The organism is Parageobacillus thermantarcticus, assembly GCF_900111865.1.
In the GTDB taxonomy this organism is placed as follows: Bacteria; Bacillota; Bacilli; order Bacillales; family Anoxybacillaceae; genus Parageobacillus; species Parageobacillus thermantarcticus.
Genome location: NZ_FOJS01000004.1, coordinates 72350 through 126168, shown reverse-complemented (window position 1 = coordinate 126168; position 53819 = coordinate 72350). Strand labels below are relative to the sequence as shown.

The following is a 53819-nucleotide window of genomic DNA, read 5'->3' as shown; positions in this document are numbered from 1 at the left end:
CCGTCCCACCCGGGTTGTCAGCTGGCGTGGATACGAACCGTTGCGATATCCTTTTCGTTCTTCCGTTCGTTCATAACGGCGAGCCCCCAGCTGTTCTTCTACTTGTGCCTCGAGGATTTGATTGAGGACTTGTTCCAGTAGCTTAGCTAATCCTTCATCTCTGGTGAATAACCCGTGCAGAAGTTCATCATTTAGGGTAATATGATATTGAGCCATGGTTGCATTCCTCCTTATGTTTGGTGTTTGTTTGTCCACTGTTTATTCTACCAAAGGGGAAGCAACATGGCTCTTTTTCTATTTCCCTTTTTACACAATTATATGGACTTAACTATGTGAATATGTAAAAACGATGTTCGAAACTTATCCACATATTCGTAAACGTAGCAAAAATCTTGGGGCGGTTGACATTTTGTTAGATTGTTCAATATAATTAGAAAGACTGCCCGTAACAGTTATTCCTCAGGGAGGTGTCATAGATGAAACGGACGTACCAACCAAATAGACGGAAACGTAGCAAAGTTCATGGGTTCCGTGCGCGCATGAGCACGAGAAATGGTAGAAAAGTGCTTGCGCGTCGTCGCCGTAAAGGAAGAAAAGTATTATCCGCATAGGCCACTGAAGTTTCAGTGGTCTTTTTTCTCAGCGATGTCTGGATATGAAAAAAAGATGGAGTGTTTCCGTGATATGAAGAAAAAGTATCGCATAAAGAAAAACGAAGAATTTCAAGAGGTGTTTCAGCGCGGTACGTCGATGGCGAATCGGCAATTTGTTATTTATATGCTTGACCGGCCTGGGCAACCGTATTTTCGAATCGGATTATCAGTGAGTAAAAAGCTTGGGAAAGCGGTTGTAAGAAACCGAATTAAGCGTTACATCCGACAAGTTTTTTTGGAAATGAAAGACGATATTTTGCCGGGAAAAGACTATGTCATTATTGCTAGGATTCCGGCCGCGGACATGACATATTTTGAGGTGAAGAGCAGTTTGCTTCATGTATTGCGCAAGGCGGGCGCGCTAAAAAGAGAGATAAAATGAAAAAGAGCGCCCATTTTGTTTGCAATGATGTTAAAATACATATTTAGGATATGCGAATTTGTCGGTTAGGAGGAAAAAGATGGTGAAGAGGCGAATTTGGTTAACGATTTGGTTAGCGGCGTTGCTTACATTCATATCAGGCTGTACGCAAATTAATGAACCGATTACGCCAGAGAGCAAAGGTTTTTGGAATGAGTATATCGTATACCCGCTCTCTTGGTTAATTAAATATGTTGCTAATGTTTTAGGCGGAAGCTATGGATTGTCGATTATTGTCGTCACGATTTTCATTCGTTTGCTTATCTTGCCATTAATGATCCAGCAAACAAAAAATGCAAAAGCGATGCAGGCATTACAGCCGGAAATACAAAAGCTTCGAGAAAAATATAGCTCTAAAGACATGCAAACGCAACAAAAGCTCCAACAAGAAATGATGTTGTTGTTTCAAAAGCACGGCGTAAACCCGATGGCGGGATGTTTTCCTATTCTTATTCAAATGCCGATTTTAATCGGATTTTATCACGCCATTATGCGGACGAGAGAAATTGCCGAACACAACTTCTTATGGTTCGACCTCGGTGAAAAAGACCCATATTATATTTTACCGATTGTCGCAGGGATTACGACATTTATCCAACAAAAAATCGTAATGGCTGGCGCAGGGCAACAAAATCCGCAAATGGCGATGATGCTTTGGATGATGCCAATTATGATTGTGATTTTCGCCATTAATTTTCCAGCTGCTTTATCGCTTTATTGGGTAGTTGGAAATATTTTCTCTATTGCGCAAACGTATTTCATTAAAGGACCGACTATTGACTCTGCCCGTTCAGGAGGAACGAAAAAGTGAAAGAAGTAACCGCGACCGCCGCTACTGTTGATGAAGCTGTGCAGTTAGCGCTGCAGCAGCTCGGTGTTTCGAGGGACCGTGCCGAAATTATTGTGCTAGAAAAAGGGAGAAAAGGATTGTTTGGAATTTTTGGGAGCAAACCAGCGGTTGTAAAAGCAAAACTCATAGCAGACCCGGTTGAAGAAGCGGAGTTATTTTTAAAAAATGTTGTAAAACAGATGGGAGCAACAGCGGTAGAAATCGAGAAACAGCAAAACGGCAACCAAGTCACATTCATGATCACGGGAGAACAAGTCGGTTTGTTGATCGGAAAACATGGACAAACATTAAATTCGCTGCAATTATTAACTCAGCTTGTCGCAAACCGCTACGCAAAAGAATATGTTTCCATTATCGTTGACGCGGAAAACTATCGAGAAAGACGGAAAAAAGCGCTTATTCAGCTGGCGCAAAAGTTAGCGGAAAAAGCGATAAAAACAGGAAAAGAAATAAAACTGGAGCCGCTTCCAGCACATGAACGAAAAATTATTCACACCGCGTTGGCGAACAATGAAAAAGTGACTACTTATTCGGTTGGGGAAGAGCCACGCCGTTATGTGGTAATCTCTCCAATCAAATGACAAGTCATGTCGATGAAAAGGGGCTATCTCTTGAACAAGCGAGGCAGCCTCTTTTTCTTCTTTTTTAGATTGAGTTTAACGCTCGTGTTTTTAGCTTTCCGTATAAGCACTTCATATTGTTATTCACATGTGGATAAGTTAAAATTGAAATGATTAACGAAAAATTGTGGATAGATCGTTATTGGCAACGGCAGTTGTCTAACATATAGATAGATCAGTTTTTTTGTCTGTCAGCAAAGAGAGGTGAGAAAGCGATGGAATTTGATACGATCGCCGCGATCTCCACACCGATGGGAGAAGGAGCAATCGCGATTGTCAGACTGAGCGGCGATGAAGCGATAACCATTGCCGACCGCATTTTCCAAAGCCCAAGCGGGAAACATCTTAAGGATGTTCCATCACATACGATTCATTACGGTCATATTGTTGATCCAAAAAGCGGCCAGACGGTCGAAGAAGTAATGGTATCGGTCATGCGTGCGCCAAAGACGTTTACGAGGGAGGACGTTGTCGAAATTAACTGCCACGGCGGGTTGGTTTCTGTCAATCGCGTGTTGCAGCTTGTATTAACGAACGGGGCGCGGCTTGCCGAGCCAGGAGAATTTACGAAACGCGCGTTTTTAAACGGAAGAATTGACTTATCGCAAGCGGAAGCGGTTATCGATTTGATTCGGGCGAAAACGGACCGGGCGATGAACGTGGCGCTGCAGCAAATGGAAGGGCGCTTATCGAAACGAATTCGCGAATTGCGGCAGACGATTTTAGAGACGCTCGCCCATGTTGAAGTGAACATTGATTATCCCGAATACGATGATGTCGAAGAAATGACGCCACATCTGTTAATGGAAAAAGCGCAATACGTACGCGAACAAATTGAAAAATTGCTGCAGACCGCACAGCAGGGCAAAATTTTGCGAGAAGGTTTGGCGACGGTCATTATCGGCAGGCCGAACGTTGGAAAATCATCGTTATTAAACGCGCTTGTGCATGAAAACAAAGCGATTGTCACGGACATTCCCGGAACGACGCGCGACGTGATCGAAGAGTACGTGAATGTGCGCGGTGTTCCGCTTCGATTAATTGATACGGCAGGGATTCGCGAAACAGAAGATATTGTCGAGCGCATCGGCGTCGAACGCTCGCGGCAAATGTTGAAGGAAGCTGATTTAGTTTTGCTTGTGTTAAATTATCATGAGCCGCTGACAGAAGAAGACGAAAAGCTTTTTGACATGGTCAAAGGAATGGATTTCATCGTTATCGTGAACAAAACCGATTTGCCGCAAAACATCGATATGGATCGGGTCAAGCAATTAGCGGAGGGTCGTCCGATTATTACGACATCTCTGCTGCATGAAAAAGGAATGGAAGATTTAGAAACCGCTATTTCCGACATGTTTTTCAGTGGTGCTGTCGAAACAGGCGACCTTACGTATGTTTCGAATTCACGCCATATCGCTTTGCTTCAGCAAGCAAAAAAAGCGATTGAAGATGCAATTTCCGGCATTGAATCCGGAATGCCTGTTGATCTTGTACAAATCGATTTGACAAGAGCATGGGAGCTTCTTGGCGAAATTATTGGCGATACGGTGCATGAGAGCTTAATTGACCAGCTGTTTTCGCAATTTTGTTTAGGAAAATAATGAAGGAGGAAGTAGCTATGGACTATCATGGAGGTTCGTATGACGTCATCGTTGTCGGCGCCGGCCATGCTGGATGCGAAGCGGCGTTAGCGGCGGCGCGCATTGGCGCGAAAACGTTAGTGATTACATTAAACCTTGATATGATCGCATTTATGCCATGTAACCCGTCGATCGGCGGCCCGGCAAAAGGAATCGTCGTCCGCGAAATCGACGCGTTGGGCGGGGAAATGGCGAAAAATATTGATAAAACATACATCCAAATGCGGATGCTCAACACCGGAAAAGGTCCAGCGGTGCGGGCGTTGCGCGCACAAGCGGACAAAGTGCTGTATCAACGCGAAATGAAAAAAACGCTTGAAAATCAAGAAAATCTTACATTATTGCAAGGAAAAGTGGAACGTTTGATCGTAGAGAACGGCGTATGCAAAGGCGTTATTACCCATACGGGAGCGCATTATTACGCAAAAACGGTCGTGATTACAACAGGAACGTTTTTGCGCGGCGAAATTATTATCGGCGACATTAAATATTCAAGCGGACCGAACAATCAGCAACCGTCGATTAAATTGTCGGAGCATTTAGAAGAGCTCGGGTTTAAGCTTGTCCGCTTTAAAACAGGAACGCCTCCGCGCGTCAACAGCCGCACGATTGACTATAGCAAAACGGAAATTCAGCCAGGGGACGATGTGCCGCGGGCGTTTTCCTATGAAACGACGGAATATATTACCGACCAATTGCCGTGCTGGCTCACGTATACGACGCCGGAGACGCATCGCATCATTGATGAAAATTTGCATTTATCGCCAATGTATTCCGGGATGATCAAAGGGACAGGCCCGCGCTATTGTCCATCGATTGAAGATAAAATCGTCCGTTTCCACGATAAACCGCGCCATCAAATCTTTTTAGAACCGGAAGGGCGCGAAACGGAAGAAGTATATGTGCAAGGATTGTCGACAAGCTTGCCGGAACATATTCAGCGGCAGTTGTTAGCGACGATTCCTGGCCTGGAAAAGGCGCAGTTAATGCGGGCGGGCTATGCGATTGAATACGATGCGATCGTGCCAACGCAACTATGGCCGACGCTGGAAACAAAGCTGGTGAAAAATTTGTACACAGCTGGGCAAATTAACGGAACGTCCGGGTATGAGGAAGCGGCAGGACAAGGAATTATGGCGGGGATCAACGCGGCGCACCGGGCGCTTGGAAAAGAAGAGATTATTTTAAGCCGTTCCGATGCGTATATTGGCGTGTTGATTGACGACCTTGTCACAAAAGGCACGAACGAACCGTATCGATTGTTGACATCCCGTGCCGAATATCGCCTATTGCTTCGTCATGACAATGCCGATTTGCGTCTAACAGAGCTTGGATATAAAATCGGATTAATTTCTGAAGAACGTTATCAAAAGTTTTTGGCGAAAAAGGAAGCGATCGAAAGAGAGAAAAAACGGCTTCAAACTTATATCATTAAACCAACTCCGGAAGTGCAAGAAGTGATTCGCAACGCAGGCGGCAGCGAGTTAAAAGACGGCATTCGCGCTGCTGATTTATTGCGGCGCCCGGAAATGACATATGAACATATTAAACAGCTTGCTCCAGCTGAAGAAGAGATTTCGCCGGAAGTGGCGGAACAAGTGGAAATCCAAATTAAATACGAAGGATATATTCAAAAATCGTTGCAGCAAGTCGAACGCCTCAAAAAAATGGAAAATAAAAAGATTCCGGAAGATATCGATTATGACGCCATTCACGGCTTGGCAACAGAAGCGCGGCAAAAACTAAAACAAGTGCGGCCATTGTCGATTGCACAAGCTTCGCGCATTTCTGGAGTAAATCCTGCTGATATTTCGATATTATTAGTGTATTTGGAACAAGGAAGAATCGCGCGCGTGTCGAATGAATAAAATAAAGGAAAGGATTGACATATGGATACAGCACAGTTTCGGGCTATGCTTGAGGAGAAAGGCGTTTCGCTTTCTTCTCAAGCATTGGCACAATTTGAACGGTATTATGAGTTGCTCATCGAATGGAACGAAAAGATGAATTTAACTGCGATCACGGATAAGCCCAGCGTATATTTAAAGCATTTTTTTGATTCCATTTCTCCGGCTTTTTACTATGATTTTTCCCGATCTTTGTCGCTTTGCGACGTAGGCGCGGGCGCGGGGTTTCCAAGCGTTCCGTTAAAAATTTGCTTTCCGCATTTGCGATTATCGATTGTCGATTCGTTGCAAAAGCGCATCAACTTTCTCCAGCATTTGGCTGCTGAGTTAGGATTGACTGATGTCGCGTTTTATCACGATCGCGCTGAAACGTTTGGGAGGAACAAAGAATTCCGCGAATCCTTTGATGTCGTCATCGCAAGGGCAGTGGCGCGCATGCCCGTATTAAGCGAACTATGTCTTCCACTTGTCAAAGCAAACGGCACCTTTATCGCCATGAAAGCCGCTTCGGCACAAGAAGAATTGGATCAAGGCAAAAAAGCGATTCACGTGCTTGGCGGAGAAATTTCCGCCATCGAGCGGTTTACGTTGCCGATCGAGCAAAGCGAACGAACGATTATTTTCATCCGGAAAGTGCGAAACACGCCAAACAAATATCCTCGCAAACCGGGAATGCCGAATAAGCAACCGATTGAATGAGCTTTTTACATTAGGGGAGAGTTTTTAAAGGTGGTGTAGGGGAATGAAACATCCTTTCTCTCGCTTCTTTAGCTTTGGCGAAAAGGAACAGGAAGGAATGGGAAAACGAGAAAAAGAAGAAATAAGAAAAATTCCGGTTTCTAAAATTATTCCGAACCGTTTCCAACCGCGGACGATTTTTGACGAGGAAAAAATTGAGGAACTAGCGTTAACGATCCATACGCATGGCATTATCCAGCCGATTGTTGTCCGCGAATGCGAGGATGGAAAGTTTGAAATTATTGCGGGAGAACGAAGATGGCGCGCCGTTCAAAAGCTCGGTTGGTCGGAAATTCCAGCGATTGTCAAAAATTTAAACGACAAAGAAACCGCCTCGGTAGCATTAATTGAAAATTTGCAGCGGGAAGAATTGACGCCGATTGAGGAAGCGATGGCATACGCGAAGTTGCTGGAGCTGCATAATTTGACACAAGAGGCATTGGCGCAACGGCTTGGAAAAGGGCAATCGACGATCGCAAATAAATTGCGCCTATTAAAGCTGCCGCAAGAAGTGCAGGAAGCGCTTTTGCAGCGAACCATTACGGAGCGTCATGCACGCGCATTAATCGTCTTAAAAGATAAAGAAAAACAATTAAAATTGCTGCGAGAAATTATTGAAAAACAATTAAACGTCAAACAAACGGAAGATCGCGTATTAAAACTGCTCGAATCGATGAATCGAAAACCGAAGCCAAAACGAAAAGCGCTTAGTAAAGACATGCGCATCGCCGTCAACACGATCCGGCAGTCGCTCACGATGGTGGCAAACAGCGGCGTAGCGGTTGATTCCGAAGAAGAAGAATTTGAAGACTATTATCAAATTACGATTCGCATTCCGAAAAAATAAATGGATCCAAAAATGTTTTACCTCATCAAGTTGCCTTTGATGGGGTTTTTTCTTTCTGCGTTTATGTCGTAACCAATGTTCAAGGTCCGCTTTTTTCGATGAAGACTCCTGTATTAGGAAATAGCAAATGCGATTTAGTTTTCCAGTGATCAGATTGGATCGAGAGTGGATTTTTATGCAATAATTACGACTTGATCCTTTTTTCTTTACGTGCATAGAAAACAAGCCGATTTCATTTGTTTCATGTTAAAATAAACATATGAGTACCAATTAGAGGTAGGTGGCATCGTGGGCAAAGTAATTGCGATTGCAAATCAAAAAGGCGGAGTCGGAAAGACGACAACGGCGGTTAATTTAGCGGCTTGTTTAGCGCATATTGGAAAAAAAGTACTGCTTGTTGACGCCGATCCGCAAGGAAACGCGACAAGTGGGATCGGAATTGAAAAAGGGGACGTCGATGAGTGCATTTATAACGTTCTGATCGGAGATTTAAAAGCGAAAGATGTGATAAGACCAACCAATATTGAAAATCTACATATTATCCCAGCAACCATCCAGTTAGCGGGGGCGGAAATTGAACTCGTATCGGTCATTTCCCGCGAAATCCGCTTAAAAAATGCGCTTGATCCGCTTAGGGAAACATACGACTTTATTATTATCGATTGTCCTCCTTCGTTAGGGCTATTAACGCTAAACGCGTTAACGGCGGCCAGTTCTGTCCTTATTCCCGTGCAATGCGAATATTATGCGCTCGAAGGGCTTAGTCAGCTATTAAATACGATTCGGCTTGTACAAAAACATCTAAATAACGAGTTGCGGCTTGAAGGCGTTTTGCTAACAATGCTGGATGCCCGCACGAATTTAGGGATTCAAGTGATTGAAGAAGTAAAAAAATATTTTCGCGAAAAAGTATATAACACGATTATTCCGCGAAATGTCCGGTTAAGCGAAGCGCCAAGCCATGGAAAGCCGATTATTTTGTACGACGTAAAATCGCGGGGCGCGGAAGTATACTTAGAATTAGCAAAGGAGGTGTTAGAGCGTGGCTAAAGGACTTGGCAAAGGGATCGATGCGCTGTTTTCTCATTTAACGTTAAAGGAAGAAGAGACGATAAAAGAAGTGGATATTCGCCAGCTTCACCCAAACCCTTATCAGCCGCGGAAAACGTTTCATCAAGAAGCGATTGAAGAATTGAAACAGTCGATTTTGCAGCACGGGATTTTGCAGCCGCTCATTGTGCGGAAAAGTATAAAAGGGTTTGAGATTGTCGTCGGGGAACGGCGTTATCGCGCCGCAAAAGAAGCAAATTTAGAAACCGTTCCGGTCGTCGTCCGGGAATTAACGGATCAACAGATGATGGAATTCGCTCTGTTGGAAAATTTGCAGCGTGAAGATTTGAATCCGATCGAAGAAGCAATGGCGTATAAAACGCTAATAGATCAATTGCAGCTTACGCAAGAGGAAATTGCCAGCCGCGTCGGGAAAAGCCGCCCCCATATCGCCAACCACCTTCGTTTATTATCGTTGCCAAAGGATGTACAAAAACTGATTGTAGATGGAACGATTTCGATGGGGCATGGGCGTGCGCTGTTAGGGCTGAAGCACAAACATAAGATGAAATTCGTTGTTGACCGTATTATTCGCGAACAGTTAAACGTTCGCCAGCTAGAGAAACTCATTCAGGAAATGAACAAAAATGTTTCACGTGAAACACCGAAGCGAAAACCGGTGGAAAAAAGCGTTTTTTTGAAGGAAAGCGAATCATTGTTAAGGGAAAAACTCGGAACGAATGTGACGATTAAACAAACTCGAAAAAAAGGGAAAATCGAGATTGAATTTTTCTCTTCCGAAGATTTAGAAAGAATATTAGAATTATTGAATGTGCGATTTGATGAATAAGCGAACCATCATATTTGGTGGTTTATTTTTTTGTGGCATGATAGGGGGAAACACATCATGGTGCTATTAGGGACGATTGTAAATGGGATTTGTATCGTGATCGGATCGTTGTTAGGAAAATTATTTGATCATATTCCCGAGCGGGTAAAGGAAACGGTCATGGGCGGAATCGGACTTGCCGTAGCGCTGCTTGGGATTCAAATGGGGATGAAAAGCGAACAATTTCTCATTGTCATTTTTAGTCTTGTTCTTGGTGGAGTGTTAGGAGAAATATGGGATTGGGATCGCAAGTTAAATCAACTGGGAGAATGGATCGAGAAAAAAATGGGAGGAAACAAGCAAAGGAATATTGCAAAAGGGTTCGTCAGCGCTACATTATTGTTTGTCATTGGCGCCATGGCGATTGTCGGCGCGCTTGACAGCGGATTGCGCGGCGATCATCGCGTTTTGTACACGAAATCGATTTTGGACGGCTTCACGAGCATTATTTTGACGACGACCCTCGGTATTGGCGTTATTTTTTCGGCGGTTCCCGTCATGATGTATGAAGGGGGGATCGCGCTGCTTGCTACGCAAATTGAGCGATGGGTACCAAAAGAAATTGTCGATTCGTTTATTGCCGAATCGACCGCAACGGGGGGAATTTTAATTATTGCAATTGGTTTAAACATGATTGGTGTCACGAATATACGTGTAGCGAATTTGCTGCCTAGCATTATTGTAACTGCTTTGGCCGTTTCCGTTCTTTATTTTTTTTGAAAACAAATCCCCTTCTTTTTGTTCATCGAAACAAGGAGGGGGATTTTTGCTAATTAGAACGGCTGGTGGCGTTTTTTGAAAATGGATGTATTTTCCATATATCTTTTTCGGCTTAACTGTCGATCTGCTTCATCGATGCCGTTTGCGATCGCTTTTGCCATGTTCATGACAAGATGGAGGCGGGTATTTTGCAAAACGAAAAATTCCATAAATCCGCTAACATTTACTACTCCGGTAATATGAAAATCGCCAACGGGAGGAAGCTGTTTATTCACTCCGGCGCCCGGCCGCACCGGTCCTTTCGCAATTGTAATAGCGCCGACGCTTTTGAGCCTTCCTAAGCAGGCATCAATGGCGATCATCAATGCGTTATGATGAATAGTGCGAATCGCGGTGATTTTTTCTTCTAGGTTTACAGCGTGGATTGGCTCTTCTAATGTTCCATATACATGAAAATGAGAAAGATGTTTTTCTTTTAACATAGTGCCAACAAGCGGTCCAAGCGAATCTCCTGTCGAACGGTCTGTTCCGATGCAAACGATGGCGGCAGGCTGCGACAAAGGAAAAGGAAGCAGCGAAACAAGCCGCAGCGCTATTAACGAAGAAGCTCCTTGCTCATCATGAAAAATATGCTCTCTCTCATCTTTTGACGAGAAAAAAATAGATGATATACTCATCATACTCCACTCCTAAATTTTCTCTTCAAGTATTAATAGTATACGGAAAATACGAAAATGATATACATTAGCGGTCTTATTTTGTTTATTACTACAAATTGATTGACGATCTTGCTAAAATAAAAGGGATGAAAGTGCAAAACGATGTAGAGGTGTGAACAACATTGGATACAGTGAAGAAGATTTTGGACCGTTTGTTCGGATTCGCCACTAACGAAGAGTTTTGGGTGAAATTAGGGGCGGGAGCGCTTAAAATCATCATTATTTTAGTGTTATGTTCTATTCTTACAAAAATTTTAAAAATTGCTGTCCATAATGTTTTTAAAATGCGGCAAAAGGCGCCGATCCGCATTTCGGAACGGCGGGAAGCGACATTGGCAAGGCTGCTTGATAATGTGATCACGTACGCATTATATTTTATTGCGCTGATTATGATTTTAGATACGTTTGGCGTGGAAGTAAAAGCGATTTTGGCGGGCGCCGGAATTGTCGGACTTGCTGTTGGTTTTGGCGCGCAAAGTTTAGTGAAAGATGTCATTACTGGATTCTTTATTATTTTTGAAGACCAGTTCGCTGTTGGAGATTACGTGCGAATAGGCAATTTCGAAGGATATGTTGAGGCGATTGGTTTAAGGGTAACGAAAATTAAAAGCTGGACAGGGGAAGTTCATATTTTGCCAAATGGAAGCATTACGCAAGTGACGAATTATTCCTTAAATAATAGTATTGCAGTGGTCGATGTCAGCATCGCTTATGAAGAAGATATCGAGAAGGCGGAGGAAGCGATCCGCGAACTTCTGCCGCAGTTACCGGAAAAATACGAAGATATGGTTGCTCCACCTGAATTGTTAGGCGTGCAAAATTTGGCTAGTTCTGAAGTAGTGATGCGCATTATTTGCGAAACAAAACCGATGCGCCATATTTCGATTGCAAGGGCAATTCGCAAAGAAGTAAAAATGCATTTAGATGAAAAAGGAATCGAAATTCCATTTCCACGCCTTGTTTTGTATAATCGTCAAGGCCAGGAAAATGAACCAGCTTCGCAAGCGAATAACGCCTAAGCAAAAGGTGGGGGTGAGCGAATGGATAAAGAATTTGGATTGTATGATATCGTCGAGATGAAAAAGCCGCATCCGTGCGGCACGAACCGATGGAAAGTGATCCGTTTGGGCGCCGATATCCGCATTAAATGCGAAGGATGCGCCCATAGCGTGCTGCTGCCGCGGAAAGAATTTGTGAGAAAGATGAAAAAAGTGTTAGTCAAGCATGAGGAATAACGACCTCATGCTCTTTCTGTAGCGAAAAAGGAGAGGAGAGTTATGGAAGAAATACATGTCACATCGTGCCCGTTAAATTGTTGGGATGTGTGCGGATTAAAAGTAACCGTTCAAGACGGAAAAGTGGCAAAAGTCGACGGGGACGAAACACATCCGATTACGCAGGGGAAGATTTGCGCCCGCGGCCGCATGCTTAAAGAGCGGACAAATTCGAGCGAACGCCTTTTGTATCCGTTGAAAAAGGTGAATGGTCAGTTTACCCGAATTTCATGGGAGCAGGCGCTCGATGAAGTGGCGGATAAACTGAAGGAAATAAAAGACCGCTATGGAACAACCGCTGTCCTGCATAGCCACGATTACGCAAATAACGGGCTGTTAAAAAATTTAGACAAGCGGTTTTTTAATTGTTATGGCGGTGTGACAGAATTAACGGGGAGCTTATGCTGGGGATCCGGCATCGAGGCGCAAACGTGGGATTTCGGCAATTCTTATAGCCACGCTCCGGAAGATATTCAAAACAGCCGCCACGTTGTCATTTGGGGACGAAATGTGGCGCGGACGAATATGCATTTGTTTCAGCATCTTCTTGCCGCTAAAAAACGGGGGACAAAAATTATCGTCATTGATCCGCTGTTCCAGCAAACGGCGCAAATCGCCGATATGTATGTATCCGTCAAACCGGGGATGGACGCGTTTTTAGCGATGGGAATTATTAAGGAAATGCTGCGCCTAGGCTTAGAAGACCGCGCGTTTATTGCGCATCATACCGTTGGGTTTGCCGATGTCGAAGCGATGCTGGAAAACGTAACGATGGAAAAAATTGAGCGGCTTACCGAAGTAGACCGCGGCGTGATGACAGAGTTAGCCGTCATTTACGGAAACCGCCCGACTGCGACGTATTTGGGGCTTGGCATGCAGCGTTACGCCAATGGCGGCAATACGATCCGCTGGATTGACGCGCTTGTAGCGATAAGCGGCAATGTCGGCATTCCGGGAGGCGGGGCGAATTTCGGCAATTTGCAAGTCGGGCAATGTTTTGATATTGACGCGCTCGCGCTTCCAGAGCGGAAAACAGCGTCCCGCACGTTTACGATGATGAAGCAGGCGGAAAGTATTTTGCAGGCGGTAAATCCTGATATTAAAATGATCATCGTCACATGCGGCAATCCGCTGACACAAGTGCCGAACACGAACTTGGTGAAAAAGGCGTTCCAGTCTGTGGATACGGTCGTTGTATTTGAACAGTTTATGACTGATACCGCTGCGCTTGCTGATTACGTATTGCCAGTAACGACCGTGTTTGAAGAAGAAGATGTTTATTACTCTTCCATGTATCACGCTTATGTTAATTATGGGCCGAAGCTCGTCGAGCCGCCGGGTGAGGCAAAGCCTGACCTTTGGATTTGGACGGAACTGGCGAAGCGGCTTGGCTTTGCCACTGATTTCGCTTATACAAGGGAAGAATTTTTAAAAATGGGGTTAAAGCCGTTGGAACGATACGGGATTACGCTCGAACGGCTGAAAAAAGAAAAGCATCTGCTTCTTCCGGTTCAGCCCGTTCCATGGAGCGATTACCGTTTCCAAACGCCAAGCGGCAAATATGAGTTTACTTCCGCGCTGGCGCAGCAAAAGGGAATGAACGGCAAACTGCAAATGATGTATCCGACCGAGTCGGAAATCGTCAATCCGCTATTAGCGAAAAAATATCCGTATCGTTTGTTGACGATTCATCCGCTTCGTTCCAATCACTCGCAGCATTACCATCTCGTCGAATCGATTCAATCGCTTAAAATTGAAGTATCAAAAGATGTTGCCGAAGAGAAAGGATTGGCGGAGGGAGATAAAGCGAGAGTGTTTAACGATCGCGGCGAATTGATTGGAACGGTAAAAATCCTTGCCAAAGCCCATCCAAAAACGATCAATATCGATGAAGGACAATGGGCGAAATTTGGCGGCGCAGTCAATGTGTTAACATCGGACCGCGAATCAGATAACGGGCGCGGCAGCACTTTATACGATTGTTTAGTCAATATTGAAAAAGTGGAAAATGACTAGCGCATGAAGGCGCTTGTCATTTTCTTTTGTACTCACTATAATGAGGAAAGACGTGAACGGAAGATCAATTCCTAATTATTGTGATAAATTTTGCGTTCAGTCCATTGAACTTTAAAATCGCTTTTTGCCGTTTTCTTTTTTATATATGATTTTCTGGGTTACCATGCGAATGAAAAAGAGGAGTGGAAACGATGGGATTAACAGCAGGAATTGTCGGTTTGCCAAACGTCGGAAAATCGACGCTGTTTAATGCGATTACAAAAGCGGGGGCAGAGTCCGCCAACTATCCTTTCTGTACGATTGAGCCAAATGTCGGCATTGTTGAAGTGCCAGATGAACGGTTGAAAGTGTTGACAGAAATGTTCAAGCCAAAACGTACAGTACCGACCGTGTTCGAATTTACCGATATCGCCGGCATCGTCAAAGGAGCGAGCAAAGGCGAAGGGCTTGGCAATAAATTTTTGTCGCACATTCGCCAAGTGGACGCGATTTGCCAAGTTGTCCGTTGTTTTACGGATGAAAATATCACTCATGTGGCGGGAAAAGTCGATCCGCTCGCCGATATAGAAACGATTAATTTAGAGCTTGTTTTCGCCGACTTAGAAACGGTCGATAAACGTATAGACCGCGTTGGCAAAATCGCGAAACAAAAAGATAAAGACGCCGTTTTTGAATACGACATTCTCACGCGCCTAAAAGAAACATTTGAGGCAGGAAAACCGGCGCGCACGCTTTCCTTTACAGAAGAGGAAATGAAGGTGGTCAAGCAGCTTCACCTATTAACGATTAAGCCGATGTTGTATGTCGCGAACGTTGGCGAAGAAGATGTCGCCGATCCAGATGCTAACCCGTTTGTTAAACAAGTCCGTGAATTCGCGCAAAGCGATAATGCCGAGGTGATCGTTGTTTGCGCCAAAATTGAGGAAGAGATCGCGCAATTGGATGATGAGGAAAAAGAGCTGTTTTTACAAGAACTTGGTATTGAACAATCGGGGTTAGACCAATTAATTCGCGCGTCCTATAACTTGCTCGGATTGGCGACATTCTTCACCGCAGGAGAACAAGAAGTGCGCGCGTGGACGTTCCGTCGAGGGATGAAAGCGCCAGAGTGCGCGGGAATTATTCACTCGGATTTTGAACGGGGATTTATTCGCGCGGAAACGGTTTCCTACGAGGATTTAGTCGCGGCTGGATCGATGGCGGCAGCGCGCGAGGCAGGAAAAATTCGGTTAGAGGGAAAAGATTACGAAGTGCAGGATGGCGATATTATTTATTTCCGCTTTAATGTTTAATATTGCTTATCGTTTTTTGTCGTGATATAATCAAAGAACGTGAGTAATTGTTTTACTCCTTGCCCTTATCGAAAGGGCCGCTTAGACCAAAAGGAGGTGAACGAACGTGAGAAAATACGAAATTATGTACATCATCCGCCCAAATTTAGACGATGAAGCGAGACAAGCATTAGTGGATCGTTTCAATAATATTTTAAAAGAAAATGGCGCGGAAATTACAAATGTGACAGATTGGGGAAAACGTCGCTTAGCGTATGAGATTAAAAAATACCGCGATGGTTACTACATGATTATTAATGTGGTATCCGAACCAAAAGCGGTGCAAGAATTCGACCGTTTAGCGCGAATCAGCGATGATATTATCCGTCATATTGTCGTAAGAGAAGAAAAATAATTTTTTTTAAAATTAAGAGGTGGTTCTGATGATTAATCGCGTAATTCTTGTTGGAAGGTTAACGAGAGACCCGGAATTACGCTATACTCCAAGTGGGGTGGCTGTTGCTACGTTTACGCTCGCTGTCAATCGCCCGTTTACAAACCAGCAAGGTGAACGGGAAGCGGATTTTATTAACTGCGTCGTTTGGCGACGTCAAGCGGAAAATGTCGCGAATTTCTTGAAAAAGGGAAGTTTAGCCGGAGTAGACGGTCGTTTGCAAACCCGCAGCTATGAAGGTCAAGATGGCAGACGTGTGTATGTGACGGAAGTGGTTGCTGATAGCGTCCAGTTTCTTGAGCCGAAAAGTAGCACAGAACAGCGCGGCATGACAGCAGGCGGCTATTATGGGGAGCCATTCCCATTTGGACAAAATCAGAACCATCGCAACACAAACGAAAATGATTTTAGTCGCATAGATGAAGATCCTTTTGCCAACGACGGACAACCGATTGATATTTCAGACGATGATTTGCCGTTTTAATCGAAAAGTAGAAAGCGCCTTGATCGGGTAGACGACGAGGAAAGGAGGATACATGATGGCAGGACGTAAAGGCGGACGCGCAAAACGCCGGAAAGTATGCTATTTTACAGCGAACGGAATTACGCATATCGACTATAAAGATGTCGATTTGCTGAAAAAATTTATTTCCGAGCGCGGCAAAATTTTGCCTCGCCGTGTTACCGGCACAAGCGCGAAATATCAACGCAAATTGACGGTTGCGATTAAACGCGCTCGTCAAATGGCGTTATTGCCATACGTAGCAGACGAATAAAATAGAAAAGCAGTAAGGGGGGAACCCTTACTGCTTTTTCTATATATGTTGCCTTTTCCTTAAGTGTGTGATCGTGTAAAGAAGGAGGCTGGAAAATTGAGTGGGGCGCGCATGATTACGGAGGCGGTGGTTCAACTTGCGCTGTTTGCCGTTTTGTTTTTAGTTTCCTTATATGTACCATTATTAGGTATGATTGCTACATTTTTTTTGCCGCTGCCGTTTATCATTTTTACGATGAGGCACGGTTATACATACGCGCTTCTTTTGCTTGTTGCTTCGCTTATTGTTTCGATGCTGGTCGGTTCGATGTTTTCTTTGCCTGTCGCGTTGATGTTCGGCACGGCAGGGATTACCGTTGGGGCGTTGCTTAGAAAAAATAAAAGCCGTTATGTCATTTTATTAGCCAGCGCGTTCGTGTTTCTGATTAACATGATCATCGATTACATCATTTCCATAAAATTTTTTGAAATGGACATTATTCAAGAATCATTTTCGGCGCTTCGCGATTCTTTTCAAACAGCGATGCAAATCATGAAAGGAATGGGGCAAGAGCCGCCGAAGCAATTGCAGGAACAACTTGAACAAGGATTGGAACTTGTCAAGTATATAACCCCGACGTTGTTTGTCCTTGCCGCTTTTTTGCTCGCATATGTAACGATCGCTGTATCTGTGCCAGTTTTAAAACGATTAAAGCTGCCGATCGGCGCATGGCCGCCGTTTCGTGATTTTACGTTGCCAAAAAGCTTATTATGGTACTATTTGCTTATGCTCATTGTTTCATTCTTTCCATTGGAAAAAGGAACGTTTGCCTATCTCGCCGTTTTCAACATATATTATTTATTACAGCTGCTGTTTATCGTTCAAGGCTTTTCCTTTTTACATTATGTTGCTGATAGAAAAAATGTGTCGAAAGGCGTTGTCATCGGTGGCACGATACTATGCTTGTTCCTTCCTTTTCTACTTTATCTTATCGCGATATTAGGTATAATTGATTTAGGGCTTGAGTTGCGAAAACGCATATGATCATCGCAATAAAGTAGATTATTTTATTGGATTATTTCGATGTAGGAGCTGACTTGGATGTCTCATTTTTATGAAAGGAAAGCGCACCGCTATCCCTTATACGCTTTTATTGTCCTGTCGGCTGTTTTTGCGGCACTTTTGCTTTATTTTCAATGGATATTGGGGATAGTTAGCTTTTTGCTCCTTGGTTTTGTGCTTTATTACGTTATAAAGTCACAGCGGTCGTTATATGCAGAACTTGAACAATACATTTCCAACTTGTCATATCGAATTAAAAAAGTCGGTGAAGAAGCATTGATGGAAATGCCCATTGGCATTATGCTTATTAACGATGAATATGAGGTCGAATGGGCGAATCAGTTTTTAGCTTCTTGCTTTGGCGAACAGACGCTCGTAGGCCGATCGCTATACGATCTTGCCGATTCGTTAATCCCTTTAATAAAGCAGGAGCAAACAACCGAAAAAATCATCAACATTCGCGAAAGGCTTTTTAAAGTCATTATAAGACGCGAAGAAAGGCTTCTTTACTTTTTTGATGTGACGGAACAAATAGAATTGCAAAAGCAATATGAGGCAGAACGGTTAGTGTTGGCGGTTATTTTTCTTGATAATTATGACGAGATTACACAAGGAATGGATGACCAGGCAAAAAGCCAGATGAACAGTCATGTGACGTCGATTTTGAACAAATGGGCGCATGATTACGGAATATTTTTAAAGCGGACGTCGTCTGATCGGTTTATCGCCGTCTTGAATGAGCACATTCTTGAGCAATTGGAAAAAAGCAAATTTTCGATTTTGGACGAAGTTCGCGAACAGACAATGAAATATAATGTTCAGTTAACGCTAAGTATTGGGATCGGCGCCGGCGTTTCTTCTCTTCCAGAATTAGGGGCGCTGGCGCAGTCCAGCTTAGATTTAGCGCTGGGCCGCGGCGGCGACCAAGTCGCCATTAAGCAAGGCAACGGAAAAGTGAAATTTTATGGCGGAAAGACGAATCCGATGGAAAAGCGCACAAGAGTCCGCGCCCGCGTTATTTCTCACGCGCTTAGGGAATTGATCGCGGAAAGCGACAAAGTGCTGATTATGGGACATAAATATCCGGATATGGACGCGCTTGGAGCGGCGATCGGAATTTTAAAAGTGGTACAATTGAATCAAAAAGAAGGGTTTATCGTCATTGATGCGGAACGGACAGATTCTGGAGCGCAACGTTTGATTGAGGAATTGAAAAAGCATTCGGAGCTATGGTCAAGGTTTATTAAGCCGGAGCAAGGGCTGGAGTTGATTACAGATGATACGTTGCTTATTATCGTTGATACGCATCGCCCTTCATTAGTAATAGAAGAAAAGTTACTATACCGCACCGATCATATTGTTGTGATTGATCATCACCGCCGCGGCGAAGAATTTGTGGAGAACCCGATTCTTGTTTATATGGAACCATATGCGTCTTCCACTTCTGAACTTGTGACAGAACTGTTAGAATATCAGCCGAAACGCATGAAGCTGGCGATGCTGGAGGCGACAGCGCTTCTTGCGGGAATCGTTGTCGATACAAAAAGTTTTACGTTTCGAACAGGTTCGCGGACGTTTGATGCGGCTTCTTATTTGCGCGCCCAAGGTGCGGACACCATTTTAGTACAAAAGCTGCTCAAAGAAAGTATCGCCAATTATGTAAAGCGGGCAAAAATGATTGAAAATGCGTCCATCGATGCGAGGGGGATCGCGATTGCCAAAGGAGATCCAAACGAAACGTACGATCAAGTTTTAATTGCGCAAACGGCTGATACGCTATTGACGCTAAGCGGGGTCGTTGCTTCGTTTGTCATTTCAAAGCGCGCTGATCAAACGATAGGCATTAGCGCCCGCTCATTAGGAGATATCAATGTTCAAGTCATTATGGAAAGCTTAGGAGGAGGCGGCCATTTAACCAATGCCGCCGCGCAGCTTTCCGACGTCACGATCGAAGAGGCGGAACAGCGCCTGCAAGCGGCAATTCATGATTATTTAGAAGGGGGAAAAGAATCATGAAAGTAATTTTTCTTAAAGATGTAAAAGGAAAAGGAAAAAAAGGAGAAATTAAAAACGTTGCCGACGGATACGCGAACAATTTCCTTTTTAAACAAGGACTTGCGATTGAAGCAACGCCGGCAAACATAAAAGCATTGGAAGCACAAAAACGAAAAGAACAGCGGCAGGCGGAAGAGGAACTTGCAAAAGCAAAACAGTTAAAAGAAAAGCTGGAACAAATAACGGTGCAACTGGCGGCGAAAGCCGGGGAAGGCGGACGTTTATTCGGATCGATTACAAGCAAACAAATCGCCGAAGCTCTGCAAACGCAACATCAAATTAAAATCGACAAACGGAAAATTGAACTGGAAGATGCGATTCGTTCATTAGGCTTTACAAATGTGCCTGTGAAACTTCATCCGGAAGTGACGGCAACATTAAAAGTGCATGTGACCGAAAAGTAAAAAATCAAGATAAAATGGTCATATCGCTAGCATGAAAATAAAATGTGATTTTATGAGGGCGTTTTTCCTCATAATAATCACATTTTTCTTATGACATGAAAGAAGAGACGGGGGAGAAGGTGGTGAATAACATGAATGATCTATTTTCGGAACGAATTCCTCCGCAAAGCATCGAGGCAGAACAGGCTGTGCTAGGCGCTGTATTTCTTGATCCTTCCGCCTTGACGTTAGCTTCGGAAATTTTAATTCCGGAAGATTTTTATCGCGCTGCCCATCAAAAAATTTTCCACGCGATGCTTCGCGTTGCTGATAAAGGAGAACCGGTCGATTTAGTAACGGTGACGGCCGAGCTTGCTGATACGCAGCAATTGGAAGAAGTCGGCGGTGTCTCGTATTTAAGTGAACTGGCCGATTCGGTGCCGACGGCGGCAAACGTCGAATATTACGCGCGCATCGTCGAAGAAAAATCGATTTTACGCCGTTTGATTCGCACCGCTACTTCCATCGCCCAAGACGGATATACAAGGGAAGATGAAGTAGACGTTTTGCTAGATGAAGCCGAAAGAAAAATTATGGAAATTTCGCAGCGGAAGCATTCCGGCACGTTTCAAAATATTAAGGACGTGCTCGTACAGACGTACGATAATATCGAAATGCTTCATAATCGAAAGGGAGAAGTGACGGGGATTCCGACGGGGTTTACCGAACTTGACCGCATGACAGCGGGATTTCAGCGCAGCGATTTTATTATCGTCGCCGCGCGCCCTTCCGTCGGAAAAACGGCGTTTGCGTTAAACATCGCGCAAAATGTCGCAACGAAAACGGACGAAAACGTCGCAATTTTTAGTTTGGAAATGAGCGCTCAGCAGCTCGTGATGCGGATGTTGTGCGCAGAAGGAAACATTAACGCGCAAAATTTGCGGACGGGGAGACTGACGCCGGAAGATTGGGGAAAGCTGACGATGGCGATGGGAAGCTTATCAAACGCCGGCATTTATATTGACGACACGCCGAGCATCCGCGTTAGTGACATCCGCGCCAAATGCCGCCGCTTAAAGCAGGAAAGAGGTCTTGGCATGGTCGTCATCGACTATTTGCAGCTCATTCAAGGAAGCGGCAGAAACAGAGAAAACCGCCAACAAGAAGTTTCGGAAATCTCCCGTTCTTTAAAAGCGTTAGCTCGTGAATTAGAAGTGCCGGTGATCGCCCTATCCCAGCTTTCTCGAAGCGTCGAGCAGCGTCAAGATAAGCGGCCGATGATGTCTGACATTCGCGAATCGGGAAGCATTGAGCAAGATGCCGATATCGTCGCGTTTTTATACCGCGACGACTATTACAATAAAGACTCGGAGAACAAAAATATTATTGAAATTATTATTGCAAAACAGCGGAACGGCCCGGTCGGAACGGTGCAGCTCGCGTTTATTAAAGAATATAATAAGTTTGTCAATTTGGAGCGCCGCTTTGATGATGCGCAAATTCCACCGGGAGCGTAACGAAACAGGTGCCGACTTTTTGAGCGCGGCACCTTATTTTTTAAAAATACGAATAAACAAATGATTAATATATATAAATGTTCGTGTTTTATTGACTTTCCCCTGAAAAACTGTTACACTTACAATGTTTACATCGAGTATAATGGAGGTGCTCGCCATGTCGTCAGTCGTCGTTGTCGGGACGCAATGGGGCGATGAAGGAAAAGGAAAAATTACCGACTTTCTATCAGAAAACGCGGAAGTGATTGCGAGATATCAAGGGGGAAACAACGCGGGACATACGATCGTTTTTAACGGGGAGAAATACAAATTGCATTTAATTCCATCGGGAATTTTTTATAAAGATAAAATTTGTGTCATCGGAAACGGAATGGTAATCGATCCGAAAGCGTTAGTGGCGGAGTTAAAACATTTGCACGACCGCGGCGTTTCAACCGATAATTTGCGCATCAGCAATCGCGCGCACGTCATTTTACCTTATCATTTAAAATTGGACGAATTAGAGGAAGAACGTAAAGGGGCGAACAAAATCGGCACGACAAAAAAAGGCATTGGGCCTGCGTATATGGATAAAGCGGCGCGCGTCGGCATTCGCATTGTCGATTTGTTAGACCGCGAAGTGTTTGAAGAAAAATTAGCGCGTAATTTGCAAGAAAAAAATATCCTTTTTGAAAAAGTGTACGGTGTTGAAGGATTTAAATTAGAAGATATTTTGGATGAATACTACGAATATGGTCAGCAAATTGCCAAATATGTTTGCGATACGTCCGTTGTGTTAAATAATGCGCTTGATGAAGGGCGCCGTGTTCTTTTTGAAGGCGCGCAAGGCGTAATGCTTGATATTGACCAAGGAACGTATCCGTTTGTTACTTCATCGAATCCAGTCGCCGGTGGTGTGACGATCGGTTCCGGTGTTGGGCCAACGAAAATCAAACATGTCGTCGGAGTGGCGAAAGCGTACACGACTCGTGTTGGCGACGGTCCGTTTCCAACCGAATTGCATGATGAAATCGGCGACCGTATCCGTGAAGTCGGCCGCGAATATGGAACAACGACGGGACGTCCGCGCCGTGTCGGTTGGTTCGACAGCGTCGTTGTTCGCCATGCTCGTCGGGTTAGCGGCATTACGGATTTATCGCTAAATTCGATCGATGTCCTTACCGGCATTGAAACATTAAAAATTTGCGTCGCTTATCGTTATAAAGGAAAAGTGCTCGAAGAATTTCCGGCAAGTTTAAAAGTGTTGGCGGAATGTGAGCCGATTTACGAAGAACTGCCAGGATGGTCAGAAGATATTACCGGCGTTAAAAGCTTGGATGAACTGCCGGCAAACGCCCGCCATTATGTCGAACGCATTTCGCAATTAACAGGCATTCCATTATCGATTTTCTCGGTCGGTCCAGACCGTTCGCAAACAAACGTCGTTCGCAGCGTATATGCGTAAAATATGCATAAATATTATAATAAAAGCGTAGATGCAGCGATGTATCTATGCTTTTCTTTTTGTTTCGCCTCTAAATGGCAAACGGTAATGAGTGAATTCATTCCAATAACATGATAAATTAATAGTGTACTTATTTCGATTCCATCGCAAAGGAAGGATGTGAAGAAAGATGGAAAAACGAATTCTCGTTGTTGATGACGAAAAGCCGATTGCTGATATTTTGCAATTTAATTTGCAAAAAGAAGGATATGAAGTGATTTGCGCTTACGATGGGGAAGAAGCGTTGCAAAAAGTGGAGGAAGTAATGCCTGATCTTATTTTGCTTGATATTATGCTTCCGCAAAAAGATGGAATGGAAGTTTGCCGCGAAGTCCGGAAAAAATACGATATGCCGATTATTATGTTAACGGCGAAAGACTCCGAGATTGACAAAGTGCTTGGGTTGGAATTAGGGGCGGACGACTATGTCACAAAGCCGTTCAGCACGAGAGAACTGCTGGCGCGGGTGAGAGCGAATTTGCGCCGCCATTCGCAAACCGTTGCCCAAGAAGAAGCGAACGATACGAATGAGATTATCATTGGTTCTCTTGTCATTCGTCCCGATGCATATATCGTTTCTAAGCGCGGAGAAACGATTGAATTGACGCATCGCGAGTTTGAATTGCTTCATTATTTGGCGAAGCATATCGGACAAGTGATGACAAGGGAGCATCTATTGCAAACAGTATGGGGATACGATTATTACGGTGATGTTCGCACTGTAGATGTGACGGTGCGCCGGCTTCGCGAAAAAATCGAAGATAACCCATCGCATCCGTCATGGATTGTTACACGACGGGGAGTCGGATATTATTTGCGCAACCCAGAACAGGAGTAACGAAGGTATATGAAAAAAGTAGGTCCGTTTCGTTCGATTCACTTCAAATTTGTTGCGATATACGTTTTGCTTATTCTTGTGGCAATGCAAATCATCGGCGTCTATTTTGTGAGAAAACTGGAAACAGAGTTAGTGCAAAATTTTAAAAACTCGCTGAATGAACGGGTGACACTATTAGCGTATAACGTGGAACAAGCGATGAATAAAGAAAGAGATTCGAAAAGTCCGACGTTGGAAGAAGATATCCGCTCCCTCCTTCATGATTTTGTTTCCCAAGACATTTCCGAGATCTACGTCATCGATAATAAAAGCAAAGTGTTGGCTACCTCCAACCCTTACATGCAAAACATTGTCGGAAAGCGAACGACCGTGATATATGTGAAGCGGTCGCTCGTGACAGGAGAAATTGTCGATCAAATGCTCCTTGATCCGAAAACAGGGCACCGTATGTATATTTCTTCGACGCCGATTAAATCGAGTGGGGAAATAAAGGGAGTTATTTACATCATCGCCTCGATGGAAAACGTGTTCTCACAAATGAAACAAATTAACACGATTTTAGCGACGGGAACAGGGATTGCCCTCGCTATTACGGCGATACTAGGGGTTCTTTTGTCACGTACGATTACTCGTCCGATTTCCGACATGCGAAGACAAGCGTTGGCGATGACAAAGGGAGATTTTTCTCGTAAAGTAAAAATTTACGGATATGATGAAATCGGACAATTGGCGATGACGTTTAACAATTTGACGAAAAAGTTGCAAGAAGCCCAAGCGACGACAGAAGGGGAACGGCGCAAGCTGGAATCCGTGTTGACGCATATGACAGACGGGGTGATTGCCACAGACCGCCGCGGCAGAATCATACTGATTAACGATGCCGCTTTGAACATTTTGAATGTTTCACGTGAAACAGTGCTGTCGAGTTCAATTGTCGATGTGCTTGGAATCGGTGATCAATACACATTTGAAACATTGCTGGAGGAACGGGATTCGCTCATTTTAGATTTTAGTACTGATGAGGAGCTATATATTTTGCGCGCATCGCTTTCTGTGATTCAAAAAGAAACGGGATTTATTAACGGGTTGATTGTCGTATTGCACGATATTACGGAACAAGAAAAAATCGACCGCGAACGGAGAGAATTTGTCGCGAACGTTTCGCACGAACTGCGCACGCCGTTAACAACAATGAAAAGTTATTTAGAAACGCTCGCGGAAGGAGCTTGGCAAGATAAAGCGATCGCTCCGCGATTTATCGAAGTGGTGCAAACAGAAACAGAACGAATGATTCGTTTAGTCAATGACTTATTACAGCTTTCTAAACTGGACAGTAAAGATTACAAGCTGAATAAATCATGGGTCAATTTTTCGGAGTACTTTCATAAAGTAATTGATCGTTTTGAATTGACAAAAAGCGAAAATATTACGTTCGTGCGAAAAATCCCAAAAGAAGCGATTTTTATTGAAATCGATGAAGATAAAATTACGCAAGTGTTAGATAATATTATTTCCAACGCCATCAAATATTCCCCACAGGGCGGAAAAATTACGTTTCGTGTTAGGGAGCTTGCCGACGAAATTATCGTCAGCGTCAGCGATGAAGGTGTCGGCATTCCTAAGGCGGATCTCGCAAAAGTGTTTGAGCGGTTTTATCGTGTCGATAAAGCAAGATCGCGCAAACTTGGCGGCACGGGGCTAGGATTGGCCATTGCAAAAGAAGTGGTGATCGCCCATGGAGGAACGATTTGGGCGGAAAGTAAAGAGCATAAAGGAACGACGATTTTCTTTACTTTGCCGTTGGAACGAGATCAAAAGGATGGCTGGTATGATGTATGAAACGGTAAAAACAGTCGTGTTGACATTGTTGATCTTAGTGAGCATTGTTTTAACGTTTGGGTTATGGACGTACCATCCAAAATACGACGTCCTGCAAAATGACGAGTATATCCAGCACGTTTCCGTCAGCAACACGCAAGTGGATACGGCTATGGTTGTCCAACCTTCGCAGCTGTTGTTCCATAAAAACAGTGCGCATTATGGAATTGTCGATGAGGAGAAAGTAAACCAGATTTTAAAAGAAATCAAAAAATGGAGTATAGATGATTTCGAGAATATTTCCGATACGATCCCGAGAGGAAAATTTTTATCGTTTTTGCGCGAAAAAGAGAAATTAGAGCTTATTTATCCTGACAGCATTCCAATTGACGTTTATCGTTCTATTTTTCAAATTGAAGACAAAGGGGTCAAAGACATTAGTTTTGACCGTATTATTATCCCGTTAGGGAATAAGGACGAACTTCCCGTTTATTTTATTTTTACGGAAAGACGAAAAGTATATAAAGCAATTGCCACTGACGTATCGCTTTCCGAAATTAACAAATTGAGCAGGGAATTGGAAAAATATCCGCGTTATTTTCCTTACGTCATTAATGAAACGAAGCAAATTTTTTTGCCGGAAAAGAAAGTCACGATGAGCCGACTGCAATATTATACAGATGAACTTGATCCGGATAAATTTAAAGAAGCGCTGTTTAGCGATCCTAGTTTTGTGAAAAAAGATTTGATTACATTTGGCGAGGAATATACGGATGGGTCGCGGTTAATGGACGTCGATTTTTTACAGCGGCTATTGTTATATGTAAACCCGGCGGCGCGAACAGCGAACCGTAATGACAATCCGGAAGATGATAATTTAATTCAAAAGAGCATTGATTTTGTCAATGAACATGGCGGCTGGACCGATATGTACCACTTTGCTAGATGGAATGAGGAAGAGCGGAAAGTCGTGTTTCGCCTGATGGTAAACAATCATCCCGTGTTTAACGAATATGGCATGTCTGAAATAGTACAAACATGGGGAAGCAGCGATCTTGTGAAATATCAACGCCCTTTATTTCGCTTGGAAATCGCTGACCGTGTAAATGTGCCAAGAACGTTATTGTCCGGCCATGAAGTAGTTAAAAAATTGGAAAAGATGAAGGAGATAAGAAAAGAACTAGTAAAGGATATTGTTGTAGGGTATGAACTGATAAAAGATCCAGAACGAGAAAAAATGATCATTTTAGAACCGGCGTGGTTTTACTTGTATGATCAAACGTGGAAGAAAGTACCGTTAGACAAGCAAGATGTGGAAAAAAGAGGAGGGAACGTAAATGGATTGGAGTAAAACAAAAACGATTTTTATTATTACGTTCCTGATCCTCGACTGTTTTTTAGGGTATCAGTTTATGGAAAAGCGAAATAGCAGCCAGCTCGACGTTATTTTGGAAACGACGATCGAAGAACAATTGGAGGCAAACGGCATCACTTATGTAGAACTGCCAAAAGAAATAACGAAAGCCACCTATGTCAGCGGGGAAAGCAAAAAGTTTACCGACGAAGAAATAAAAAAATTGTCCGGGCAAAAAGTGACGGTAAACGATAAAACTGTTTTGGAAGGAACGTTCATTCATCCGATATCGTTAAATTTTAAAGATCCGTATCGGCTTCAAGAATTTTTACAGCGGCATATTATCGACGGAAAAAAGTATACATTTTGGTCGTTTGACGAAAAGACAAATACTGTCGTTTGCTACCAAACGTACGGCGGAAAAGTCATTTACAACAATGAAAGCAGCAAGCTGTTGATACACTTAAATGAAAAAAGTGAAGCGGTATCGTATGAACAAACAATGTTGGACGATTTACAGAAATATGAAAGAAAACAAGATATCGTTCCGGCGATTAAGGCGATTGAAACATTATATAAAAAAGGGTATTTACAGCCTGGGGACAGCGTCACATCGGTGAAATTAGGGTATTACGGTCTTGTTCAGTTCACCGCCTCCCAAGTATTGACGCCAACGTGGCACATTGTCATTAATGGAAAAGAAGATTATTTTGTTAATGCATTTGAAGGACAAGTCATCAATGATGAAGGGAAAATTTTGGAGTGAGGAAAATGGGGATGCAGTTTAGTGTTTTAGCAAGCGGCAGTACGGGAAACGCGTTTTATATAGAAACAGAACAACATCGGCTGCTTGTCGATGCTGGATTGAGCGGAAAGCAATTAGAACAATTATTCGGGCAAATCGACCGCGATTTGCGCGACTTGACAGCCATTTTAGTGACGCATGAACATAGTGATCATATTAAAGGATTAGGGGTCATTGCCCGAAAGTACCAATTGCCTATTTACGCGAATGAAAAAACGTGGAAAGCGATGGAAGGGATCATTGGCGATATTCCCACCGAACAAAAGTTTATTTTTCCGTTAGGACAAGTGCGTTCTTTTGGCGATCTCGAGGTCGAATCGTTCGGTGTCTCACACGATGCGGCGGAGCCGATGTTTTTCGTCTTTCATCATGAAGGAAAGAAACTTGCGCTCATAACCGATACAGGCTATGTGAGCGATCGGATGAAAGGAATTATTAAAAATGCGGATGTATTTATTTTCGAAAGCAATCATGATGTGGAAATGTTGCGAATGGGAAGATATCCATGGAACGTCAAGCGCCGCATTTTAAGCGATGTTGGCCATGTTTCTAACGAAGAGGCAGGGCTTGCGTTGGCCGATGTGATTGGAGACCGTACGAAACGAATTTATTTGGCGCATTTAAGTCAAGACAATAATATAAAGGAACTGGCGCGAATGACCGTCGCGCAAACGTTGGCGAACAGGGGATTGACGGTCGGAGATCAGTTTGATTTATATGATACAGACCCGAAAATAGCGACGAAGCTTGCGTATGTATGACCGCTATTTTGGCAAAAATAAATAAATATGTTTGGCGCAAATACGCCGGTGTTTATATGAATAATGGATTTTTCGTTCTTGAAAAGAGTATAATGGGGAATAGATATGCCTTCTGTTTGAACAATGATCGTTGTTGAAAGGGGTGATGCGCATGGGATATTACGATGATCACTACGGGCAATACCGTCAGGAGCAAAAAGGAAACCGCCGCGGTTGGTTTTTGTCCGCATTCGTTGGCGCCATTTTAGGAGCATTGTTAGTTTTCATTTCCATTCCAGCTCTTTCGGACGTACTTCCTTATGATATTTCAAGTGAAAGCGGGCGAACACAAAATGGAGAAACCGCAAAAGAACCTACGATACAACAAAACGTTTCGGTCAACGTGACGAGCCAATTGACAAAAGCAATTGATAAAGTATCCGACGCGGTTGTCGGCGTTGTAAACATACAAGAGGCGAACTTTTGGTCGCAAGGCGGCGAAGAAGGGACAGGCTCGGGCGTCATCTATAAAAAGGAAAATGGCAAGGCGTTTGTTGTGACAAACCACCATGTCGTCGAAAACGCCAGCCAATTGGAAATCAGCTTAAAAGATGGCACGAGGGTGCCAGCGAAGCTGTTAGGAAGCGATATATTAATGGATTTGGCAGTGTTGGAAATGGACGCAAAGCATGTCAAAAAAGTGGCCGAATTTGGCAATTCAGACACCGTCAAGCCGGGAGAGCCTGTCATTGCGATCGGAAATCCGCTTGGACTGCAATTCGCTGGTTCTGTTACGCAAGGAATTATATCGGGAACGAACCGAACAGTGGAAGTGGATTTAGACCAAGATGGCGCCCCGGATTGGAATGCGGAAGTATTGCAAACGGATGCTGCCATTAACCCGGGCAACAGCGGCGGAGCCCTTGTCAATATCGAAGGACAAGTGATCGGCATCAACTCAATGAAAATTGCGCAAGAAGAAGTAGAAGGAATCGGTTTTTCGATCCCGATTAATTCAGCCATTCCGGTTATTTCTGATTTAGAAAAGTATGGGCAAGTGCGCCGCCCGTATATGGGAGTAGAACTTCGGTCGTTAAGCGACATTTCCTCTTATCATTTGCAAGCGACGTTGCATTTACCAAAAGATGTGACGGAAGGCGTAGCTGTCATTCAAGTTGTGCCGATGTCTCCGGCGGCGCGAGCTGGATTAAAGCAGTTTGACGTAATCGTTGCGTTGGATGACCAAAAGATTCGCGATGTTTTAGATTTAAGAAAATATTTATACACGAAAAAATCGATCGGCGATAAAATGAAAGTAACATTTTATCGAGATGGGAAAAAGCACACGGTTACGATGAAATTGGAGAGAGAATCATTTTAACAAGGAGCGCTTATATTCGCTCCTTCTTCTTTTTCCACAAGTGGATAAAAAGGGGGGATGAGAACATGTTTGTCTGTTGTGAAGAACATATCGACATAGCGATAGATATGTATGTGGATAAAATGGAGCAAGCGCCAAACATTTCGTTTATTTCTGTGGATAAACATGAGAAATTGTGCGATTTTTGCGCAAATAAAGCCGTATATATAGTGGGGAACTAATGTTTTTACACAATATGTGGATATATATTGTGTATATGTGGATAAATACTGTGGATAACATGTTTATAAGGTGGGGATGAATTGTGCATATTCATATTATTGCTGTTGGTAAATTAAAAGAAAAATATTTGACACAAGGAATTGCCGAATATGCGAAGCGGCTGTCCAGCTATGTGAAAATGGACATAACTGAAGTCCCTGATGAGAAAGCGCCGGAGCATTTAAGCGAGCAGGAAGCGGAGCAGATTAAACAGAAAGAAGGGGAACGCATTTTAGCGAAAATTCCTGATGACGCGTACGTTATTGCTTTGGCGATCGAAGGAAAAATGAAATCATCCGAACAATTTGCCGCCAGCCTAGATAAGCTTGCCACCTACGGAAAAAGCAAAATTGCGTTCGTTATCGGCGGCTCGCTCGGCTTGAGCAAACAAGTGATGGAGCGCGCCGATGAGGCGTTGTCGTTTTCGAAAATGACTTTTCCCCACCAGCTGATGCGCCTTATTTTGCTAGAGCAAATTTACCGCGCGTTTCGGATTATTAGAGGGGAGCCGTACCATAAATAGAGGCGGAGCAAAAAATAGAAGCAACGATAATGATTGCGCGCTCGCATACTGCAAGATCCACTCATTGCAATTTTATTTTTAAGATGATGGCGGCATAGTTCGCCGCGCCATAAACAAGATTTGCATTAATGATGGAATGAGAATCGGTAGCGCCGAATCCCCTAGTCGCGGATTAACATTAAGATAGAACGGGCGGGCACATTGGCGAAAGCAGTAACCTTTTAAGGAAAGGGATCAATGACCAAATCTTAAAAAAATCCTCCGGCGTTATGTACAAGCCGGAGGATTAACATTTGTTTTTAACGAATTGCCAATGTCGCAATCGCGCTTAATAAGCCATCAACAAATCGTTTTTAAAAAATTTACTTTACACCTTTCATATAGCCTTCAATTTTCGGCGATAGCGCGAAGAGGAGAATGCCCAAGAAGATGGCTGCTCCACCAATGACGCCAAAGTACATCATTTCGGTCTCAGGTGTATAAAATTTGACAATTTGCGCATTAATCGCTTGCGCGGCGGCATTGGATAAAAACCATAAGCTCATCGTTTGCGCCGAGAAAGCGGCAGGCGCCAATTTTGTAGTGGCTGATAGCCCTACAGGCGACAAGCATAATTCGCCAAATACAACAATTAAATAGCTAAGAACGAGCCATAACGGATTCACTAACGAATCGTTGCCGCCGAGGTAAGCTGGCAAAAGAATAACAATGTATGATAAGCCTGCGAACAATAAGCCTAAAGAGAACTTTTTCGGGATCGATGGCTGACGGCTTCCGAGCTTCACCCATAACCACGCAAACACAGGGGCGAACAGGATAATAAATAACGGGTTTAATGATTGAAACCAAGCAGGTGAAAGATGAATTCCCGCAAAGTCTAATTGTGTCCGTTTATCCGCGTAATTGGCAAGGATGGTCGATCCTTGCTCTTGAATAGCCCAGAACATAACAGAAGCGATAAATAACGGAATATACGCAATCACGCGTGAACGTTCTATTGCCGTTGTTTTCGGGCTGCGGTACATCACAATGAAATAAATTACCGGAATGACGATGCCGAGAATTCCCACAAGAGCAATAAAGCTATCAAATGTCAGCAAATCCATTGGAATTGCGATAGCAATCAAGACAGCAATAAGAGCGGCCCCAACGCCAATCAAGGTGAAAACTTTTTTCTTTTCGGCTGGTGACAGCGGATTTGCTACAAATGTACCGGCAAGGCCAAGATTTTTTTTCTTGGTGAAAATAAAAACTAACAATCCTAAAAACATGCCGACAGCGGCGATGCCAAAACCTAAGTGGAAATTGTATTTCATTCCGACCGTTCCTACAATTAATGGAGCGAGGAATCCGCCAAGGTTGATTCCCATGTAGAAAATGCTGAATCCCGCATCGCGGCGATTGTCTTCTTCGCTGTAAATATCCCCTACAATGCTGGAAACGTTAGGCTTCAACAATCCTGTGCCAAGCACGATCAAAACCATGGAAACGAAGAACATCGTTAAGTTTCCAGGTATCGCCAAAGCAATATGGCCAAACATAATTAATATGCCACCGTAAAACACCGCCTTAGAAGTGCCGAATATTCTGTCAGCCAGCCAGCCGCCGATGATACCGGACATATACACTAGCGATCCGTAAATCGACATAATGGCGAGAGCAGTGGTTTCATCAAGCCCCAATCCGCCTTTGGATACTTCATAATACATATAGAAAACAAGGATTGCCCTCATTCCGTAATACGAGAAACGTTCCCAAAATTCGGTAAAGAAAAGGGTGAACAGTCCCTTAGGATGGCCAAAAAAACCTTGTTGGGGAACACTCGCAACAATTTTTTGCTTGTTTGAATCTGACATAAAATAACCTCCTTTATTCTAATATAATAATTTTTCTTTTCTGTATTGTCGAAATATTTTTGAATAATTGGGGTTGAAATGTTTATAATACTCAATTATTTTAAAGTAAATAATAAGAAAAGTAAATAATAAAATTTTTTAGAATAATAAGTGAATTATAGCGAAATTTCTATCATTTTTTAAAAGTTGAAAAAGACCGATGATTCCTTGTTAGCGAAACGCCGGCACCAATGCGATATTTGGCGTTCTTTTTTGCAATCGTGATAATTAAAAAGACAGTTGCTGAGATGATTAGTAAAATGTAATTGTAAGTATTGTATTGATGAAAATTTAGAAAAGAAGGGAGAAGCGTTGTATCCATTTACGAAAGAGTTAGCGCAAGAAATCGTCGAACGGACGATGAACATTTTAGGGAGAAACATTAACGTGATGGACCGGAAAGGCGTTATTATTGGCTCTGGCGACAAAGAGAGAATCGGAGATGTGCATGAGGGAGCATTGTTAGCGCTAAAGGAGAATAAGGCCGTTGAAATTGATGAACGGGCCGTACGGCAGCTAAATGGAGTAAAAATGGGGATTAATTTGCCGATTCATTTTCTGGGGGAAACGGTAGGAGTGATCGGCATTACGGGGCATCCTGACGACATTCGGGAATACGCGCAGTTAGTGAAAATGGCGGCGGAACTCGTATTGCAGCAGTCGTTCTTTTTAGAACAAGGGCAATGGAAGCAGCGCCTCACCGACGAAATCATCAATCAGCTCATTTATGATGACTATATTGAAGAAGAGCATTTTCTCAAACGGGCAAAGGCGCTCGGCATTGACTTATCTCTTCCACGGGTTGTGATGGTGATCGAAGTTCCCGAACAACAAATGCGTTTTTTTCGGACGCTTACGTATGAATTGGTGCAGGAAGATGTGGTGGCTTTTACATACGCTTCCGAAATTGCTGTGCTAAAGTGGGCGCCGTACAAGGAACAAAGTATTAAGGATGCGGTCAACGTAGCAGAAAGGTTGGCTCGAAAGGTGACTGGCGGAAAAATCGGCATCGGTCCTTATGGCGTCGGTATTCGCGAACTAAAATATTCATATACATTAGCAAAGCAAGCGATGAAGGTGGGCCGGAAACTCCATCCTAATGACCGCGTCTATTACTATGAGAACATTGCCTTGGAAATATTATTGTCACATATTGGGGAGCTGCCGTTGGCAAAGCAAGTTTTTTCATTTTACGAAAAACTGCTTTTTCATGATGAAACAGGAGAACTGCAAGAAACGCTGCGCACGTATATTAATGAAAAAGGAGAATTGAACAAGACGGCGAATAAACTGTTCATTCACCGCAATACACTGCGTTATCGTTTAGAAAAAATTCGCCGCATTACAGGAAAAGATCCTTATAACGCAAAAGATTTATTGCAGCTTTACGCGGCCTCGATCATTTATCGCTTATATTGATTTGTGCATTTGCACAATGGCAACGCAGCCTTTCGTCTGAAAATTTTGAATGAATCCACAATGAAACAGCCGCTGGCAGCGCTTACAATAAAGTGTATAAAGGAGGAGCTGTTTATGGATGTTCAAGTAAGCGCGTTAGGAGCGATCGCAGCACTAGTTGTTGCCATTGTGCTGATTTTGCGAAAAGTTTCCCCTGCTTACGGAATGATCGCGGGAGCTTTCGTTGGCGGAATCGTTGGCGGAGCAAATGTGGAGGATACGGTTGCGGTCATGATGGATGGAGCGAAAGGCATGATCCCTGCCGTATTGCGCATTTTGGCAGCGGGCGTGTTAGCAGGTGTTTTAATTGAATCGGGGGCAGCGGCCTCGATTGCCGAGACGATCGTTCAAAAACTTGGAGAAACGCGGGCTTTGCTTGCGCTTGCGGTGGCGACGCTGCTGCTGACGGCAGTCGGCGTATTTATTGATGTCGCGGTTATTACCGTCGCGCCAATTGCGTTGGCGATCGCACACCGCGCCGGTTTATCGAAAACGGCGATTTTGCTTGCGATGATTGGCGGCGGGAAGGCGGGAAACATTATGTCACCGAACCCAAATGCCATCGCTGCCGCGGATGCGTTTCATGTTCCGTTGACGTCATTGATGGCGGCTGGAATCATCCCAGCGGCATTTGGACTGATCGTTACGTATGTTATCGCCAAAAAACTCGTGCGGAGAGGAACGTTCGTTTATGATGTGCAGGAAAGAGAGAAGAGAGGGAAAGTTCCTTCTTTTTTTACGGCCATCATTGGTCCGCTCGTTGCGATATTGTTGCTCGCGTTGCGGCCGTTGTTCAATATTGCGATTGACCCAATGATCGCCCTTCCGATCGGCGGCATTGTTGGCGCGATAGTGATGCAAAAAGGAAAGAAGTTGAATGATTATGCGGTATCTGGACTAGAGAAAATGTCCGGCGTTGCGATTATGTTAGTCGGCACAGGGACGTTAGCGGGCATTGTCGCCAATTCTTCACTCAAAGACGTGATCATTGCCGGTTTGGATCATTTCGGATTGCCGGCATATGTGTTGGCGCCAATTTCGGGAATTTTGATGTCTGGCGCGACTGCTTCGACGACAGCAGGTACGGCTGTTGCTAGCAGTGTGTTTGGCGGAACGATTATGAGTTTAGGGATTTCCGCGTTAGCCGGGGCAGCGATGGTTCACGCCGGCGCGACCGTATTGGATCATTTGCCGCACGGCAGCTTCTTCCATGCAACGGCAGGCAGCGTTCGCATGGAGATCAAAGAACGGCTTAAACTAATTCCGTATGAGTCGCTTATCGGATTGACGCTTGCTGTCATATCGACGCTTATTTTCGGTGTCTTTCGTTTATTTTAACGATCGCATGGGGGATGGTGAATAAGATGAAAGTCATTATTGCGCCTGATTCGTTTAAAGAAAGTTTGTCCGCGCTTGCGGTGGCGAACGCGATTGAAAAAGGGTTTCGCGACATATTTCCCGACGCGGAATATGTGAAAATTCCGATGGCGGACGGCGGGGAAGGAACTGTTCAATCATTAGTCGACGCGACAGATGGGCGAATTGTGGAGGTGGAAGTGACAGGACCGCTTGGGGATCGCGTCCAAGCTTTTTTTGGCATGCTTGGTGACGGAAAAACGGCAGTCATTGAAATGGCAGCTGCTTCTGGATTGCACCTTGTTCCGCGTGAAAAGCGAAATCCGCTTGTGACGACAACGAGAGGGACAGGGGAATTGATTCTCGCTGCGCTGAACGAAGGTGCCGAACATATTATTATCGGCATCGGCGGAAGCGCGACAAATGATGGCGGAGCCGGCATGATTCAGGCGCTCGGCGGCCGCCTTTTAGACCGGTATGGAAAGGAGATCGGTCCCGGAGGAGGAAGTTTGTCCGAGCTTGCCGACATTGACTTGTCTAGGCTCGATGCGCGGCTAAACCGCGTGAAAATTGAGGTTGCGTGCGATGTTGATAATCCGTTGACAGGAGAAAAAGGCGCCTCGGCGGTTTTTGGTCCGCAAAAAGGCGCGACGCCGGAAATGGTCGCGACGCTAGATCAAAATTTACAACACTACGCCGATGTTATTGAACGGGTGTTAGGCAAGCAAGTACAAGATATTCCAGGTGCCGGTGCGGCCGGAGGACTCGGCGCTGGATTGCTTGCTTTTCTCCATGCCGAGCTGAAACGCGGTGTCGAGATCGTGTTGGAGACGGTGAAATTTGAAGAGAGGATTCAAGGTGCGTCGCTAGTGATTACCGGAGAAGGACGCATCGATAGACAGACGATTTTCGGGAAAACACCGATCGGAGTAGCGAAAGCGGCGAAGCGGTACAATATTCCGGTCATTGCGCTTGCCGGCTCCATTTCTGATGACAGCGGCATCGTGCTAAGCCACGGAATTGATGCGCTTTATAGCATCGTGCCGGGAGTGATTCCGCTAGAGAAAGCGCTAGAAAACGCGGAACATTACGTTGCCCAAACGGCTCGAAACATTGCGGCGGCTTGCAAAATCGGCAGAAATATGGGTTAAAAAAGTGGAAGCTCTCTTAATCAAAGAGGGCTTTTATTTTTTATGTTTGTCAGTTTTTTGTTTTAACCGTTCTTCAACGGCGCGATGGCAGATTTCACGAACAGCGTCGCCAAGCTGGCAAAAGGTGTTCATTTTGATAAGGCGGGCTTTTTTGTAGAAATAAAAAAGCTCTTCTCATTTCGAGAAAAGCTCATCTTTTCGCCCAAACTGGGAAGCTGTATGTCTTTCATATTTAGCCTTGCAAATCGAGGAAAATCGGTTCAGATGTTAGTTTTTTAAAAAATGCGCCGTCTTCCGAATCTTAAAAGGAACAGTGCAACAATTAAAAAAAATGGGATAAATCTTCTTCCAAAGCCGGTGCGCAGAACCATTCCCCCTCGTACGGGATCCATTCCTTCTACTACTCCTCTATGCACTCTTCCATAACGATCTATAATCTCAACAGGCTCTCCTACTAAATTTGGCATTTTACCTCCCTCCTTTCTGACGGAATATGTTTTTGGAATGGGAGCCGCGATGAACTAGCTTCATTGAATGTTTGGCGAAGGTACCTTGCAAGAGCCGCAGAATAGCGATTTTGCGCGATGAATCGGAAAAGTTTGGGATAGGCTTGTTTCCCACCATTTGATGTTTGTCCAAATCGCTTTTTTGAAAAAGGACAGATCATTAACGATCTGCCCTCTTTCTTTTCAACTAATCATCGGTTTAAAAGAGGGTCCGGTTGATGGATTAATAACCGCCAGCTCCTCCAAAACCCATGCAAGAACATCCGACAATGATGAGCAGGATGAATAGGACGACAATTAAGGCAAAGCTGCTCATATATCCCACCTCCTATTGAGTATTGGGGATAGCTAATATGCAATCCTCGCTTTTAAAATATGTTCTTCATAAAGAATTAGATTGGACAAACTCATCATCTAATAGAAAAATACGTTTTTGTCCATAATAAACAATCATGTAAAATGGTATGTTATATTAGAAAAAGAGCCCGGATCTAGTTTGGCTTTCATCATACTTCGTCGGCTTTGGCGGGAAACGGAGGGATTCTTTATTCCCATAAATTTTTTGTTACAAGAAAATTTAAAATATTTTATAACGATTACATTATAAAGATATTTATCAGGGGGGATGAATGTGGAAAAGTTGGTAGAATGGCTGAACAGTATGATTTGGAGCCCGGCGCTGGTCTATCTTTGCCTGGCAACAGGTCTTTTCTATTCATTGCTCACTCGCTTTTTGCAAGTGAGACATATGAAAGAAATGATTAAACAAATGTTTCAAGGCAAAAGCTCGGAAGCAGGAATTTCTTCTTTCCAAGCTTTGTCGCTCGCATTGTCCGGGCGGGTTGGCACGGGCAACATCGCCGGTGTTGCGACCGCCATTGCGTATGGGGGACCTGGCGCCGTGTTTTGGATGTGGCTCATCGCTTTCGTGGGGGCGGGTTCAGCGTTTGTGGAAGCGGCCCTTGCACAAGTGTATAAAACGAAACAGGATGGTCAGTTTCGCGGCGGGCCGGCCTACTATATTGAAAAAGGGTTAAAAATGAAATGGTATGCGGTATTGTTTGCTATTGTTACGGTGTTGGCGACCGGTGTGCTTTTGCCGGGTGTGCAAGCCAATAGCATTGCCGCAGGCATCGAAAACGCGTTTGGCATCGACCCGGCTATAACGGGAATCGGGATTGTCGTTCTTTTAGGCGCTATTATTTTCGGTGGCGTAAAGCGGATTGCCCGTGTAGCTGAATTTATCGTTCCGTTTATGGCGCTCGGATATATTTTAGTGGCTTTGTTTATCGTATTGGCAAATATTAACGAGCTGCCTCATGTGCTTAGCTTGATTTTCCGAAGCGCTTTTGGCATGGACGCGGCGTTTGGAGGAATTGTCGGTGCCGCGATTTCGTGGGGAGTCAAGCGGGGAATTTATTCCAACGAAGCGGGACAAGGAACCGCTCCGCACGCAGCCGCCGCTGCGGAAGTATCGCATCCGGCGAAGCAAGGATTAGTCCAAGCGTTTTCCGTCTATATCGATACATGGTTCGTTTGTTCGGCGACTGCATTTATGATTTTAATTACCGGCATGTATAATGTAACGCCGGAAGGAAGGGCGCCGATTGTGCAAAAACTTGGCAATGTAGAGCCAGGGCCTATTTTTACGCAAAAAGCGGTTGAAACCGTATTTCCAGGCTTCGGTGCCCCATTTGTCGCAATTGCTTTATTCTTTTTCGCGTTTACGACCATTATGGCATATTACTACATGGCGGAAACAAATTTGGCGTATATTACGAGACGAATGAAATCGAGTTGGCTGCTATATGCGCTAAAAGCGGCGGTTTTAGTGGTAGTGTTTTACGGAAGTGTCAAAACGGCAAAACTTGCTTGGGCGCTCGGCGATATCGGCGTTGGAAGCATGGCGTGGCTGAACATTATTGCGATTCTTTTATTGACGAAGCCAGCATTAAAAGTGCTTAAAGATTATGAAGAACAGAAAAAAGCAGGGAAAGATCCAGTGTTTGATCCAGTGAAACTGGGCATTGACGATGCAGATTTTTGGGAAAAAGAATATCCAGCTTCCCGCGCGATAGCAGGCGATAAATGAAAACTAATTTGTATCTAACAAAAAAGAGTTGTCTCCTGTTGTCTCCTGCGGCTGAGACAACTCTTTTTTGCATTATGGGCGCGGCCATGAGACGATCGCTTGGAGTGTCCCGTTTACAGAAAAACGCCCAAATTGATACGGAAGAATGAGATGGTCCCCTTTCATTAGATCGTATGAACGCCCTTCTGACATTAGTTTTCCTTTTCCATCAAGAACGCTGACGATAAGGAAGTGTTTTGTTTGGTCCAAGTGGGCGGTCCCATTAATCTCCCATTTTTGTACGCCAAAGTAATCGGATTCGATAAATGTTGTAATCGTGGCGTCGCCCACTTTGATGACGTTTGGCTGAACATCCGCGTCGCGATGCGGGACGGTAATGACGTCGAGCGCTTTTTCTAAATGGAGTTCGCGTTTCTTCCCGTTGTTGTCGACGCGGTCATAGTCGTAGACGCGATAGGTCGTGTCGGAACTTTGCTGCGTTTCTAAGACGAGCGTGCCTTCACAAAGGGCGTGAATCGTGCCGCTAGGGACATAGAAAAAGTCGCCGGGCTTAATCGGAATTCTGCGCAGCAGCTTGTCCCATTGCCCGTTTTCCATCATTTCTTTCAATTCTTCTTTTGTTTTTGCGTGATGCCCGTAAACAAGCTCTGCACCTTGTTTGCAGTCGATAATATACCAACATTCCGTTTTGCCGAATTCGCCATTTTCATGCTCTTGTGCGTACGCGTCATCAGGATGCACTTGCACCGATAAATCGGCGTTCGCATCTAAAATTTTCGTCAATAGCGGAAAGCGGTCTGCTGGGAAGCGACCGAATAAGTCATGCCGTTCTTCCCAAAGTTGCCCAAGCGTCATTCCTTGAAACGGCCCGTTTTTAACCACCGTTTGTCCGTGTGGATGCGCGGAAACCGCCCAGCATTCTCCTGTATGTTCCGACGGGATGGAATAGCCGAATTCATCTGCCAATTTTGTACCGCCCCAAATTCGCTCTTGAAAAATCGGAGTGAGAAAAATTGGCTCGGTTTGCATGGGAATCACTCCTTCTGTCAAAATATACAATGCTTCTGATTTGATTATATAAGAAAGGAGAAGCGCTTGCACTTATCGTAAACGCAATTATTTGCTTGCGTTTTCATCATTGGCGGTTGCAGGAATAACAAAACAAAGAGCCGCTCCATAAGACGGCTCTTTTGTTATGATGGATCGTCACTGATTTTGTTTAAAGGCTGCTGAGCCGGCCCTTCGACGACATCGCCGTGAATGGAAAAGCGCGAGCCGTGACACGGGCAGTCCCACGTGCGGTCGCCGCTGTTCCATTCGAGCTCGCATTTCATGTGGGTGCATGTCGTATCGACGATGGACAATGTCCCATTTTCATCTTTATACGCGCCAGCACGTTTTCCGTTCACGATGACCACGGCGCCTTCGCCGTTTGCCAAGTCTTCCGGTTTGCGGACGACCACCTCTATTTTTCCTTCGACGAGATGTTTTGCGACATCGATATTTTGCGTAAGAAAATGTTTGACGCTTGGGTCGGCGTAAAACCGCGATGGCGTATATAAGTCGCGGTAGCGGTTGTCGCGCCCCATGACTAAGTCGCTAAGCAACAGTCCCGCGACTGTTCCATTCGTCATCCCCCATTTCCGATATCCTGTCGCGACATAGATATTCGGTGCGCCTGTGGTCATGTTTCCGATGTACGGTACTTTATCCAGCGTCGTTAAATCTTGCGCTGACCAGCGGTATGGGATGTCAGTGACGGTAAATAGCTGTGAGGCGAAAGTTTGCAATGCCTCGTAATGCTGCATCGTTGGAACGCCCTGTCCTGTTTTGTGGTTTTCTCCGCCGATTAAAATTAAATTTTCCCCGTTCATCGTTGTATAACGGATCGAGCGCTTTGGCTGATCTGCGCTTAAATACATGCCGCCAGGATAGGTTTCAGCAATTTTCACGCCTAATACGTAAGAGCGTTCCGCGTACATGCGCGAAAAGTAAAAACCGCCGTCGTAAAACGGAAAATGAGAGCAAATGACGACATGTTCGCATGCAACACGCTTTTTATCACGGGTGATGACCGCAAGCGCCGAACCTTGTTCAATGTCGGCGGCAGGAGTGTGTTCATAAATGCGCCCGCCGGCTTGGACGATGGCATTTATTAGTTTTACTAAATATTTCAATGGATGAAATTGCGCCTGATTTTTCATCACTACAGCGGCTTTTACAGGGATTGGAAGCGGAATCGATTCGATGAACTCCCCGTCAATGCCGAGCTTTTTATACGCTTTCCATTCGTTTATCAACTTTGTCAGCGATGAGGAAGAATCGGTGTATATATACGCGTCTTGTTCCATAAAATCGCAATCGATCGCTTCTTGTTCGGCTGTGCTTCGAATAAAGTGCAATGCTTCCATGCACGCTGAATAATACAGTTTCGCTTTTTCTTTCCCAAAGTGGCTGATCAGCTCATCATAAATGACATCATGCTGGGCGGTAATTTTTGCCGTCGTATGCCCTGTCGTTCCGTTGAGAAGACGGTCCGCTTCCAATAAAGTGACGCGCGCTCCTTTTTTGGCGAGCAAATAGGCGGTCGTGATTCCAGAGATTCCTCCGCCGATAATGGCGACATCGGTGCGGATATGTTCTGATAGTTTCGGAAACGACGGCAGCGCGACAGATGTCCGCCAATACGGTTCTAGTGATGAAGGAAGAGATGGCATCTGTACGAAAGCCTCCTTGATTGAGTGTTAATATTAGTTTTGCACGTTATTGGGCAAACTATCCGCCTGCGTTCTGACGCGCGATGAAGTCCGAGAATTTATGTAAAAGAGAACGGCCCCCAGCGGCTCTATTTTCCGAGACATAAGTTCGCTAGACTTGGGAGCCGGATTTTGCCCAAATATCAGAACATGGCTTTGACGCGCGATAAATGAAGTCGAAAATGACTTAGAAAATCTGTCTATGATAAAATAAAGAAAAAAGCAGACTTGTGGGAAACAAGCGAGAAGTGCGGCTATGCCCACAGGAGAAGGGTAGTTGATACAATGGAAATATGGCGGAATATGGAATTGTGCCTTTTGATGAGAAGGCTATGGAAAAAAGACAAATTGACGTTTTTGCATTCGTATCGTGTCACAAAAATATTGATGTCATTTGTTCGTTATGCTGAGATCGAGACGGAGAAGATAAAAAATTTAGAATTAGGTTCTCTACTTCACGATATTGGAAAAATAAAAGTGAGTGCGGCGATTTTGCAGAAAAAAGGAAAACTTCTTGAACATGAATACGAAGAAATGAAAAAACACCCGCAATTGGGCGCGGAGATTTTGGCGAAATATGCGCTTCCAGAAATGGTGGAAAAAATGGCGCTTTCTCATCATGAACGGTGGGATGGAAATGGATATCCATACGGATTGAAAGGAAAGGAAAGGAAATTCCGCTAGAAGCAAGAATATTAGCGCTTGCCGATTCGTTGGAGGCGATGACGGGGATTCGCCCGTATCGTTCTTCGCTAAGCTGGGAGGAAGCGTACGAAGAAATCATGAAAGGAAAAGGAACACAATTTGACCCCGAACTGGCGTCGCTGTTTCTCAAATGGATGGAACATGAGCAAATTCCAATCGAATACAGCTTACGGGCATTGCTAGAAAACACTATATATTAGAATAAGCAGATGTAGCGTTAGCCATCTGCTTTTTTCTTTTTTACTCTTACATGCAATAAAAATGAAAGATGGTACAATAGAAGCGAAGATCATAGCGAAGCGTTGCGATTAAACGCTAGCGACCGCTTCGTTCATTTGAGGAGCTTCTCCACTCTACATGTAAGAGTGGGGAAAATTCAAAAAATAATAGTTAAAGGAAGATCAGCAGTGAATAAATATTCAAGTTTTTACGAGGGGAATTCATCTGTGTGGCACGATAGTTCCATTTTGGAACATTACGGATTAAATGAATTAAATTTCGATTCGATTAAAAATTACCGAGAAAAGTTTGCAGCTGTCAAGCCAAATCATCCGTGGAACGGGTTGGAGACGAAAGAATTTTTATACAAAATCGGTGCATGGGGGAAACTGCGGGATAGCAGCAAAGAAGGGGTTACGTTGGCAGGATTGTTAATGTTTAGTGAGGAACGCGTTATTACAGAAGTTTTGCCACAATACTTTCTTGAATACCGTGAGAGTTTGGATGATATAGTAACGAACGATTGGATAAAGCGATTCACCTCTCAAGACGGGACATGGTCTGGCAATTTGTACGATTTTTATTTTAAAGTGATGTCACAGCTGCAGCAGCATGATATGGACCGTTCCGTGCAAACCGCGCTGCATGAGGCGCTTGTCAACGCAATTGTTCATGCCGATTATTTAGGAGAAGGCGGTATTATTGTTGAAAAAGAAAACGGTGTGTTTCGTTTTGCCAATCCCGGCTTATTTCGCATTCCGATCGATGCAGCGCTTTCAGGACATATGAGCAATCTCCGCAATCCGAATTTATTTAAAATGTTTATTTTGATCGGCCTTTGCAAGCGGGCTGGATTTGGGTTGAAGCATATTGTCGCAACATGGAGCGATCCGCAATGCAAGCAGCCTGAGTTTATCCAGCATTCAAATCCGGAGCGAACTGTTGTGATATTATATCCGTTCGATTTTCCAGATGAAACGGCTGCATCGAATAAAACAGATGTGTATCGAGATATGGAACAGCATGATGATGGAGAAATCGATCTTACGTTTATGGAAGAAAATTCGAGCTCCGTAAATAAACATCCCAACTCCTTAAATAATGAGTTTTACTTCGTAAATAACGATGAAAACTCCGTAAACAAACTTCCAAACTCCATAAATAAACCGTCAGACTCCGTTAATAGCGGAGTTGACTCCGTGAATAACGATACTAACTACGTAAATAAAAAAGCAGACTCCATAAATAAAAAAATCTACTCCGTAAATAATGAACCGTCTTTTTCTGATTCGAACAAAGAAAAAAGTGAAATCGATGAAAAATTATGGAACATTGCGGAGTTAGCGAGAAAGAAAAAACGGTTGCCTCCAAGCGTGATGGAAAATATTATTTTGCAGCTTTGTGAGCAAAGACCGCTGATGTTAAAGGAATTAGCGACTCTGCTGGAAAGAACGCCGGACGGTTTAAGGAACAACTATTTAGGAAAGTTGATAGAGGAAGGAAAAATTCGTCTGAAATATCCAGATCAGCCGAATCATCCGAAACAAGCGTATATGAAAGCGACGGAATAGAAGGCGCTATCAGGCAGCCTTCTTTTTCTGTCACATTGAATTTGCGAAGAATAGAATGATAATTTATATTCTTCAAGTTTTAAGGAAAAATAACGTTTGGATTATGGTCTGGACTCATTCGTTCGGCCGTTTCGTTATCGGGCATCGTAGCATTTCTGTCATTTGGCAGCATACGCAACCGAAAAAAAGCTGCGGTGTCGATGCAGACAATCACATGTCAACAGCTAGGCCTTCCTCCTTGTGTGAGAACCGTGAACGTGTGCGCTGAAGGCGGCAATAAAAAACACCATCCCCTAGATAGCAAGGGGATGGATGTCCCGTTTAACCGACTTGTGTTTTGTCCACGTCTTTGATATGACGCTTATGCATGCCTTTTGCGTAATAGACGACAACGAGCAAGATAAGCCAGGCTGGCCCGATGATGAGCGCGATTCGCGTATCTTTGAAGTAGCCCATTAAAATCGCGACTCCGATAAGGAAGGCGAGAGAAATGTATGAGCTGTAAGGATAAAGCGGTGTTTTATATTTTAATTGTTGTTGTTTTTCCGGGCTTAAGTTTTTGCGGAACCGCAATTGCGCCAGCAAAATAATCGCCCATGTCCAAATTGCGCCGAATGTAGCGACGCTTGTCACCCATTGGAAAACTTTTTCGGAAACGTAGTTTAAATACACGCCGACTAACATCGCTAACGCTGTGACGATAAGGGCAACGCCCGGAATTCCGCGCTTTGTCAGTTTAGCGAAGGAAGGCGGCGCTTCCTTTTGTTCGGCCAAGTTAAAGAGCATGCGGCTTGTGCTGAAAATTCCGCTGTTGCACGAAGATAAAGCGGCCGTTAAAACGACGAAGTTGATGATTCCCGCTGCGGCGTGAATGCCGATTTTTTCGAACGTTAACACAAACGGGCTTCCTTTTTCGCCGATTTCGTTCCAAGGGTAAATGGACATGATGACAAACAATGCGCCGACATAGAAAATTAAAATGCGCCAAAATACGCTATTGACTGCCTTGGTCAACGTTTTTTCCGGATTTTTCACTTCGCCGGCCGTAACGCCGAGCATTTCAATTCCTAAGTAGGCGAACATCACCATTTGCAGAGACATTAACACGCCGGTAATGCCGTTTGGGAAAAAACCGCCATGTTCCCAAAGGTTGCTAATGCCGGTGGCGACTCCGCCATTGCCGATTCCGAACAAAATCATGCCGAAGCCGACGACAATCATAAATACAATTGTAACAATTTTAATGAGGGCGAACCAAAATTCTAATTCCCCGTATGCTTTAACAGCGAGGAAATTGATCAATGTCATTAAAATTAAAGCGGCTAGCGCCCACATCCATCTTGGCGTGTCCGGAAACCAAAATTGCATATAAATGCCGACGGCCGTAATCTCCGCGATACAAGTAACGACCCATAAAAACCAATAGTTCCAACCGGTTAAATAACCGGCAAGCGGTCCTAAATAGTTGTGCGCATAGCGGCTGAATGAACCGGCCACCGGGTTTTCCACCGCCATCTCTCCGAGCGCGCGCATAATAAAGAACATGACCGCGCCGCTTATCGCGTATGCTAGCAAAATCGCTGGTCCCGCTAGTTTGATGGCGTTTGCCGAGCCGAGAAATAAGCCGACTCCGATTGCCGCGCCAAGAGACATAAGAGAAATATGTCTTTCCTCTAATTCGCGATGTAGTTGTTGCTGATGTTTGGGGGGTTGCATCGTCACTTCCTCCTATCGATCAACGGGAATGATTTATAAAAAAACGCTTACATCTAATATAATAGTACATACTATGTCAGGAATAAATGATATTTAATATTTTTACGTTATTTTGCGTTTGCTCGCATTACGGAAATTTTGTACAATGAGATTCGCTCTAGGCGCTAGGCAATATAGAAAACGAAGGTGATGACAATGAACGAGCAAGAAGCAAAAGCGTTCATTGAACAGCTGCAAAAAGAAGGGTTGTTAACGGAAGAAACGCGTCTTATTTGGGAAATGATTTTACCGGAACGGTTAAAACGAATGTATGACGTACTCCAGCAGCGGACGCGCTATGTTACGGTGTTGACGGAAGCGGTCGATGATCCGCATAACCAAGCGGCCGTATTGCGCACAGCGGAAGCGTTTGGCGTGCAGGATGTGTATGTAGTGGCAGGAAGGGCGCCGTTCCAGCCGAATCCGCTTGTGACGCGGCATGCCGATAAATGGCTGACGCTTCGGCAACAATCGGATATTGTAACGGCGATTAAAGATTTACAAGCAAAGGGCTATCGCGTTTACGCTAGCTATCTCGGCGAAGGAACGCTTCGCCTTTGCGACATTGATGTGTCGCAGCCGACGGCGCTTCTATTTGGCAACGAGCATAGCGGCGTGTCGCAAGAGGCGATTCGCGCCGCCGATGCGACGTTTATGATTCCGATGTACGGGTTTGTCCAAAGTTTTAACATATCGGTAGCGGCGGCGCTGGCGCTGTATGATGTAACCGAGAGGGCGCGCCGGCAGGCAGGCGAGCGCTATTATTTATCATTTTCAGAAAAAAAAGAGCTATATGAAAAGTGGATGTGGCAAACGTTAAATCCGCGCACTCGCGAACGGATGAAGGCGCGGCTTGGCCGTTCTTTTTAGCCTTCCCTAGTTATGGGGAAGGATTATTTTTTCTTGAAAGAGCTGTTATTGGCTAATTTTCATTTTTTAGTCATAATCGTGAATATTTATTGAAAAAATGTTGAATGGTTTGTGACAAATATGTTTCGAATTTATGAATTTTTGTTTTTGTTGGTTTCAACAATTTTTACTTTTGATATGGTAGAAATAAATGTTGTTTAAAGGAGGAAGCGTGCCGATGAAGCATGAAAAGCAGCGGGGACGGAAATGGTTTTCATTGCTTCCCCTGTCATTGTTGCTTTTCTTAAGCGGTTGTAGTGAAAAGATAGTGGTATTGAATCCGAAAGGACCTGTCGCGAAAGCGCAATACGACTTAATTATGTGGTCGATTGGCTTCATGTTATTCATTATTATTGTTGTTTTCACATTGTTTGCGGTTGTGCTCATCCGATACCGCGAAAAGCCGGAAACTGCCGATTATGAGCCACCGGATGAAGAAGGGAATAAGCTGTTGGAAATCGTATGGACAGCGATTCCGATTATTATTGTCGCTGCATTGGCAATTCCAACGGTAAAAGCGACGTTTGCGCTCGAAAAACCGCCGCGTCATGATGTCAAGCCGATAACGATTCACGTTACATCGGCAAACTGGAAATGGATTTTCAGCTATCCAGAACAAAACATTGAAACGGTGAATTATGTCAATATTCCGGAAGATGTTCCAGTGAAGTTTAAACTGACATCCGCCGGTCCGATGAACTCGTTTTGGGTGCCGGAGTTAGGCGGGCAAAAATATGCGATGGACGGTATGGAAACGCAATTAATTTTGCAAGCCGACCATCCGGGTTCTTACATGGGACGAAGCGCCAACTTCTCCGGAAGACAATTTGCCCATATGGAATTTGAGGTTGTCGCACAAAAGCAAGACGAATTCGACAAATGGGTAAAAGAAGTACAACAAACAGCGCCAAAGCTAAATAAAGAAAAATACGAGGAAATTTTAAAACCTGGGTTAGTCGGACGGATGACGTTTTCGAATACGCATCTTGAATGGATAGATCATGCGGAACAAAACAGCCATCATGCGAACGATGAAAAACATAACGATCGCCATGAAGACATGGAAAGCGATCACCATGAGCATTAATGGCGGGAAAGGAGGAACCGTAGTATGAAGTGGAGCGAATTTTTCGTCACTGGTGAACCGCTCATTTACGCGGCGGATGTCGCGATTGTGCTGACCATTATTGGCATTGTTTTTGTGTTGACGTATTTTAAAAAATGGAAATGGCTTTGGGATGAATGGTTAACGACGGTAGACCATAAAAAAATTGGGATCATGTATATTATTTGCGCCGTGCTGATGTTGTTCCGCGGCGGCGTGGACGCGCTGTTGATGCGGGCGCAGCTGACGGCTCCGAACATGAAATTTCTCGATGCGCAGCATTACAACGAAATTTTTACTACGCATGGTACGATTATGATTTTATTTATGGCGATGCCGTTTCTGATCGGATTAATGAACATTGTCGTACCGCTGCAAATCGGGGCGCGCGATGTCGCGTATCCTTATTTGAACGCGCTAAGCTTTTGGCTTTTCTTCTTCGGCGCCCTGCTGTTTAATATTTCGTTTGTCATCGGCGGTTCCCCGGATGCCGGCTGGACGGCGTATTTCCCGCTTGCCAGCAACGAATTTAGTCCGGGCGTCGGAAACAACTATTACGCGGTCGCCTTGCAAATTTCCGGGATTGGAACATTGATGACAGGAATTAACTTTTTGGTGACGATTTTAAAAATGCGGGCGCCGGGTATGACGCTGATGCGCATGCCGATGTTTACATGGACTGTTTTAATTACGTGCGTAATTATTATTTTCGCGTTTCCAGTGTTTACGGTCGCGTTGGCGTTAATGACGTTTGACCGCTTGTTTGGCACGCAATTTTTCACGATGGCAAACGGCGGTATGTCGATGCTTTGGGCGAACTTGTTCTGGATTTGGGGACATCCGGAAGTATACATCGTCATTTTGCCGTCTTTCGGGATTTTTTCCGAAATTGTCAGCACATTTGCCCGCAAACGTTTATTTGGCTATAAAGCGATGATTGGTTCGATCGTTGGTATCGCCTTTTTAAGCTTTATCGTCTGGGTGCACCACTTCTTTACGATGGGAGCTGGCCCGGCGGTGAACTCGTTCTTCTCAATTACGACGATGGCGATTGCGATTCCGACCGGAGTAAAAGTGTTCAACTGGCTATTTACGCTTCGCAAAGGGAAAATTCGTTTTACGACGGCGATGCTTTGGTCGCTGGCGTTTATTCCGAACTTCGTCATCGGCGGGGTTACTGGCGTTATGCTCGCGATGGCGGCAGCGGACTATCAATATCATAACAGTTATTTCTTAATTGGCCATTTCCATTACGTGTTAATTGCCGGAACGGTGTTTGCTTGCTTTGCTGGTGTTCATTATTGGTATCCGAAAATGTTCGGTCATCTGTTAAACGAACGTTTAGGAAAATGGGCGTTCTGGCTCTTTATGATCGGATTTAACATTTGCTTCTTCCCGATGTATTTCTTAGGGTTAATGGGAATGACGCGACGCATGTACACATACGCTGCTGGGCTTGGCTGGACGCCGCTCAACGTTGTCGCGACCATTGGCGCAGTGCTAATGGGAATCGGCTTTATCGTATTTTGCTATAACATTTATTACAGCGCGCGTTACGGCGAGCGCGACATGACCGGGGACCCGTGGGACGGCCGCACGTTAGAGTGGGCGACAGCTTCGCCGCCGGCGCATTACAATTTCCCAGTTGTGCCGGAAGTAACGGATTTGGACGCTTATTGGGCGATGAAGAAAAACGGCAATGGGTATGAGGTAAAAGAAGAACAGCTAGAACCAATTCATATGCCAAGCAACTCTGGCCGCCCGTTCTTGATTTCGATCGCGTTTTTCATCGCGGGCTTTGGCCTTGTCTTTAAATGGTTTACGCTGGCGATTATCGCTGCGATTTTCATCATTCTTGGTTTAATTCTCCGCTCGTTTGATGATGATGACGGCTATTACATTAGCGTCGACGAAATCAAGCGCACGGAACGTTTGGCACGGAAGGGGGCGTAACGGATGGCAGAAGCAGCTCACCGCTATGATGAAACGATGCCGCTCGAGTATCGGACGCAAGAAAGCCGTTTAAATATTTTAGGATTTTGGATTTTCCTTGGCGCCGAGGTCGCGTTGTTTGCGACCTTGTTCGCCACATATCTTGTATTGTTCCAGCGCACGGGAAGCGGCCCGACGGCGAAAGAGCTATTTGAAGTAAAAGACGTGCTGATCGAGACGTTGCTTCTTTTGACAAGCAGCTTTACATGTGGGCTCGCCGTTTTTGAAATGCGCCGCGGTCGCCTTAGCGGTTTATTGACATGGCTGTTGGTGACGCTCCTTTTAGGCGCAGGGTTTATTACGTTTGAAATTCGTGAATTTATTCATTACGTGCACGAAGGCGCGACGATGCAAACGAGCGCGTTTCTATCTAGTTTTTTCGTTCTTGTCGGAACGCACGGAGCGCACGTCAGCCTTGGAATTGGCTGGATGATTTTAATTATCATTCAGCTTTTGCAGCGCGGCTTGACGCCAAGAACCGCCCGCAAAGTGTTTATTGTCAGCTTGTACTGGCATTTTCTTGACGTCGTGTGGATTTTTATCTTTACATTAGTTTATTTGACTGGGATGGTGATCTAAGATGGGTGTAAACAATCACCATGAAACATTTCCTTGGAAACATATCGTCGGATTTATTTTCTCGCTTTTATTAACGTTCGCAGCGCTATGGGTCGCGCTGTCTTCCGGCTTATCGGCGGGAGCGATCATCGGGATTATCGTCATTTTGGCGGTAATTCAAGCAAGTTTGCAGCTATTTATGTTTATGCACATGACGGAAAGCGACAGCGGCAAAATTCAAACGATCAATATGGCATATAGCTTTTTTATCGCGGTCGTCGTTGTTGCCGGTTCGGTTTGGACGATGTCATTCGTGTTGTAATGCAAAACGCTGGCTCCTTTCTTATGAAGGGGAGCCAGCTTTATTATGTATTGACGGAACGTAAAGCGACATGAGAGCAAGGCATCCGTTCATCCATTTGCCGCGAAGTTACATAAACTTTTGTAAAATAACTTGATCAAACTATTTGTAGCGAAAACGGATGAAATTCCGAAAGTGTGAAGAAAATGTCAAAAAGTCTGTTCAGTGATCCGATACAACCGAACGGGAATGGGAAACTTTGCGATCGGAAACGTTCGATAAATGTCAATATATAAAATATTTTGTTAGAATAATTAGAAAAGTAAAAATTATTATTGTTAAAATAATAATTTTTCGCTATGATGGAATGGAGAAAAGACAGCAAAGAAAGGAGAGAAAACGTTTTGGTGTTCGTTTCTGTCGCGGCGTATATGATTGGGATGCTTTTGATAGGATATTGGGCTTATAAGCGGACGTCGAACCTTTCCGAATATATGCTTGGGGGAAGGACGCTAGGCCCTGCCGTTACGGCGCTCAGCGCGGGGGCTTCCGATATGAGCGGCTGGTTATTGATGGGGCTTCCGGGAGCGATGTATTTACAAGGGGTAAGCGCATCGTGGATTGTTATTGGACTTACGCTCGGAGCGTATGCGAACTGGCTATACGTTGCGCCTCGTTTGCGTGTGTATACGGAAGTGGCGAACGATTCCATCACGATCCCAGAATTTTTGGAAAATAGATTTGGCGATACATCGAAGTTGCTTCGATTGATTTCCGGTTTCGTTATTATGATTTTCTTTACTTTTTATGTATCTTCCGGTCTTGTATCCGGAGCCGTGCTGTTTCAAAACTCGTTTGGCATGAGTTATCATACGGGATTATGGATTGTCGCTGGTGTTGTCGTTGCGTATACATTGTTTGGAGGATTTTTGGCCGTCAGTTGGACCGATTTTGTGCAAGGAACGATCATGTTTCTCGCTTTGCTTCTCGTTCCGGCCGTAACGCTTTTCCATACGGGCGGAGTAGGAGATACGTTGGCAACGATTCGGAGCGTTGATCCGAATTTGTTGGATTTATGGAAAGGAACGAGTTTTCTTGGCATTATTTCTTTATTTGCGTGGGGGCTTGGCTATTTCGGGCAGCCGCATATTATCGTCCGCTTTATGGCGATTTCTTCTGTCAAGGAGATGAAAAGCGCCCGCCGCATTGGAATGGGCTGGATGATTTTCTCGGTAGTTGGCGCCATGTTAACGGGGCTGTTTGGGATCGCTTATTTTTTACAGCGCGGCGCTAAGCTCGATGACCCGGAAACGGTATTTATTCAACTTGGCGAAATTTTATTCCATCCGCTCATTACCGGCTTTTTGCTTTCGGCGATTTTAGCGGCGATTATGAGCACGATTTCCTCGCAGCTTCTTGTGACGTCCAGTTCCTTGACGGAAGATTTATATAAAGTGTTATTCCGCCGTTCGGCTTCGGATAAAGAGCTGGTTTTCATCGGCCGCCTTGCCGTGTTCATTGTCGCATTAGTGGCGTCCGCGTTGGCGTATACGAAAAACGATACGATTTTAAATTTAGTCGGTTATGCGTGGGCGGGATTCGGCGCTTCGTTTGGTCCAGTCATTTTGTTAAGTCTGTTCTGGCGGCGCATGACGAAATGGGGAGCGTTTGCCGGCATGGTGGCGGGAGCGACGACCGTCATTCTTTGGACGCAATCGGAATACTTGAAAAGCTTGCTGTATGAGATGATTCCGGGCTTTGCCGCAAGCTTGCTTGCAATTGTTGTCGTTAGCTTGCTGACAAAAGCGCCGGAAGAAAAAATTGTCGAGCAGTTCGACAAATTTAAGGCGTCGCTATAAAGAAAAACCCGAGCAGAAAGATGATGCTCGGGTTTTTCTATAGGCTCATTTACTTCCAGTCCGGATACAAGTCGGTGCGGCGGTCGCGCCATGTTGTTACAGCGCCTTTTTCGCGCACTTTGTACAACAGCGACAAGTCAAGGTCGGCGGTGACCACCATGTCGTCGTTGATTTCCCCTTCGACTAAAATGCCGCGCGGCGGAAACGGAATGTTGTTTGGCGTAATGACCGCTGCTTGGCCGAAGTTGGCGCGCATGAAGTCGACGGTCGGCAGCGAACCAACCGTGCCTGTCGTGACGACATACACTTGGTTTTCGACGGCGCGCGCGTGGCAACAATAACGAACGCGATGGAATCCGTGGCGGTCATCAGTGCATGACGGACAAAAGATGACGTCCGCCCCTTTGGCGCGCACGATGCGAACGATTTCCGGAAACTCAATGTCATAGCACGTCAATAGCGCGATCGTTCCTTTTTCCGTTTTAAACACATTGATGCTTTCTCCCGGAGCGATGCCCCATTCTTTTACTTCTGTCGGGGTAATGTGCAGTTTTGCTTGTTGGTGAATTTGTCCGTCTGGTGTAAAT

General features: G+C 44.5%; 53 protein-coding genes (1 of these 53 cut by a window edge). 44 read left to right on the top strand and 9 right to left on the bottom strand.

The window, feature by feature from the left end; genetic code table 11:
• On the bottom strand, positions 1-216 hold a 216-nt coding region (locus tag BM278_RS04705), incomplete at its 3' end, for a transposase (RefSeq protein WP_208601745.1).
• Between the two features lie 260 nt (positions 217-476).
• Between BM278_RS04705 and rpmH the strand changes: the two genes are divergently transcribed.
• From rpmH to BM278_RS04650, 11 genes are all read left to right on the top strand, one after another.
• The gene (gene rpmH, locus BM278_RS04700) at positions 477-611 is read left to right on the top strand and encodes a 50S ribosomal protein L34 (RefSeq protein WP_003253900.1); all 135 of its coding nucleotides are present in this window, start codon (positions 477-479) and stop codon (positions 609-611) included.
• A 73-nt stretch (positions 612-684) separates the two neighbouring features.
• Positions 685-1035 (top strand): ribonuclease P protein component, encoded by a 351-nt coding sequence (gene rnpA / locus BM278_RS04695; RefSeq protein WP_090948190.1) that lies wholly within the window; start codon positions 685-687, stop codon positions 1033-1035.
• 79 nt (positions 1036-1114) lie between these two features.
• Positions 1115-1885, top strand: coding sequence for a YidC family membrane integrase SpoIIIJ (gene spoIIIJ / locus BM278_RS04690; protein WP_090948189.1), 771 nt, complete (start codon positions 1115-1117; stop codon positions 1883-1885).
• A complete protein-coding gene (gene jag, locus BM278_RS04685) occupies positions 1882-2505 on the top strand; it encodes an RNA-binding cell elongation regulator Jag/EloR (RefSeq protein WP_090948188.1) in 624 nt (207 codons plus the stop codon). Before spoIIIJ ends, jag begins: the two co-directional genes overlap by 4 nt.
• A 254-nt stretch (positions 2506-2759) precedes the next feature.
• A complete protein-coding gene (gene mnmE, locus BM278_RS04680) occupies positions 2760-4145 on the top strand; it encodes a tRNA uridine-5-carboxymethylaminomethyl(34) synthesis GTPase MnmE (protein WP_090948187.1) in 1386 nt (461 codons plus the stop codon).
• 17 nt (positions 4146-4162) lie between these two features.
• Positions 4163-6052 (top strand): tRNA uridine-5-carboxymethylaminomethyl(34) synthesis enzyme MnmG, encoded by a 1890-nt coding sequence (mnmG, locus tag BM278_RS04675; RefSeq protein WP_090948186.1) that lies wholly within the window; start codon positions 4163-4165, stop codon positions 6050-6052.
• Positions 6053-6073: 21 nt separating this feature from the next.
• Positions 6074-6790 (top strand): 16S rRNA (guanine(527)-N(7))-methyltransferase RsmG, encoded by a 717-nt coding sequence (rsmG, locus tag BM278_RS04670; protein WP_090948185.1) that lies wholly within the window; start codon positions 6074-6076, stop codon positions 6788-6790.
• Between the two features lie 43 nt (positions 6791-6833).
• Complete coding sequence (gene noc, locus BM278_RS04665) at positions 6834-7676, top strand: nucleoid occlusion protein (protein ID WP_090948184.1); 843 nt, start codon at positions 6834-6836, stop codon at positions 7674-7676.
• 288 nt (positions 7677-7964) lie between these two features.
• On the top strand, positions 7965-8726 hold the full coding sequence (locus BM278_RS04660) for a ParA family protein (RefSeq protein WP_090948183.1): 762 nt from the start codon (positions 7965-7967) through the stop codon (positions 8724-8726).
• A complete protein-coding gene (locus tag BM278_RS04655) occupies positions 8719-9576 on the top strand; it encodes a ParB/RepB/Spo0J family partition protein (protein ID WP_090948182.1) in 858 nt (285 codons plus the stop codon). Before BM278_RS04660 ends, BM278_RS04655 begins: the two co-directional genes overlap by 8 nt.
• A 57-nt stretch (positions 9577-9633) precedes the next feature.
• A complete protein-coding gene (locus BM278_RS04650) occupies positions 9634-10335 on the top strand; it encodes a DUF554 domain-containing protein (protein WP_090948181.1) in 702 nt (233 codons plus the stop codon).
• Between the two features lie 53 nt (positions 10336-10388).
• On the opposite strand, the gene yyaC is transcribed toward BM278_RS04650, so the two are convergent.
• Complete coding sequence (yyaC, locus tag BM278_RS04645) at positions 10389-11012, bottom strand: spore protease YyaC (protein ID WP_090948180.1); 624 nt, start codon at positions 11010-11012, stop codon at positions 10389-10391.
• A gap of 164 nt (positions 11013-11176) precedes the next feature.
• Here yyaC and BM278_RS04640 point away from each other — a divergent pair, with 164 nt between their 5' ends.
• The 20 genes from BM278_RS04640 (at position 11177) to rlmH (ending at position 31044) form a co-directional block, all read left to right on the top strand.
• Positions 11177-12073: a mechanosensitive ion channel family protein gene (locus tag BM278_RS04640; protein ID WP_090948179.1), complete on the top strand. Its 897-nt coding sequence runs from the start codon at positions 11177-11179 to the stop codon at positions 12071-12073.
• Between the two features lie 21 nt (positions 12074-12094).
• Complete coding sequence (locus tag BM278_RS04635) at positions 12095-12289, top strand: DUF951 domain-containing protein (RefSeq protein WP_013401910.1); 195 nt, start codon at positions 12095-12097, stop codon at positions 12287-12289.
• Positions 12290-12331: 42 nt separating this feature from the next.
• Positions 12332-14344, top strand: coding sequence for a molybdopterin-dependent oxidoreductase (locus tag BM278_RS04630; protein WP_090948178.1), 2013 nt, complete (start codon positions 12332-12334; stop codon positions 14342-14344).
• 191 nt (positions 14345-14535) lie between these two features.
• On the top strand, positions 14536-15636 hold the full coding sequence (gene ychF, locus BM278_RS04625; protein WP_090948177.1) for a redox-regulated ATPase YchF: 1101 nt from the start codon (positions 14536-14538) through the stop codon (positions 15634-15636).
• Between the two features lie 106 nt (positions 15637-15742).
• Positions 15743-16030, top strand: coding sequence for a 30S ribosomal protein S6 (gene rpsF / locus BM278_RS04620; RefSeq protein WP_090948176.1), 288 nt, complete (start codon positions 15743-15745; stop codon positions 16028-16030).
• A gap of 28 nt (positions 16031-16058) precedes the next feature.
• Entirely contained in the window at positions 16059-16553 is a 495-nt protein-coding gene (ssb, locus tag BM278_RS04615; protein ID WP_090948175.1) for a single-stranded DNA-binding protein, read from the top strand.
• A gap of 52 nt (positions 16554-16605) precedes the next feature.
• Positions 16606-16845: a 30S ribosomal protein S18 gene (gene rpsR / locus BM278_RS04610; protein WP_003253854.1), complete on the top strand. Its 240-nt coding sequence runs from the start codon at positions 16606-16608 to the stop codon at positions 16843-16845.
• 96 nt (positions 16846-16941) lie between these two features.
• On the top strand, positions 16942-17868 hold the full coding sequence (locus tag BM278_RS04605) for a YybS family protein (protein WP_244151091.1): 927 nt from the start codon (positions 16942-16944) through the stop codon (positions 17866-17868).
• A gap of 57 nt (positions 17869-17925) precedes the next feature.
• Positions 17926-19902, top strand: a complete 1977-nt coding sequence (locus BM278_RS04600; protein ID WP_090948174.1) for a DHH family phosphoesterase — start codon at positions 17926-17928, stop codon at positions 19900-19902.
• Entirely contained in the window at positions 19899-20345 is a 447-nt protein-coding gene (rplI, locus tag BM278_RS04595) for a 50S ribosomal protein L9 (protein ID WP_090948173.1), read from the top strand. The genes BM278_RS04600 and rplI overlap by 4 nt, the downstream gene beginning before the upstream one ends.
• Positions 20346-20476: 131 nt before the next feature.
• Positions 20477-21841: a replicative DNA helicase gene (dnaB, locus tag BM278_RS04590; RefSeq protein WP_090948172.1), complete on the top strand. Its 1365-nt coding sequence runs from the start codon at positions 20477-20479 to the stop codon at positions 21839-21841.
• 157 nt (positions 21842-21998) lie between these two features.
• Positions 21999-23285 carry an adenylosuccinate synthase gene (locus BM278_RS04585; protein ID WP_090948171.1) on the top strand — a complete coding sequence of 429 codons (1287 nt, stop codon included), beginning with the start codon at positions 21999-22001 and terminating at the stop codon, positions 23283-23285.
• A 169-nt stretch (positions 23286-23454) separates the two neighbouring features.
• Positions 23455-24162, top strand: coding sequence for a response regulator YycF (yycF, locus tag BM278_RS04580; protein WP_090948170.1), 708 nt, complete (start codon positions 23455-23457; stop codon positions 24160-24162).
• Between the two features lie 9 nt (positions 24163-24171).
• A complete protein-coding gene (gene walK / locus BM278_RS04575) occupies positions 24172-26001 on the top strand; it encodes a cell wall metabolism sensor histidine kinase WalK (protein WP_090948169.1) in 1830 nt (609 codons plus the stop codon).
• On the top strand, positions 25994-27331 hold the full coding sequence (locus BM278_RS04570) for a YycH family regulatory protein (protein ID WP_090948195.1): 1338 nt from the start codon (positions 25994-25996) through the stop codon (positions 27329-27331). Before walK ends, BM278_RS04570 begins: the two co-directional genes overlap by 8 nt.
• Positions 27318-28100: a two-component system regulatory protein YycI gene (locus BM278_RS04565; RefSeq protein ID WP_090948168.1), complete on the top strand. Its 783-nt coding sequence runs from the start codon at positions 27318-27320 to the stop codon at positions 28098-28100. Before BM278_RS04570 ends, BM278_RS04565 begins: the two co-directional genes overlap by 14 nt.
• Positions 28101-28105: 5 nt before the next feature.
• Positions 28106-28900, top strand: a complete 795-nt coding sequence (locus BM278_RS04560) for an MBL fold metallo-hydrolase (RefSeq protein ID WP_090948167.1) — start codon at positions 28106-28108, stop codon at positions 28898-28900.
• A gap of 151 nt (positions 28901-29051) precedes the next feature.
• Positions 29052-30260: a S1C family serine protease gene (locus tag BM278_RS04555; RefSeq protein WP_090948166.1), complete on the top strand. Its 1209-nt coding sequence runs from the start codon at positions 29052-29054 to the stop codon at positions 30258-30260.
• Positions 30261-30325: 65 nt separating this feature from the next.
• Positions 30326-30481: a CxxH/CxxC protein gene (locus BM278_RS04550; RefSeq protein WP_090948165.1), complete on the top strand. Its 156-nt coding sequence runs from the start codon at positions 30326-30328 to the stop codon at positions 30479-30481.
• An 83-nt stretch (positions 30482-30564) separates the two neighbouring features.
• The gene (gene rlmH / locus BM278_RS04545) at positions 30565-31044 is read left to right on the top strand and encodes a 23S rRNA (pseudouridine(1915)-N(3))-methyltransferase RlmH (protein ID WP_090948164.1); all 480 of its coding nucleotides are present in this window, start codon (positions 30565-30567) and stop codon (positions 31042-31044) included.
• Between the two features lie 362 nt (positions 31045-31406).
• Here the strand turns inward: rlmH and BM278_RS04540 are convergent, their stop codons facing one another.
• Positions 31407-32900, bottom strand: coding sequence for a peptide MFS transporter (locus tag BM278_RS04540; RefSeq protein WP_090948163.1), 1494 nt, complete (start codon positions 32898-32900; stop codon positions 31407-31409).
• Positions 32901-33251: 351 nt separating this feature from the next.
• Here BM278_RS04540 and BM278_RS04535 point away from each other — a divergent pair, with 351 nt between their 5' ends.
• The 3 genes from BM278_RS04535 to BM278_RS04525 all read left to right on the top strand — a co-directional run bounded on the left by BM278_RS04535 (position 33252) and on the right by BM278_RS04525 (position 36904).
• A complete protein-coding gene (locus BM278_RS04535; RefSeq protein ID WP_244151090.1) occupies positions 33252-34358 on the top strand; it encodes a CdaR family transcriptional regulator in 1107 nt (368 codons plus the stop codon).
• Positions 34359-34472: 114 nt separating this feature from the next.
• On the top strand, positions 34473-35735 hold the full coding sequence (locus tag BM278_RS04530; RefSeq protein ID WP_090948162.1) for a GntP family permease: 1263 nt from the start codon (positions 34473-34475) through the stop codon (positions 35733-35735).
• A 26-nt stretch (positions 35736-35761) separates the two neighbouring features.
• Positions 35762-36904 carry a glycerate kinase gene (locus BM278_RS04525; RefSeq protein ID WP_090948161.1) on the top strand — a complete coding sequence of 381 codons (1143 nt, stop codon included), beginning with the start codon at positions 35762-35764 and terminating at the stop codon, positions 36902-36904.
• Between the two features lie 275 nt (positions 36905-37179).
• Here the strand turns inward: BM278_RS04525 and BM278_RS04520 are convergent, their stop codons facing one another.
• Both BM278_RS04520 and BM278_RS04515 read right to left on the bottom strand, forming a co-directional pair.
• Positions 37180-37371, bottom strand: coding sequence for a hypothetical protein (locus tag BM278_RS04520; protein ID WP_090948160.1), 192 nt, complete (start codon positions 37369-37371; stop codon positions 37180-37182).
• 262 nt (positions 37372-37633) lie between these two features.
• Positions 37634-37726 carry a YjcZ family sporulation protein gene (locus BM278_RS04515; protein ID WP_090948159.1) on the bottom strand — a complete coding sequence of 31 codons (93 nt, stop codon included), beginning with the start codon at positions 37724-37726 and terminating at the stop codon, positions 37634-37636.
• A gap of 315 nt (positions 37727-38041) precedes the next feature.
• Between BM278_RS04515 and BM278_RS04510 the strand changes: the two genes are divergently transcribed.
• A complete protein-coding gene (locus BM278_RS04510; RefSeq protein WP_090948158.1) occupies positions 38042-39502 on the top strand; it encodes an alanine/glycine:cation symporter family protein in 1461 nt (486 codons plus the stop codon).
• Positions 39503-39574: 72 nt separating this feature from the next.
• Here BM278_RS04510 and manA read toward each other — a convergent pair whose 3' ends face one another.
• Positions 39575-40531 carry a mannose-6-phosphate isomerase, class I gene (gene manA / locus BM278_RS04505; protein ID WP_090948157.1) on the bottom strand — a complete coding sequence of 319 codons (957 nt, stop codon included), beginning with the start codon at positions 40529-40531 and terminating at the stop codon, positions 39575-39577.
• Between the two features lie 164 nt (positions 40532-40695).
• A complete protein-coding gene (locus tag BM278_RS04500) occupies positions 40696-42219 on the bottom strand; it encodes an FAD-dependent oxidoreductase (protein WP_090948156.1) in 1524 nt (507 codons plus the stop codon).
• A 324-nt stretch (positions 42220-42543) separates the two neighbouring features.
• On the opposite strand from BM278_RS04500, the gene BM278_RS19150 reads away from it, so the two are divergent.
• The 3 genes from BM278_RS19150 to BM278_RS04490 all read left to right on the top strand — a co-directional run bounded on the left by BM278_RS19150 (position 42544) and on the right by BM278_RS04490 (position 44753).
• The gene (locus BM278_RS19150; protein ID WP_244151089.1) at positions 42544-42942 is read left to right on the top strand and encodes an HD-GYP domain-containing protein; all 399 of its coding nucleotides are present in this window, start codon (positions 42544-42546) and stop codon (positions 42940-42942) included.
• A 38-nt stretch (positions 42943-42980) separates the two neighbouring features.
• Positions 42981-43163, top strand: a complete 183-nt coding sequence (locus tag BM278_RS19145) for a hypothetical protein (protein ID WP_244151088.1) — start codon at positions 42981-42983, stop codon at positions 43161-43163.
• A gap of 207 nt (positions 43164-43370) precedes the next feature.
• On the top strand, positions 43371-44753 hold the full coding sequence (locus BM278_RS04490) for an ATP-binding protein (protein WP_090948155.1): 1383 nt from the start codon (positions 43371-43373) through the stop codon (positions 44751-44753).
• A gap of 321 nt (positions 44754-45074) precedes the next feature.
• On the opposite strand, the gene BM278_RS04485 is transcribed toward BM278_RS04490, so the two are convergent.
• A complete protein-coding gene (locus BM278_RS04485; RefSeq protein ID WP_090948154.1) occupies positions 45075-46469 on the bottom strand; it encodes an amino acid permease in 1395 nt (464 codons plus the stop codon).
• Between the two features lie 195 nt (positions 46470-46664).
• Here BM278_RS04485 and BM278_RS04480 point away from each other — a divergent pair, with 195 nt between their 5' ends.
• The 6 genes from BM278_RS04480 to putP all read left to right on the top strand — a co-directional run bounded on the left by BM278_RS04480 (position 46665) and on the right by putP (position 53232).
• Positions 46665-47378, top strand: coding sequence for a TrmH family RNA methyltransferase (locus tag BM278_RS04480; RefSeq protein WP_090948153.1), 714 nt, complete (start codon positions 46665-46667; stop codon positions 47376-47378).
• Between the two features lie 217 nt (positions 47379-47595).
• Positions 47596-48504, top strand: coding sequence for a cytochrome aa3 quinol oxidase subunit II (gene qoxA / locus BM278_RS04475; RefSeq protein ID WP_090948152.1), 909 nt, complete (start codon positions 47596-47598; stop codon positions 48502-48504).
• Between the two features lie 24 nt (positions 48505-48528).
• Entirely contained in the window at positions 48529-50475 is a 1947-nt protein-coding gene (gene qoxB, locus BM278_RS04470; RefSeq protein ID WP_090948151.1) for a cytochrome aa3 quinol oxidase subunit I, read from the top strand.
• A gap of 3 nt (positions 50476-50478) precedes the next feature.
• Complete coding sequence (qoxC, locus tag BM278_RS04465) at positions 50479-51093, top strand: cytochrome aa3 quinol oxidase subunit III (protein ID WP_090948150.1); 615 nt, start codon at positions 50479-50481, stop codon at positions 51091-51093.
• A gap of 1 nt (position 51094) precedes the next feature.
• Positions 51095-51394 (top strand): cytochrome aa3 quinol oxidase subunit IV, encoded by a 300-nt coding sequence (gene qoxD / locus BM278_RS04460; protein ID WP_090948149.1) that lies wholly within the window; start codon positions 51095-51097, stop codon positions 51392-51394.
• 383 nt (positions 51395-51777) lie between these two features.
• A complete protein-coding gene (gene putP, locus BM278_RS04455; protein WP_090948148.1) occupies positions 51778-53232 on the top strand; it encodes a sodium/proline symporter PutP in 1455 nt (484 codons plus the stop codon).
• 49 nt (positions 53233-53281) lie between these two features.
• Here putP and BM278_RS04450 read toward each other — a convergent pair whose 3' ends face one another.
• Positions 53282-53819: the 3' portion of a carbon-nitrogen hydrolase family protein gene (locus tag BM278_RS04450; protein WP_090948147.1), read on the bottom strand. Its footprint extends 338 nt past the window's final position; 538 of the gene's 876 nt are visible here — the last part of the coding sequence; its start codon lies off the right edge, out of view — the gene reads right to left on this strand; it ends in the stop codon at positions 53282-53284.

Excerpts from the sequence above, each read along its gene's own strand:
- BM278_RS04600 (WP_090948174.1), top strand. The coding sequence starts at position 17,926 with ATGTCTCATTTTTATGAAAGGAAAGCGCACCGCTATCCCTTATACGCT.
- dnaB (WP_090948172.1), top strand. The coding sequence starts at position 20,477 with ATGAATGATCTATTTTCGGAACGAATTCCTCCGCAAAGCATCGAGGCA.
- yyaC (WP_090948180.1), bottom strand. The coding sequence starts at position 11,012 with ATGAGTATATCATCTATTTTTTTCTCGTCAAAAGATGAGAGAGAGCAT.
- BM278_RS04585 (WP_090948171.1), top strand. The coding sequence starts at position 21,999 with ATGTCGTCAGTCGTCGTTGTCGGGACGCAATGGGGCGATGAAGGAAAA.
- BM278_RS04530 (WP_090948162.1), top strand. The coding sequence starts at position 34,473 with ATGGATGTTCAAGTAAGCGCGTTAGGAGCGATCGCAGCACTAGTTGTT.
- rplI (WP_090948173.1), top strand. The coding sequence starts at position 19,899 with ATGAAAGTAATTTTTCTTAAAGATGTAAAAGGAAAAGGAAAAAAAGGA.
- BM278_RS04525 (WP_090948161.1), top strand. The coding sequence starts at position 35,762 with ATGAAAGTCATTATTGCGCCTGATTCGTTTAAAGAAAGTTTGTCCGCG.
- ychF (WP_090948177.1), top strand. The coding sequence starts at position 14,536 with ATGGGATTAACAGCAGGAATTGTCGGTTTGCCAAACGTCGGAAAATCG.
- BM278_RS04515 (WP_090948159.1), bottom strand. The coding sequence starts at position 37,726 with ATGAGCAGCTTTGCCTTAATTGTCGTCCTATTCATCCTGCTCATCATT.
- rsmG (WP_090948185.1), top strand. The coding sequence starts at position 6,074 with ATGGATACAGCACAGTTTCGGGCTATGCTTGAGGAGAAAGGCGTTTCG.
- BM278_RS04650 (WP_090948181.1), top strand. The coding sequence starts at position 9,634 with ATGGTGCTATTAGGGACGATTGTAAATGGGATTTGTATCGTGATCGGA.
- BM278_RS04630 (WP_090948178.1), top strand. The coding sequence starts at position 12,332 with ATGGAAGAAATACATGTCACATCGTGCCCGTTAAATTGTTGGGATGTG.
- yycF (WP_090948170.1), top strand. The coding sequence starts at position 23,455 with ATGGAAAAACGAATTCTCGTTGTTGATGACGAAAAGCCGATTGCTGAT.
- rpmH (WP_003253900.1), top strand. The coding sequence starts at position 477 with ATGAAACGGACGTACCAACCAAATAGACGGAAACGTAGCAAAGTTCAT.
- BM278_RS04555 (WP_090948166.1), top strand. The coding sequence starts at position 29,052 with ATGGGATATTACGATGATCACTACGGGCAATACCGTCAGGAGCAAAAA.
- BM278_RS04560 (WP_090948167.1), top strand. The coding sequence starts at position 28,106 with ATGGGGATGCAGTTTAGTGTTTTAGCAAGCGGCAGTACGGGAAACGCG.
- manA (WP_090948157.1), bottom strand. The coding sequence starts at position 40,531 with ATGCAAACCGAGCCAATTTTTCTCACTCCGATTTTTCAAGAGCGAATT.
- BM278_RS04570 (WP_090948195.1), top strand. The coding sequence starts at position 25,994 with ATGTATGAAACGGTAAAAACAGTCGTGTTGACATTGTTGATCTTAGTG.
- qoxA (WP_090948152.1), top strand. The coding sequence starts at position 47,596 with ATGAAGCATGAAAAGCAGCGGGGACGGAAATGGTTTTCATTGCTTCCC.
- BM278_RS04540 (WP_090948163.1), bottom strand. The coding sequence starts at position 32,900 with ATGTCAGATTCAAACAAGCAAAAAATTGTTGCGAGTGTTCCCCAACAA.
- BM278_RS04565 (WP_090948168.1), top strand. The coding sequence starts at position 27,318 with ATGGATTGGAGTAAAACAAAAACGATTTTTATTATTACGTTCCTGATC.
- BM278_RS04485 (WP_090948154.1), bottom strand. The coding sequence starts at position 46,469 with ATGCAACCCCCCAAACATCAGCAACAACTACATCGCGAATTAGAGGAA.
- ssb (WP_090948175.1), top strand. The coding sequence starts at position 16,059 with ATGATTAATCGCGTAATTCTTGTTGGAAGGTTAACGAGAGACCCGGAA.
- qoxC (WP_090948150.1), top strand. The coding sequence starts at position 50,479 with ATGGCAGAAGCAGCTCACCGCTATGATGAAACGATGCCGCTCGAGTAT.
- spoIIIJ (WP_090948189.1), top strand. The coding sequence starts at position 1,115 with ATGGTGAAGAGGCGAATTTGGTTAACGATTTGGTTAGCGGCGTTGCTT.
- qoxD (WP_090948149.1), top strand. The coding sequence starts at position 51,095 with ATGGGTGTAAACAATCACCATGAAACATTTCCTTGGAAACATATCGTC.
- mnmG (WP_090948186.1), top strand. The coding sequence starts at position 4,163 with ATGGACTATCATGGAGGTTCGTATGACGTCATCGTTGTCGGCGCCGGC.
- BM278_RS19150 (WP_244151089.1), top strand. The coding sequence starts at position 42,544 with ATGGAAATATGGCGGAATATGGAATTGTGCCTTTTGATGAGAAGGCTA.
- BM278_RS04550 (WP_090948165.1), top strand. The coding sequence starts at position 30,326 with ATGTTTGTCTGTTGTGAAGAACATATCGACATAGCGATAGATATGTAT.
- mnmE (WP_090948187.1), top strand. The coding sequence starts at position 2,760 with ATGGAATTTGATACGATCGCCGCGATCTCCACACCGATGGGAGAAGGA.
- walK (WP_090948169.1), top strand. The coding sequence starts at position 24,172 with ATGAAAAAAGTAGGTCCGTTTCGTTCGATTCACTTCAAATTTGTTGCG.
- BM278_RS04635 (WP_013401910.1), top strand. The coding sequence starts at position 12,095 with ATGGATAAAGAATTTGGATTGTATGATATCGTCGAGATGAAAAAGCCG.
- BM278_RS04500 (WP_090948156.1), bottom strand. The coding sequence starts at position 42,219 with ATGCCATCTCTTCCTTCATCACTAGAACCGTATTGGCGGACATCTGTC.
- BM278_RS04480 (WP_090948153.1), top strand. The coding sequence starts at position 46,665 with ATGAACGAGCAAGAAGCAAAAGCGTTCATTGAACAGCTGCAAAAAGAA.
- BM278_RS19145 (WP_244151088.1), top strand. The coding sequence starts at position 42,981 with ATGACGGGGATTCGCCCGTATCGTTCTTCGCTAAGCTGGGAGGAAGCG.
- BM278_RS04520 (WP_090948160.1), bottom strand. The coding sequence starts at position 37,371 with ATGCCAAATTTAGTAGGAGAGCCTGTTGAGATTATAGATCGTTATGGA.
- qoxB (WP_090948151.1), top strand. The coding sequence starts at position 48,529 with ATGAAGTGGAGCGAATTTTTCGTCACTGGTGAACCGCTCATTTACGCG.
- noc (WP_090948184.1), top strand. The coding sequence starts at position 6,834 with ATGAAACATCCTTTCTCTCGCTTCTTTAGCTTTGGCGAAAAGGAACAG.
- rnpA (WP_090948190.1), top strand. The coding sequence starts at position 685 with ATGAAGAAAAAGTATCGCATAAAGAAAAACGAAGAATTTCAAGAGGTG.
- rpsR (WP_003253854.1), top strand. The coding sequence starts at position 16,606 with ATGATGGCAGGACGTAAAGGCGGACGCGCAAAACGCCGGAAAGTATGC.